The 57671-nt window shown below is 45.3% G+C and carries 43 protein-coding genes and 10 pseudogenes (2 of these 53 cut by a window edge); 40 read left to right on the top strand and 13 right to left on the bottom strand.

Features of this window, described 5'->3' with window-relative positions:
* A protein-coding gene (locus BLO31_RS13345; protein ID WP_070967401.1) for a hypothetical protein crosses the window boundary here: on the top strand, positions 1-717 show its final stretch. Its footprint begins 2994 nt before the window's first position; only the last 717 of its 3711 coding nucleotides appear in the window; its start codon lies off the left edge, out of view; its stop codon occupies positions 715-717.
* Positions 714-1103 (top strand): hypothetical protein, encoded by a 390-nt coding sequence (locus BLO31_RS13350; protein ID WP_139159008.1) that lies wholly within the window; start codon positions 714-716, stop codon positions 1101-1103. Before BLO31_RS13345 ends, BLO31_RS13350 begins: the two co-directional genes overlap by 4 nt.
* Positions 1104-1142: 39 nt before the next feature.
* Here the strand turns inward: BLO31_RS13350 and BLO31_RS13355 are convergent, their stop codons facing one another.
* A complete protein-coding gene (locus tag BLO31_RS13355) occupies positions 1143-2486 on the bottom strand; it encodes a sigma-54-dependent transcriptional regulator (RefSeq protein WP_070967407.1) in 1344 nt (447 codons plus the stop codon).
* Between the two features lie 22 nt (positions 2487-2508).
* Positions 2509-4281: a sensor histidine kinase gene (locus BLO31_RS13360; protein ID WP_070967411.1), complete on the bottom strand. Its 1773-nt coding sequence runs from the start codon at positions 4279-4281 to the stop codon at positions 2509-2511.
* 514 nt (positions 4282-4795) lie between these two features.
* Here BLO31_RS13360 and tig point away from each other — a divergent pair.
* The 13 genes and pseudogenes from tig to pyrF all read left to right on the top strand — a co-directional run bounded on the left by tig (position 4796) and on the right by pyrF (position 19097).
* Positions 4796-6097 carry a trigger factor gene (gene tig, locus BLO31_RS13365; RefSeq protein ID WP_070967415.1) on the top strand — a complete coding sequence of 434 codons (1302 nt, stop codon included), beginning with the start codon at positions 4796-4798 and terminating at the stop codon, positions 6095-6097.
* A gap of 102 nt (positions 6098-6199) precedes the next feature.
* Positions 6200-6829 carry an ATP-dependent Clp endopeptidase proteolytic subunit ClpP gene (gene clpP, locus BLO31_RS13370; RefSeq protein ID WP_070967418.1) on the top strand — a complete coding sequence of 210 codons (630 nt, stop codon included), beginning with the start codon at positions 6200-6202 and terminating at the stop codon, positions 6827-6829.
* 77 nt (positions 6830-6906) lie between these two features.
* A pseudogene (clpX, locus tag BLO31_RS13375) lies at positions 6907-8189 on the top strand (ATP-dependent protease ATP-binding subunit ClpX).
* Positions 8190-8304: 115 nt separating this feature from the next.
* On the top strand, positions 8305-10656 hold the full coding sequence (gene lon / locus BLO31_RS13380) for an endopeptidase La (RefSeq protein ID WP_070967421.1): 2352 nt from the start codon (positions 8305-8307) through the stop codon (positions 10654-10656).
* A 195-nt stretch (positions 10657-10851) separates the two neighbouring features.
* Positions 10852-11124, top strand: coding sequence for an HU family DNA-binding protein (locus BLO31_RS13385; RefSeq protein ID WP_070967425.1), 273 nt, complete (start codon positions 10852-10854; stop codon positions 11122-11124).
* A gap of 153 nt (positions 11125-11277) precedes the next feature.
* On the top strand, positions 11278-13137 hold the full coding sequence (gene ppiD, locus BLO31_RS13390; RefSeq protein WP_070967665.1) for a peptidylprolyl isomerase: 1860 nt from the start codon (positions 11278-11280) through the stop codon (positions 13135-13137).
* A 138-nt stretch (positions 13138-13275) separates the two neighbouring features.
* On the top strand, positions 13276-13566 hold the full coding sequence (locus BLO31_RS13395; RefSeq protein WP_070967427.1) for a ComEA family DNA-binding protein: 291 nt from the start codon (positions 13276-13278) through the stop codon (positions 13564-13566).
* A 152-nt stretch (positions 13567-13718) separates the two neighbouring features.
* The gene (gene cmk, locus BLO31_RS13400) at positions 13719-14399 is read left to right on the top strand and encodes a (d)CMP kinase (RefSeq protein ID WP_070967430.1); all 681 of its coding nucleotides are present in this window, start codon (positions 13719-13721) and stop codon (positions 14397-14399) included.
* Between the two features lie 104 nt (positions 14400-14503).
* Positions 14504-16174, top strand: a complete 1671-nt coding sequence (rpsA, locus tag BLO31_RS13405) for a 30S ribosomal protein S1 (protein WP_070967435.1) — start codon at positions 14504-14506, stop codon at positions 16172-16174.
* 209 nt (positions 16175-16383) lie between these two features.
* Positions 16384-16665, top strand: coding sequence for an integration host factor subunit beta (ihfB, locus tag BLO31_RS13410; protein WP_070967438.1), 282 nt, complete (start codon positions 16384-16386; stop codon positions 16663-16665).
* A gap of 203 nt (positions 16666-16868) precedes the next feature.
* Positions 16869-17144, top strand: coding sequence for a LapA family protein (locus BLO31_RS13415; protein ID WP_070967442.1), 276 nt, complete (start codon positions 16869-16871; stop codon positions 17142-17144).
* A gap of 25 nt (positions 17145-17169) precedes the next feature.
* Positions 17170-18339 (top strand): lipopolysaccharide assembly protein LapB, encoded by a 1170-nt coding sequence (gene lapB / locus BLO31_RS13420; protein WP_070967445.1) that lies wholly within the window; start codon positions 17170-17172, stop codon positions 18337-18339.
* A gap of 65 nt (positions 18340-18404) precedes the next feature.
* A complete protein-coding gene (gene pyrF, locus BLO31_RS13425; protein WP_070967448.1) occupies positions 18405-19097 on the top strand; it encodes an orotidine-5'-phosphate decarboxylase in 693 nt (230 codons plus the stop codon).
* A gap of 114 nt (positions 19098-19211) precedes the next feature.
* Here the strand turns inward: pyrF and miaE are convergent, their stop codons facing one another.
* Positions 19212-19982: a tRNA isopentenyl-2-thiomethyl-A-37 hydroxylase MiaE gene (gene miaE / locus BLO31_RS13430; RefSeq protein ID WP_070967451.1), complete on the bottom strand. Its 771-nt coding sequence runs from the start codon at positions 19980-19982 to the stop codon at positions 19212-19214.
* Positions 19983-20047: 65 nt separating this feature from the next.
* Positions 20048-20811 (bottom strand): annotated as a pseudogene (locus BLO31_RS13435) (DNA repair protein).
* A 431-nt stretch (positions 20812-21242) separates the two neighbouring features.
* On the opposite strand from BLO31_RS13435, the gene cysB reads away from it, so the two are divergent.
* The 5 genes and pseudogenes from cysB to BLO31_RS13460 all read left to right on the top strand — a co-directional run bounded on the left by cysB (position 21243) and on the right by BLO31_RS13460 (position 26456).
* Positions 21243-22217 carry an HTH-type transcriptional regulator CysB gene (gene cysB, locus BLO31_RS13440; protein WP_070967455.1) on the top strand — a complete coding sequence of 325 codons (975 nt, stop codon included), beginning with the start codon at positions 21243-21245 and terminating at the stop codon, positions 22215-22217.
* A 52-nt stretch (positions 22218-22269) separates the two neighbouring features.
* Positions 22270-23480: pseudogene (locus BLO31_RS13445) on the top strand (methyltransferase).
* A gap of 209 nt (positions 23481-23689) precedes the next feature.
* Entirely contained in the window at positions 23690-24655 is a 966-nt protein-coding gene (locus tag BLO31_RS13450; protein WP_070967460.1) for an ABC transporter substrate-binding protein, read from the top strand.
* A 65-nt stretch (positions 24656-24720) separates the two neighbouring features.
* Positions 24721-25665, top strand: a complete 945-nt coding sequence (locus BLO31_RS13455) for an ABC transporter permease (RefSeq protein ID WP_070967463.1) — start codon at positions 24721-24723, stop codon at positions 25663-25665.
* Entirely contained in the window at positions 25662-26456 is a 795-nt protein-coding gene (locus BLO31_RS13460; RefSeq protein WP_070967466.1) for an ABC transporter ATP-binding protein, read from the top strand. The genes BLO31_RS13455 and BLO31_RS13460 overlap by 4 nt, the downstream gene beginning before the upstream one ends.
* A gap of 29 nt (positions 26457-26485) precedes the next feature.
* On the opposite strand, the gene BLO31_RS13465 is transcribed toward BLO31_RS13460, so the two are convergent.
* Positions 26486-27367, bottom strand: coding sequence for a D-hexose-6-phosphate mutarotase (locus tag BLO31_RS13465; RefSeq protein WP_070967469.1), 882 nt, complete (start codon positions 27365-27367; stop codon positions 26486-26488).
* A 78-nt stretch (positions 27368-27445) separates the two neighbouring features.
* Positions 27446-28441: a type I glyceraldehyde-3-phosphate dehydrogenase gene (gene gap, locus BLO31_RS13470; RefSeq protein WP_070967471.1), complete on the bottom strand. Its 996-nt coding sequence runs from the start codon at positions 28439-28441 to the stop codon at positions 27446-27448.
* Positions 28442-28754: 313 nt separating this feature from the next.
* On the opposite strand from gap, the gene msrB reads away from it, so the two are divergent.
* The gene (gene msrB / locus BLO31_RS13475; protein WP_139159009.1) at positions 28755-29186 is read left to right on the top strand and encodes a peptide-methionine (R)-S-oxide reductase MsrB; all 432 of its coding nucleotides are present in this window, start codon (positions 28755-28757) and stop codon (positions 29184-29186) included.
* A gap of 40 nt (positions 29187-29226) precedes the next feature.
* Here msrB and BLO31_RS13480 read toward each other — a convergent pair whose 3' ends face one another.
* Positions 29227-30051, bottom strand: a complete 825-nt coding sequence (locus BLO31_RS13480; protein ID WP_070967477.1) for a DUF2989 domain-containing protein — start codon at positions 30049-30051, stop codon at positions 29227-29229.
* Between the two features lie 106 nt (positions 30052-30157).
* Between BLO31_RS13480 and BLO31_RS13485 the strand changes: the two genes are divergently transcribed.
* The gene (locus BLO31_RS13485) at positions 30158-30442 is read left to right on the top strand and encodes a YeaC family protein (protein ID WP_070967480.1); all 285 of its coding nucleotides are present in this window, start codon (positions 30158-30160) and stop codon (positions 30440-30442) included.
* A gap of 34 nt (positions 30443-30476) precedes the next feature.
* Here the strand turns inward: BLO31_RS13485 and ansA are convergent, their stop codons facing one another.
* A complete protein-coding gene (gene ansA, locus BLO31_RS13490; protein ID WP_070967483.1) occupies positions 30477-31490 on the bottom strand; it encodes an asparaginase in 1014 nt (337 codons plus the stop codon).
* A gap of 138 nt (positions 31491-31628) precedes the next feature.
* A pseudogene (gene sppA / locus BLO31_RS13495) lies at positions 31629-33478 on the bottom strand (signal peptide peptidase SppA).
* A gap of 192 nt (positions 33479-33670) precedes the next feature.
* Here sppA and BLO31_RS13500 point away from each other — a divergent pair.
* Positions 33671-35671: pseudogene (locus tag BLO31_RS13500) on the top strand (2,4-dienoyl-CoA reductase FMN-binding domain-containing protein).
* Between the two features lie 107 nt (positions 35672-35778).
* On the opposite strand, the pseudogene purU reads toward BLO31_RS13500, so the two are convergent.
* A pseudogene (gene purU, locus BLO31_RS13505) lies at positions 35779-36611 on the bottom strand (formyltetrahydrofolate deformylase).
* A gap of 243 nt (positions 36612-36854) precedes the next feature.
* Between purU and BLO31_RS13510 the strand changes: the two are divergent.
* The 8 genes and pseudogenes from BLO31_RS13510 to rnd all read left to right on the top strand — a co-directional run bounded on the left by BLO31_RS13510 (position 36855) and on the right by rnd (position 44551).
* Positions 36855-37055, top strand: coding sequence for a hypothetical protein (locus BLO31_RS13510; protein WP_070967487.1), 201 nt, complete (start codon positions 36855-36857; stop codon positions 37053-37055).
* A gap of 97 nt (positions 37056-37152) precedes the next feature.
* Positions 37153-39099, top strand: coding sequence for a DNA repair helicase YoaA (gene yoaA, locus BLO31_RS13515; protein ID WP_070967490.1), 1947 nt, complete (start codon positions 37153-37155; stop codon positions 39097-39099).
* An 8-nt stretch (positions 39100-39107) separates the two neighbouring features.
* Positions 39108-39809, top strand: coding sequence for a tRNA (adenosine(37)-N6)-threonylcarbamoyltransferase complex dimerization subunit type 1 TsaB (gene tsaB / locus BLO31_RS13520; protein WP_070967493.1), 702 nt, complete (start codon positions 39108-39110; stop codon positions 39807-39809).
* Positions 39810-39835: 26 nt separating this feature from the next.
* On the top strand, positions 39836-40141 hold the full coding sequence (locus BLO31_RS13525) for a chromosome partitioning protein ParA (RefSeq protein WP_070967497.1): 306 nt from the start codon (positions 39836-39838) through the stop codon (positions 40139-40141).
* An 18-nt stretch (positions 40142-40159) separates the two neighbouring features.
* On the top strand, positions 40160-40714 hold the full coding sequence (locus tag BLO31_RS13530) for a Slp family lipoprotein (protein ID WP_070967501.1): 555 nt from the start codon (positions 40160-40162) through the stop codon (positions 40712-40714).
* 2 nt (positions 40715-40716) lie between these two features.
* Positions 40717-41571: an alpha/beta fold hydrolase gene (locus BLO31_RS13535; protein ID WP_070967504.1), complete on the top strand. Its 855-nt coding sequence runs from the start codon at positions 40717-40719 to the stop codon at positions 41569-41571.
* A 109-nt stretch (positions 41572-41680) separates the two neighbouring features.
* Positions 41681-43365: pseudogene (fadD, locus tag BLO31_RS13540) on the top strand (long-chain-fatty-acid--CoA ligase FadD).
* Positions 43366-43432: 67 nt separating this feature from the next.
* Positions 43433-44551 (top strand): ribonuclease D, encoded by a 1119-nt coding sequence (rnd, locus tag BLO31_RS13545; protein WP_070967508.1) that lies wholly within the window; start codon positions 43433-43435, stop codon positions 44549-44551.
* Positions 44552-44639: 88 nt separating this feature from the next.
* Here the strand turns inward: rnd and BLO31_RS13550 are convergent.
* A pseudogene (locus tag BLO31_RS13550) lies at positions 44640-46198 on the bottom strand (SulP family inorganic anion transporter).
* A 286-nt stretch (positions 46199-46484) separates the two neighbouring features.
* A complete protein-coding gene (gene rne, locus BLO31_RS13555; RefSeq protein ID WP_070967512.1) occupies positions 46485-49406 on the bottom strand; it encodes a ribonuclease E in 2922 nt (973 codons plus the stop codon).
* Positions 49407-50079: 673 nt separating this feature from the next.
* Between rne and rluC the strand changes: the two are divergent.
* Positions 50080-51032: pseudogene (gene rluC, locus BLO31_RS13560) on the top strand (23S rRNA pseudouridine(955/2504/2580) synthase RluC).
* Here the strand turns inward: rluC and BLO31_RS13565 are convergent.
* Positions 51024-51608 (bottom strand): Maf family protein, encoded by a 585-nt coding sequence (locus BLO31_RS13565; RefSeq protein ID WP_070967670.1) that lies wholly within the window; start codon positions 51606-51608, stop codon positions 51024-51026. The pseudogene rluC and the gene BLO31_RS13565 overlap by 9 nt on opposite strands.
* A gap of 191 nt (positions 51609-51799) precedes the next feature.
* Between BLO31_RS13565 and yceD the strand changes: the two genes are divergently transcribed.
* The 8 genes and pseudogenes from yceD to fabF all read left to right on the top strand — a co-directional run.
* Positions 51800-52327 carry a 23S rRNA accumulation protein YceD gene (gene yceD, locus BLO31_RS13570; RefSeq protein WP_070967515.1) on the top strand — a complete coding sequence of 176 codons (528 nt, stop codon included), beginning with the start codon at positions 51800-51802 and terminating at the stop codon, positions 52325-52327.
* A 31-nt stretch (positions 52328-52358) separates the two neighbouring features.
* Positions 52359-52529 carry a 50S ribosomal protein L32 gene (gene rpmF, locus BLO31_RS13575; RefSeq protein WP_070967518.1) on the top strand — a complete coding sequence of 57 codons (171 nt, stop codon included), beginning with the start codon at positions 52359-52361 and terminating at the stop codon, positions 52527-52529.
* Positions 52530-52538: 9 nt separating this feature from the next.
* Positions 52539-53564 carry a phosphate acyltransferase PlsX gene (plsX, locus tag BLO31_RS13580; protein ID WP_070967523.1) on the top strand — a complete coding sequence of 342 codons (1026 nt, stop codon included), beginning with the start codon at positions 52539-52541 and terminating at the stop codon, positions 53562-53564.
* A 5-nt stretch (positions 53565-53569) separates the two neighbouring features.
* Positions 53570-54520: a beta-ketoacyl-ACP synthase III gene (locus BLO31_RS13585; protein WP_070967526.1), complete on the top strand. Its 951-nt coding sequence runs from the start codon at positions 53570-53572 to the stop codon at positions 54518-54520.
* 78 nt (positions 54521-54598) lie between these two features.
* Complete coding sequence (gene fabD / locus BLO31_RS13590; protein WP_070967530.1) at positions 54599-55522, top strand: ACP S-malonyltransferase; 924 nt, start codon at positions 54599-54601, stop codon at positions 55520-55522.
* 20 nt (positions 55523-55542) lie between these two features.
* Positions 55543-56276 (top strand): annotated as a pseudogene (gene fabG / locus BLO31_RS13595) (3-oxoacyl-ACP reductase FabG).
* A gap of 235 nt (positions 56277-56511) precedes the next feature.
* Positions 56512-56748, top strand: coding sequence for an acyl carrier protein (acpP, locus tag BLO31_RS13600; RefSeq protein WP_070967536.1), 237 nt, complete (start codon positions 56512-56514; stop codon positions 56746-56748).
* 92 nt (positions 56749-56840) lie between these two features.
* On the top strand, positions 56841-57671 hold the 5' portion of the coding sequence (fabF, locus tag BLO31_RS13605) for a beta-ketoacyl-ACP synthase II (protein ID WP_070967539.1). It continues 411 nt past the right edge of the window; the window shows 831 of its 1242 coding nt (coding positions 1-831); the start codon lies at positions 56841-56843; the stop codon falls past the right edge of the window.

Below are 57671 nucleotides of genomic sequence, written 5' to 3' on the forward strand. Positions count from 1 at the left end.
GATTACCGGATCGACTACAAAGCCTATTCACCTTGGCAGCCAGTTAGAGAAGACCGCCAGTACGATGGTATTCGAGTTGTGACACCCGATGACCAAATTTACTATTTAGTGAAAACTGGCCAAAACCCACCAATTGCAGATATTGATCTCACAGAGTTTTGCTCATCAAAGTGGTTTGTTGAACAGCCTGACTTTTATGTGGTCACCAATGAACTCGATGCTGAACCATATATTGCGCAATGGAATAATCGCTATCAGACTTCTTATAGCTCAGCGGATATCGATTGGAACACTTGTTTGCGTTACCAAGGGTTAAATGTCTCTCAACTTACAGAGGACCAATATGATAAACGTTTGGTGATGAAAGATGGTTCTTTCATGTTTTTTAACTCGGACGGTGTAAATGGTTATTCAGCGGTCGATGGCCTAGAGCATTTGGTCGGCAAAAAAGGCGTGATGAAACATGTATTTCCCTTTATCGAAACCGTGTTTTTTGAAGGGGATAACGGTGTCGATTCTTGGTATTGGTATACCAATAGAACGGTGCCGTATGAGTCCACCAGCTACGATGGCAGTGCGACTCAGTTTTACGTTCCGGACTCTAATGACCCTAGAAATTTGTCTGACAATGACTCCGCAGTACGCGACTATTTAAACAGTTCAGTGGGTTTTCGAGATATATACAAAGTGACGGATTCTCTCGGCGAGGGGGGATGATGGGTGTACCAGCTATCCCTCACGACGACGAGCCATTTAATACATTTTATGTGACGGAAAATAGCCAAGGTTATTATGACTTATCAATGTTTACTGGGTCATCTCTTGATTCTGGGTTAGCATCGACTAAGGTGGCTTTGGACGAAATCAGCAATGTAATTAAAGCGAGTATTAATCCGGGCTCAGTAAGTCGAACAAGAGCATTTTATTATTACAAAGGTGACGGCGAATTTGGGTTGAGAATTTCTGGAGCTGAAGGGTATGGACAATTTGTCGGGACAAACCCAAGCGATGATATTGATGACGCTTGCCTAGCCTTTGTAAAACCGGATTCGCGGCACACACCAAATAGTGGCCATTGTTCTGTCCACATACCAGCGCAATAACCCTTGCTACTGGTGTGTGACATGTTATTAAGGGGGCGTTTACTCCCCCTTATAATTTTCCTTTTCTAATCCGTATTTTTGCATTTTGTCGTATAACGTCTTTCGCGCTAACTGTAAGTATTCCATCGTGCCTTTGATGCTTCCTTGGTGGCTAATCAGGGCTTGTTCGATCACTCCCTTCTCAAATTCCGCTACTTGTTCCGAAAGACTGGTTGAAATGTCAGTCTGTCGATCTTGTTCGGTTATTAAATCTAGCTTGCCTAGTAACACAAACCTTTCGGCAGCGTTGCGAAGCTCGCGAACATTACCCGGCCAATTGTGGTTCATAAGTTGGTGCATCTCATTGGGCGATATTGCAGCGGCGGTTTTGCCATAACGGGCGGCAGCGACTAACAGAAAGTGATGAAACAGTGCTGGGATATCTTCTTTGCGCTCGCGAAGTGCTGGTAAATCTAAGGTCACGACGTTTAGTCGATAGTAGAGGTCCTGTCGAAACTCCCCTTTTTCAGCAGCGTGTTTTAAATCGACTTTGGTCGCGGCGATGACGCGAATATCGAGAGGAATAAGCTCATTAGAACCTATTCTTTCGAATACTCGCTCTTGCAACACGCGCAATAAACGAATTTGCGCTTGCATCGGCATTGACTCTATTTCATCGAGAAAAAGGGTACCGTTTTGTGCGTGCTCTAGTTTGCCGATACGTTGTTTATCTGCGCTGGTAAATGCCCCTTTTTCATGGCCGTATAGTTCGCTTTCAATCAAGTTTTCCGGCACAGCACCGCAGTTGATAGCGACGAAGTTGTGCTCCCTGCGAGAGCTTTGCTCGTGGATAGAACGGGCGAACAGCTCTTTACCCGTGCCTGTTTCGCCAAATAGCAATATGTCAGCATCGGTATCTGCAATACTTGTTATGGTGTCACGCAGTTGTTGAATGGCACAGTGATCACCAATGATTCTAGGTCCGAGAGTTTTACTGGCTTTTAGGCTGCGTTTTAGTTCATAATTTTCAAGAGTGAGGTTGCGTTTATCGATGGCTCGTCGAGTCGTGTCTAGCAGCCTATCGATAGAAAAAGGTTTTTCTATAAAGTCATAAGCGCCATTTCTCAGGGCGTTGACGGCCATAGAAATGTCGCCATGACCTGTTATCAAAATAACGGGGACCTCGGAATCTTGATGCAAAACCGAAGTTAGCATATTTTCGCCAGATAAACCGGGTAGGCATATATCCGTGATGATAGCCTTGGGCATTTGTTGTTGTTTTATCTCTAGTAGCGCTTCTTCAGCATTAGCAAAGAACTTAGCGCTTATTTCTTCTAATTCGAAACTTTGCGAAATAGCTTCGCGAATATCGCTTTCATCATCGATAAAAAAGACGTCGTACATATGGCAGTCCCAAATTCATTATCTATTCACATTTCACCGAGAGAGTGATAGTGAATCTCGCTCCACCTAATGGAGATCTCGCTAGTGTGAGATCCCCATCCATGGCTTGTAAAATCTGTTGCGATATCGATAGCCCGAGCCCGAGCCCATTTTTTTTGGTGGTGTAAAAGGGTTCAAACAGGTGTGGCTTTACATCACTGCTTATCCCAGGACCGTTGTCATCGATATCGATCATCAGTTTTCCAGTGTCTATTCGGCAAGAGAGGTGTATCTCTCTTTTTGAAGTGTCTTCCAAAGCCTGAATAGCGTTGGTCATAAGGTTAATGATCACCTGCTCTAGCTGAATAGCATTGATATCAGAGCGGGTATCGGCTGCGGTCAAATCCGTGACGAGTTGGACTTGCTTGGATTTGATTGGCGCAGCGATCAATTCTAAGGCCGATTGGATTACAGGTTTGATGTTAAGAAGGGCTCTTTCGCTACTGTCTGTTTTGCGAGCAAAAGATTTTAACTGCTCGCTGATCTTAGCCATCCTGTCGGTCAGTTTCGATATTCTGCCTAAGTTGTCATCCACACGGTCATATTTTTCTTTTGCCAAGAAGCGTTGACCATTGTCTGCGAAGCTGCGGATGGCAGCGAGAGGGTTGTTCAGTTCGTGGCTGATACTGGCTGACATTTGACCCAATACGGCGAGCTTTGCCGCTTGAACCAGTTCATTTTGAGTTTGTCTCAGAGCGGTTTCAGCTCTTGAACGTTCATGGATCTCCGCCTGAAGTTCAGCGGTGCGTTCCATCACTTGAAACTCTAGCTTTTGTTTAGCTTCCGTTTGCATCTGCTGCAACATGCGGTTTTTGAGCTTTCTTTGCTGGGAGAGCAATTGCAGCAAAAACACAATGGCAAACACGAGTGTAAGGATCATACCAAACCCAAGCGCAGACCAAAGCAAACGCACTTTAGGGCTCAATACTCTAATATCGAGATCGAATTCATTGAGCTTTCGAGATGAAACTACAAAGTCACCATGCCACCCACCCTGATAGGGGTTGACTAGCTCCGCTACGGGTTGGTCGAGATCCCCAATCAAACCCAATGAGCGTATCTCCGCATCTAAATACTGGCGACTATTTCTAATTTTGGTGCGAACAGACTCGGGAAGTGAAACCAAACTCTTAAACAACCACTGCGGATTACTCGACATAAACACCACGTTGTGAGTATCTGTCGCGACAAAGGTGTTTTGCTTACTTACCCAGTTCTCTTCAATGGCGGATAAGTCCATTTTAATGACCAGTACCCCGATAATTTCGGCAGCGAGTATCACTGGGTAGGAGTAATAGTAACCGCGTTGTCCTGAAGTTGAGCCCAGCGCGAAATATTGGCTACTGCGGTTCTCCATCGCGTTGCTAAAGTACGGTCGCCAAGCAAAGTTTTTACCCACAAATGATCGTTCTATATTCCAGTTACTTGAAGCAATAGTCTGACCGTCGATATTGAGCAAATAGGTATCAGCAGCTTGGATAACGAGGTTGACTTCTTCCAAATATCGATTGGTTACTTCAATTTGTGCGGGGTTGCTCGGATCTAACAGCGCATCGCTGATTTCGGGATCTTTCGATATTAATCTAGGCAAATGGGCGTATTTGTCTAGTTTTGTAGCGATGTGGCTGGAAAAGCGGTCCAGTTGCGCTTGATGTTGCAAAAGCAAGTCTTGGTAGAGCTGTCCCCAAACCAATTTTGTTCCAACGCCGAGACATAAAAGATACAAGACAAAAAGATAGAGATTGGCTTTGCGCATAATCCAGTGTGCCCTCCTTGCCTCGACTGCTATCCGTTATAGATATACAGCCTATCGGTTTTTGTTGCTCATCTGTTTAAAAAGATGACAATAATGCGGATCAAAACAGGACAAAGATCTCTTTTTTCCGCGAAACTTAAAAAAAAGCCTCGTTTCTCTTGAAAAACGGGGTAATGTCCCCATTTCTTTGTCCATAGGTGCTTAAAGCTGGTGTTTTTTGAGCCAGTTGAATGAGAAATTAGGAGTTTGGCGGCACTATCTCCGGTAACGTCTCGACAGAGGTGAAACAGGTCGTTAGAATGCTGCGTCTAAATTTTTAATCCTGAGACTAATGGGAGATACCTTTACTGTTAAATAGTGAAGATATCGCTGATTAGTGCGGCTCCAAGTGATGGGGTCGATTCTCGCTTAATGTAAGTACTCAAATGAGTACAAACAAGGATGAAGTCGTTGAGTTTATACCAGCGACTCATATGCTCAGCCCAAGCTGAGCCATTTTTGAGGTTATGAAATAATGCAAGTTACTGTTGAAACGCTAGAGGGCCTACAGCGCCGTCTGAACATTACTGTTCCAGCTGCAAACATCGAAGATGCAGTTACAGCTGAACTACGCAACATCGCTAAAAACCGTCGTTTCGATGGTTTCCGCAAAGGTAAAGTACCTTTGAAAATGGTTGCTAAGATGTACGGTAAGGCAGTACGTCAAGACGTTCTTGGTGAAGTGATGCAGCGTCACTTTATCGAAGCGATTGTAAAAGAAAAAATCAACCCAGCAGGCGCACCAACGTTTGAACCAGTTGAAACCAAAGAAGGTGAAGACCTAGTATTTAACGCAAGCTTCGAAGTATACCCAGAAGTTGAGCTTAAAGGCCTAGAAAATATCACTGTTGAAAAGCCTCAAGCTGAAGTTAAAGATGCAGACGTTGAAGAGATGATCGATACTCTACGTAAGCAACAAGCAACTTGGGTTGAAGTTGAAGAAGCGGCAGAAGAAGGCAAGCGTGCAACGATCGATTTCGTTGGTTCTATCGATGGCGAAGAGTTTGAAGGCGGAAAAGCTGACAACTTCCCTCTAGAAATGGGCGCTGGTCGCATGATCCCAGGTTTTGAAGACGGTGTTGCAGGTAAGACTGCTGGCATGGAATTTGAAATCGACGTTACTTTCCCAGAAGACTACCACGCTGAAAACCTAAAAGGTAAAGAAGCTAAGTTTGCAATTAAAGTAAACAAAGTTGAAGCGCGTGAACTTCCTGAGCTAAACGACGAGTTTGTTGCTAAATTTGGTGTAGCTGAAGGTGGCGTTGACGCACTTAAAGCTGAAGTTCGCAAGAACATGGAACGCGAGCTTAAGCAAGCTGTTAAGAACCGCATCAAAGAGCAGGCGCTTGACGGTCTAGTAAACGAAAACGACATCGATGTACCAGCAGCACTAATCGACCAAGAAATTGGTGTACTGCGTCAGCAGGCAGCTCAGCGTTTCGGTGGTAACCCAGAAGCAGCAGAGCAGCTACCGCGTGAACTGTTTGAAGAGCAAGCTAAGCGTCGCGTAGTGGTTGGTCTTCTTCTAGGTGAAGTAATCAAGTCTGAAGAGCTAAAAGCTGACGACGAAAAAGTGAATGCGCTTATCCAAGAGATGGCGACTGCATACGAAGACCCAAGCGAAGTAGTTTCTTACTACGAGCAGAACGAGCAAATGATGAACAACATGCGCAACGTAGCTCTAGAAGAACAAGCGATCGACGCGATCATTGCTAAAGCTCAAGTAACTGAAAAAGAAGTTGCTTTCAACGAGCTAATGAACCAACCTGGTCAATAAGCAATATATTGCGTAGAAGGTTGACGACCCGTTAACTATTCTGCTAACAATGGTCCGTATGATAAACATCATCCGGACCATTTATTTTAGGGACATAAGAATATGAGCTACCAAGACAAAAACGCAATGTCACCCATTGTGAATGCCCTCGTACCCATGGTGGTAGAACAAACATCCCGCGGCGAGCGTTCTTACGACATTTATTCTCGCCTTCTCAAAGAGCGTGTGATTTTCCTGACCGGTCAGGTAGAAGACCAGATGGCAAACCTCGTTGTTGCTCAGTTGCTATTCCTAGAGTCTGAAAACCCAGACAAAGACATTTTCCTCTACATTAACTCGCCTGGTGGCAGTGTGACTGCGGGTATGTCGATTTACGACACAATGCAGTACATCAAGCCAAATGTTAGTACAGTGTGTATGGGCCAAGCATGCTCAATGGGTGCTTTCCTACTCGCTGGTGGCGCACCGGGTAAGCGTTATGCGTTGCCAAATGCACGCGTAATGATTCACCAGCCACTTGGAGGTTTCCAAGGGCAAGCATCGGATATTCAAATCCATGCACAAGAGATTCTTTCGATCAAACAGAAGTTGAACGGCTTGCTTGCAGAGCACACTGGTCAGCCACTAGAAGTGATCGAACGCGACACGGATCGCGATAACTTTATGTCAGCAGATCAAGCTGTAGAATACGGTTTGGTGGATTCAGTATTAAGCCGAGCGCCAACAGAATAACAGCAAATTGTTTAGCGCAATTCGGATTAAATTGATATACACTCAAATCATAGAGAGTAAGGCTAAGAGGTTAGCGAATGACTGATAAAAGCAAAGAGGGTGGTAGTAATAAACTGCTGTACTGCTCTTTCTGTGGTAAAAGCCAGCACGAAGTTCGCAAGCTAATTGCCGGCCCTTCCGTATACATTTGCGATGAGTGTGTGGACTTATGTAACGACATCATCCGCGAAGAGATCAAAGATGTTCTACCGAAGAAGCAATCTGAGGCGTTACCAACGCCAAAAGATATTCGCGAACACCTTGATGACTACGTGATTGGGCAGGATTACGCAAAGAAAGTGCTAGCGGTTGCGGTATACAACCACTATAAGCGTTTACGAAATGGTGACACGACCAGTGAAGGTGTTGAACTCGGCAAGAGTAACATTCTTCTTATTGGTCCTACAGGTAGTGGTAAAACGCTGCTGGCTGAAACTTTGGCCCGTTTCCTAGACGTACCATTTACCATGGCTGATGCAACTACGCTAACCGAAGCTGGTTATGTAGGTGAAGACGTTGAAAACATTATTCAGAAGCTTCTGCAAAAATGTGATTACGACGTTGCGAAAGCTGAGCGTGGTATCGTTTATATCGATGAAATCGACAAGATTTCTCGCAAAGCTGAAAACCCATCAATCACGCGCGACGTTTCAGGTGAAGGTGTTCAGCAAGCTCTGTTAAAACTGATTGAAGGTACTGTTGCTTCGGTTCCGCCACAAGGTGGTCGTAAGCATCCTCAACAAGAATTCTTGCAAGTAGATACTTCTAAGATTCTCTTTATCTGTGGCGGTGCGTTTGCCGGTCTAGATAAAGTGGTTGAGCAGCGTGTTGAAACCGGTTCAGGCATTGGCTTTGGAGCGGATATCCGTTCTAAAGAGAGAGTAAGTCTCTGAGCGACTTGTTTACACAAGTTGAACCAGAAGATTTGGTTAAGTACGGTCTTATTCCTGAGTTCATTGGTCGTCTTCCAGTAACGACAACCTTGACTGAACTGGACGAAGACGCACTGATTCAAATCCTGAGCGAGCCTAAAAACGCGCTTACAAAACAGTATGCGGCACTGTTTGAACTTGAAGACACTGAGCTTGAGTTCCGCGATGATGCCCTGCGTGCTATTGCTAAGAAAGCGATGGAGCGTAAAACGGGTGCTCGTGGTCTTCGTTCAATTCTCGAAGGCGTATTACTAGAAACCATGTATGACTTACCTTCAACACCGGAAGTCAGCAAGGTAGTAATCGATGAATCTGTTATCAAAGGCGAGTCTGAGCCATTGATGATTTACAGCAATTCAGACAATCAAGCAGCAGGCGCAGAGTCCTAAAGCGAGCGATTTAAAAAAGGAGGTAGTTAATACCTCCTTTTTTTTATTCTTTTATTGAATCCAATAAATTAGCCCCCATATACTGCTCTAAGAACTAAGCGGAAGAGAGAAGAATATGAACTTGGAACGTTCCGAACGTATCGAGATCCCAGTACTGCCTCTACGAGATGTAGTGGTATACCCGCACATGGTCATTCCACTGTTTGTTGGCCGGGAAAAATCGATTGCCTGTCTAGAGGCAGCAATGGATAACAATAAACAGGTTCTGCTTGTGGCTCAAAAGCAAGCTGAAACTGATGAACCTGCAAAAGAAGATCTGTTTGATGTTGGTACTGTTGCCACTATTCTTCAACTACTGAAACTGCCGGACGGTACAGTGAAAGTGTTAGTTGAAGGTCAGCAACGCGCTAAAATTAATCACTTTATTGAAAATGATTTCTTCTTGGCGGAAGCCCAATTTTTAACCACTCCTGAGCTAGAAGAAAAAGAACAAGAAGTGATTGTTCGCAGTGCGATCAATCAGTTTGAAGGCTTTATCAAGCTCAATAAGAAGATCCCGCCAGAAGTATTAACATCACTCAATGGCATCGACGAGGCGGCTCGCCTAGCGGATACCATTGCGGCACACATGCCACTCAAGCTCGACGATAAGCAAAACGTACTTGAAATACTAGACGTGAGCGAACGACTTGAGTTCCTAATGGGCCAAATGGAATCGGAAATCGATCTGCTGCAAGTTGAAAAGCGCATCCGTGGACGCGTTAAAAAGCAGATGGAAAAATCTCAGCGCGAGTACTACCTGAACGAGCAGATGAAAGCGATTCAGAAAGAACTCGGCGAGATGGACGATGCGCCAGACGAGTTTGAGACGCTTAAGAAGAAGATTGAAGAGTCGAAAATGCCTCAGGAAGCTCGTGAGAAAACCGAGCAAGAGCTGCAGAAACTTAAGATGATGTCACCTATGTCTGCGGAAGCAACCGTAGTGCGTGGTTACATCGACTGGATGGTTGGTGTTCCTTGGAACAAACGTTCTAAAGTGAAGAAGAACCTAGCCAAAGCAGAAGAGGTTTTGAACGAAGACCACTACGGTCTAGAGCGCGTGAAAGAACGCATTCTTGAATACCTCGCGGTTCAAAATCGTATTAATAAACTGAAAGGCCCGATCCTCTGTCTTGTTGGTCCTCCTGGTGTTGGTAAAACTTCTCTGGGGCGTTCTATTGCTTCTGCAACCGGACGTAAGTACGTACGCATGGCGTTGGGTGGGGTACGAGATGAAGCGGAAATCCGTGGACATCGCCGCACTTACATCGGTTCCATGCCAGGTAAGCTGATTCAGAAAATGTCGAAAGTTGGTGTTAAGAACCCGCTCTTCCTATTGGATGAGATCGACAAGATGTCTTCTGATATGCGTGGTGACCCGTCGTCGGCACTGTTAGAGGTGTTAGACCCAGAGCAAAACAATGCGTTTAACGACCACTACCTAGAAGTCGATTACGACCTATCTGATGTAATGTTTGTCGCGACGTCAAACTCAATGAACATTCCAGGCCCATTACTAGACCGTATGGAAGTGATTCGCCTATCGGGTTACACCGAAGATGAAAAGCTGAATATTGCTAAACGCCACCTTGTTGAGAAGCAAGTGAAACGCAATGGTCTGAAACCGCATGAGATTGAAATTGAAGACTCAGCGATTATCGGAATTATCCGTTACTACACACGTGAAGCGGGTGTGCGTAGTCTAGAGCGAGAAATATCAAAACTTTGCCGCAAAGCAGTGAAGAACATTCTATTGGATAGCGAACTTAAGACGGTCACTATCTCAATGGAAAACCTAAAAGATTACTTAGGTGTTCAACGCCACGACTACGGCAAAGCAGACGATAGCAACCGCATTGGTCAAGTGACTGGTTTGGCATGGACCGAAGTTGGTGGTGATCTGCTTACCATTGAAACGGAAGCGATGCCGGGTAAAGGCAAGCTAACTCAAACCGGTTCTCTTGGCGATGTGATGCAGGAATCGATTCAAGCAGCGATGACGGTTGTGCGTTCTCGTGCAGATAAACTGGGCATCAATAGCGATTTCTATGAGAAACGCGATATCCATGTGCACGTACCAGAAGGCGCTACGCCTAAAGATGGGCCAAGTGCGGGTATCGCAATGTGTACAGCCTTGGTTTCTAGCTTGACAGGTAACCCAGTTAAAGCAGAAGTTGCCATGACAGGTGAAATTACCCTTCGCGGTGAAGTTTTACCTATTGGTGGACTGAAAGAGAAACTGTTAGCCGCTCACCGCGGTGGTATTAAGACAGTGTTGATTCCTAAAGACAATGAACGCGATTTGGAAGAGATTCCAGATAACGTAATCGCCGATCTAAAAGTGATTCCAGTTCAATGGATCGACGATGTTCTTAAGGTTGCGCTTGAAAAAGACCCGATAGGTGTTGAATTTGAAGCTGTAAAATAGTGATGTGCAGCAAAAATAAGTAAAAGATTACGCTGATTAGCCCAAAAAAGGCTTGTCAGCGTTTTTTTTGGGCGCTAACGTTAGCCTCTATAGCTCAAAGCCTTGTTAGATAACGGTCTGAGCTAGATTTGAAACTAAAATGGAACGAAAGCTGCCGTTAAAAATAATAAGCAGGCAGCAAAAAGGGGAATCACAGTGAATAAAACTCAATTAGTAGAAAAAATCGCAGACGGTGCAGATCTATCAAAGGCGTCAGCTGGTCGTGCTCTTGACGCATTTATTGAAGCAGTAAGCGGTACACTTGAGTCTGGTGACCAAGTGGCTCTAGTTGGCTTCGGTACTTTCAGCGTACGTACTCGTGCAGCTCGTACAGGTCGTAACCCTAAGACTGGCGAAGAGATCCAAATCGCTGAAGCTAAAGTACCTTCTTTCAAAGCAGGTAAAGCTCTTAAAGACGCTTGCAACTAATTTTTACAAGTCGTTTTTAGAACCTTTTGAAAATATGCGCATCATACTGATGCGCATTTCTTTTTCTGATATCATCGCGCTATAGAATTTTAGTTATGGTTAATCGCTTCAGTTGGCTGAATGACGATGACCTACGTGGAGAGTAGTTTTAGTATGATGGAGCGGCTACGCGAAGGCGTAAACAGCATCGCGGTCAAAATTATTTTAGGCCTAATTATCCTGTCTTTTGTATTTACAGGTGTGAGTGGTTATATCTTTGGCGGTGCAGGTAATACAGCAGCTAAAGTAGGCAATATTGAGATTGGTCGAGCCGAGTTTGAGCAGGCGTATCAAAACGAGCGCAACCGCAGACAATCTCAGCTAGGGGATTACTTTGCCAATCTTCTAGGTGACCCTGCATACGTAGAACAGTTTAGAAAGTCTGTGTTAGATCGTATGATTAACGACGCTCTATTAGAACAGCACGCACAAAGTTTGGGTCTTCGCGTGAGTGATGCTCAAGTGAGAACTCTGATTCTAGAGATGCCAGAATTCCAAGTAGACGGCAAGTTTGATCAAGACGTCTACCAAGCTACATTGCGCCGTGCGGGCTTCTCTGCAGAAACTTTTGCAGACTACCTACGCCGCGATTTGGTTCGTAACCAACTGCTTAGTGCAGTACAAGCAAGTGATTTCACTCTACCAGGCGAAGTGGACGCGCAAAGCAAGTTGATTACTCAAACTCGCGACATCCGTAAGATTGTTTTGCCGCTGCAAGAGTTTGAAGCAAAGGTTGAGTTAAGCGAAGAAGAGATCAACGCCTTCTACCAAGAAAATACCGTGCGCTTCACTCGCCCTGAGCAAGCTAAAGTTTCCTATATCGAGTTATCTGCGCAGCAGTTGAGAGATGGAATTACCATTTCAGACGAGCAAGCAGAACGCTTCTACCAAGACAATATCGCTAAGTACTCAACCGAAGAGCAGCGCAAAGTAAGTCATATCCTTGTACAAGGTGATGACCAAGCACAAGCGCAAGCTATCTTGGATGAACTGAGTGGCGGCGTAGACTTTGCAGAGCTAGCTCAAGAAAAATCGCAAGATATCGGTAGTGCTGAAGAGGGCGGTTCTCTGGGTTGGATTGAACGCGATGTAATGGATCCTGCCTTTGAAGATGCGGCGTTTGCTCTTGAGAAAGTGGGTGATACTACTGGTCTAGTAAAAAGCGAATTTGGTTACCACATTATTAAACTCGACGAGTTGAAAGCATCGGTTGCCAAACCTTATGACGAGGTTGCCCAATCAATTAAAGACGAGCTTAAAGATCAGCAAGCGGTTGATAAGTTCTACGAACTGCAAAACGAACTAGAAACGGTAGCATTTGAGTTCCCAGACTCTCTTGATGACGCTGCTCAAGCCATTGATGGCAAAATTCAACACACGGATTTCATTTCGGAAGTGGATGCTCCAGCGGTACTTAAGCAACCCGCTGTTTATCAAGCTATCTTAAGCCCAGAAGTAAAAGAAGATGGTCTTAACTCAGAAGTGATCGAAGTCGCTCCAGAACACGTTATTGTCGTTCGAGTGGAAGAGGTTCGCGATGAAACCGTATTGCCATTAGAAGAAGTTCGCAGCGATGTCGTAGCACAGCTTTCCAAAGTTAAAGCAGAGCAAACGGCACTGACACTGGCACAAACACTAGTAACAGAGCTTGGCGAAGGCAATAAAACTGAGTTAAATGCACAAAACCTCACTTTTGGTGAGTTAGAGAAAATTGACCGTGGTTCTCCGTTGGCTGATGTTGTGTTCGCTATGGCTAAGCCGCAAGCAGGCAACCTAGGTTACGCTCAAGCAAAAGAGTTTAACGGTGATGTTGTGGTCGTGGAGCTAGTGGGCGTTACGGAAACGGTTAACGATCAGTACAAAGCTCAGATAGGTCAGCAGCTAACCATGATTAATGCTCAGCTCGACCTAGAAGGTCTAATTGGTGTACTGCGCAACAATACTGAAATTGAGTATTACGTAGTAAGTCAGTAAATTGCATTTTATGTAATTGATAGTATTGTTAAAAAGGGTTGCTTCGGCAGCCCTTTTTGTTTTTCGATATTTTGTGTTTCTACGTCATAGCGTCAAGAGCAGACTTATATGGACTTTAAACTAAACGAGGAATCAATAATGAAATTACTTCTTGCTCTTGTACTGATACTTATGCCTGTTTTCGCTTTTGCCGAGCAAAGTGCTCAAACCGATCCTAAGCTAGAAGGCATAGAAATAACGGTTAACGTCAATACAGCATCCGCAGAAGAGCTTGCTGAGCTGTTAAAAGGCGTGGGTACAAAAAAAGCACAAGAGATTGTTAAGTACAGAGAAGAACACGGGCCTTACAAAGATGCTATCGACCTTCAGAAAGTGAAGGGCATCGGCAGCAAGCTGGTCAGCGATAATCAAGGGAGACTGAGGTACTAAAATCAACCGTGTTTCTGAGCCCGTGATAGGGAGGCCAAAGTCGAGAATCAAACGAAAGTTAAGCTAGCCTCAGAACGCCAATCTCTATATAATTCAACGCCGAAAAATGGTCTACCCTAGCGTAGAAAATAAGAATTAATCTGGAGCAGAACATGTCTTCTAAAACACCAGTTATTACTGTAGATGGCCCTAGTGGCGCAGGAAAAGGTACCCTATGCATGCTGATTGCAAATCGCTTGGGTTACCAACTGCTCGATTCCGGTGCGATATACAGAGTGTTGGCATTAGCAGCAATTCACCACGGTGTTGATACAGAGTCAGAAGACGCTTTGGTTCCTTTGGCAACGCATTTAGACGTTCAGTTTATTGCCGAGGGAGACTTAGTCAAAGTCATTTTAGAAGGCGAGAATGTTTCTACTGAACTGCGCAAAGAAGAGACCGGTACAGCCGCTTCCAAGGTCGCGGCTTTTCCACGCGTAAGAGAAGCGCTTTTACGCCGTCAACGCGCCTTTGCAGAAGGCAACGGGCTAGTGGCAGACGGCCGCGATATGGGTACGGTTGTGTTCCCAGAAGCGGAAGTAAAAATCTTCCTCGACGCCAGCGCAGAAGAGAGGGCGAAGCGACGCCTTAAACAGTTGCAACTAAAGGGCATTGATGCTAAATTTGACCACCTTTTGAGCGAGATCCAAGACCGAGATCACAGAGATCGTAACCGACCGGTTGCGCCACTGCGTCCGGCAGAGGATGCGCTTTTGCTTGATTCAACAAGTATGTCTATCGACCAAGTTGTTGAAAAAGCTATGGAATATATCGAATCTAAACTGAAGGGCTAAGGCCGTTCAGCTCAGGACGTCGGTCGCAAGGATGATGACTGGCGAAGTTAATAACCCCATGTGGTAGGACACCCGTGGACGTTTAAATTATTGAAGATTGAATAATGACTGAATCTTTTGCTCAACTCTTTGAAGAGTTTCTAAATGAGACTGAATTCCAACAAGGTACTATCGTTAAAGGTACTGTAGTAGCTATCGAGAACGGTTTCGTTCTTGTAGACGCAGGTCTTAAGTCTGAGTCTGCTATCCCTGCAGAGCAATTCAAGAACGCTGCTGGCGAACTTGAAGTTGAAGTTGGTTCTGAAGTAGACGTAGCGCTAGACGCTGTTGAAGACGGTTTCGGTGAGACTCAGCTTTCTCGTGAGAAAGCGAAGCGTCACGAAGCTTGGATCGTACTAGAGAAAGCTTACGAAGAAGCTGAAACTGTTGTTGGTGTTATCAACGGTAAAGTTAAAGGCGGTTTCACTGTTGAACTAAACGGTATCCGTGCTTTCCTACCTGGTTCACTAGTAGACGTACGTCCTATCCGTGACACAGCTCACCTAGAAAACAAAGAGCTAGAGTTCAAAGTAATCAAGCTAGACCAGAAGCGTAACAACGTTGTTGTATCTCGTCGTGCAGTTATCGAATCTGAGAGCAGCGTTGAGCGTGATGAGCTTCTTGAAACACTACAAGAAGGCAGCGAAGTTAAAGGTATCGTTAAGAACCTAACTGACTACGGTGCATTCGTAGATCTAGGTGGTGTTGACGGTCTTCTACACATCACTGACATGGCTTGGAAACGCGTTAAGCACCCATCTGAGATCGTAAACGTTGGTGACGAGATCCTAGTTAAAGTTCTTAAGTTTGACCGTGAGCGCACTCGTGTATCACTAGGTCTTAAGCAGCTAGGTGAAGATCCATGGGTAGCAATCGCTAAGCGTTACCCAGAAGGTCACAAACTGTCTGGCCGTGTTACTAACCTAACTGATTACGGCTGCTTCGTTGAAATCGAAGAAGGCGTTGAAGGTCTTGTACACGTTTCTGAAATGGACTGGACTAACAAGAACATCCACCCATCTAAAGTTGTTAATGTTGGCGACGAAGTTGAGGTTATGGTTCTTGAAATCGACGAAGAGCGTCGTCGTATTTCTCTAGGCCTGAAACAGTGTAAAGCTAACCCATGGCAGCAGTTCGCTGAGCTACAAGCTAAAGGCGACAAAGTTTCTGGTAAGATCAAGTCTATCACTGACTTCGGTATCTTCATCGGTCTTGAAGGCGGCATCGACGGTCTTGTTCACCTATCTGACATCTCTTGGAACGTTCCAGGTGAAGAAGCAGTACGTGAATACAAGAAAGGCGACGAAATCTCTGCAGTTGTACTTGCAGTAGACGCTGAGCGTGAGCGTATCTCTCTAGGCGTTAAGCAAATGGAAAATGACCCATTCAATGCTTACGTTGGCGAGAAGAAGAAAGGTGTACTAGTTAACGGTACTGTTACTGCAGTAGACGCTAAAGGTGCAACTATCGAACTTGAAGAAGGCGTAGAAGGTTACATCCGCGCTTCTGAAGTTTCACGTGACCGCGTAGAAGACGCTTCTCTAATCCTAAGCGTTGGTGACAGCGTTGAAGCTAAGTTCACTGGTGTAGACCGTAAGAACCGCGTAATCAACCTATCTATCAAAGCTAAAGACGAAGCTGAAGAGCAAGAAGCAATGGCTTCACTGAACAAGCAAGAAGACGGCTCGTTCGGTAATGCAATGGCTGACGCTTTCAAAGCAGCGAAAGGCGAGTAATCGACCGATTTAGCTGAAAAGGAGCCGTAAGGCTCCTTTTTTATTCTGTTCTTTTTTGAGTGGTAATCCCAATTTCGTCAATTTTTTGTAAAACAGTCACATACAAAATTGAGCAAATTGTTTAATTTGTGTCTAATATTGAAGCAAGTGTTTGTTGGAATTGGTATTACTTACTATAATAAGTGATAAATTACTCTATGAGGGAAACTATGACTAAGTCAGAACTGATAGAAAGACTCTGCGCTGAGCAAACTCACCTTTCTGCCAAAGAAATAGAAGATGCTGTAAAAGATATCCTTGAACATATGGCGACCACACTAGAAGGTGGCGACAGAATCGAAATCCGTGGTTTTGGCAGTTTTTCTCTGCACTACCGTGAACCAAGAACGGGCCGCAACCCAAAAACTGGTGAAAAAGTAGAGTTGGAAGGTAAGTTCGTTCCTCACTTTAAACCGGGCAAGGAATTGCGCGAGCGCGTAAACTTAGGCTAAGCCTGAATCTCTATTCTGAACACAACAGAATCTTAAAAGCGGCGCACATTTGGTGTGCCGTTTTTTTATGCTCAATTGAGGCTGATGCGAAAGGCGACACCATATTTTGTGGTTACTTGGGTATTATTGAACACTTAACCATGGAGTGTTTAGTGATTTTACTGCATAATCGTAGCGGCAGAGATTTGGGAAGGTGATGGACTATGAAGATTATTAAAATCGTTATTTTGTTAGCGTTGTTTCTTATTGCATTAGCGCTGGGATCTCAAAACCAAGCAGTGGTGACTTTCAACTATTTGATCGCTCAAGGCGATTTCCACCTTTCCACTCTACTTGGCGGCGTATTTGTGACTGGATTTGTGTTGGCATGGCTTATTTTCGGAAGTCTCCACTTACAAGCCAAGTTAAAAGTGCGCAAGCTGAACAAACAGCTCAAGCAATCTACTGCGTTGCAGTCTGCATCGGAAACTCGTTCGTAATCGATAAAGGCAGGCTTACCACTCGATGCTAGAAATACTCTTCCTGTTGTTACCGATTGCCGCCGCTTATGGCTGGTATATGGGTAATCGAAGTGCACAACAGGACAAGCAAAAGCATTCAAACCAGATTTCTCGTCAATATGTGACAGGTCTAAACCTGCTCCTGTCCGATCAATCTGACAAAGCGGTCGATCACTTTATCGAGCTTTTACAGGTCGACAACGAGACCATCGATACTCATTTAGCCCTGGGTAATCTGTTTCGCTCACGCGGAGAGGTAGACCGAGCGATACGCATTCACCAAAACTTAATATCGCGTTCTGGTCTAACCATAGATCAAAAAAATATTGCTCTGCAGCAGCTAGCGAAAGACTACATGGTGTCTGGCTTTTTAGATAGAGCAGAGCGAATTTTTGAACAACTCGTCGAAGAGCCGGAGCATCGAGAGGCGGCACTTACACAACTGGTTTCGATTTATCAGCAAACTCGTGAATGGGCAAAAGCCATTGAATATTCGAATCAATTGGTGAAGCTTGGCAAAAAGCGCATGAAAACCTCTATCGCTCACTTCTGGTGTGAACTAGCGATGGTGGAAAAGGCGGATGGAAACAACGGTAAATCCATTCAATATTTTAAGCGAGCTTTGTCTGAGGACACCAAATGCGTTCGCGCCAGTATCGCATTAGGACAGTTGTATCTAGAAGTCGAGAATTACCGACAAACCATTCACTATCTAGAAATGGTACTTGAACAAGACAGCGATTTTATCAGTGAAGTCTTACCAATACTGGCCGATTGCTATCATCACCTTGGCCAAGAAGACGGACTTTTAGAGTTTCTTCGCCAATGTATCGCCGCGAAAGCTGGGGTGTCTGCAGAGCTTATGTTGGCGCAAATGGTTTCTCAGCACGAGGGCACGGCTTCAGCTCAAGAACTACTGACTCGGCAATTAGTGAAAAACCCGACGATGAAGGGTTTTTATCGCTTAATGGACTACCATTTAGCCGAGGCGGAAGAAGGCCGAGCGAAAGACAGCTTAGGTACTCTTCAAAGACTGGTAGGTGAACAGTTAAAAGTGAAACCGCATTACCGCTGTCGAAAATGCGGTTTCTCAACCCACTCTCTTTATTGGCACTGTCCGTCGTGTAAAGGGTGGGGGACCATCAAGCCGATTAGAGGCCTTGATGGCGAATGATCAATTTCAGCTATATCTAAGCTTTTGAGGTATAGCTGTTTTTTTATGTTAAGTTAGGAGATGAAATGACTGACCAAAAAGTTATTGTTGCATTGGATTATGATAAGCAAGCCGACGCGTTGGCTTTTGTAGATAGAATTGATCCGCAATCATGTCGTTTAAAAGTGGGCAAAGAGATGTTCACACTGTTTGGTCCTGATTTTGTCCTAGAATTGCACAAGCGCGGCTTTTCCGTGTTCCTAGACCTCAAGTTCCACGATATTCCAAATACCTGCTCCAAAGCGGTTAGAGCAGCAGCAGAGTTAGGTGTGTGGATGGTGAACGTGCACGCGAGCGGTGGTGAGCGAATGATGGCCGCTTCAAGAGAAATCCTAGAGCCGTATGGCAAGGAACGTCCTCTGCTTATCGGCGTAACCGTGCTGACTAGTATGGAGCAAACCGATCTGGCGGGGATCGGTCTTAATATTCCTCCGCAAGAACAGGTAATACGCTTAGCCACTTTGACCAAAAATTCTGGTTTGGACGGCGTGGTATGTTCAGCACAAGAAGCAAACATGCTAAAAACGGAGTTGGGTGAAAGCTTTAAACTCGTGACACCGGGTATTCGTCCTGCTGGTGCTGCAGTAGGCGATCAAAAACGAATCATGACCCCAGTAGAGGCGATTAACGCGGGCTCAGATTATCTAGTGATCGGTAGACCTATCACGCAGGCGGCCGACCCTGCCGCAGTATTAGCCGAAATTAACGCTTCTCTTTAGACTTAGCGCTCAGCTCAAAAGCCAGCAGCTGCTGGCTTTTTCGTCTCCTCGTACCAAAAAACTTGCCTCTGCTTTTGCGTGGCCATGGCGAACAGTGATAAAGGACCTTCGTGGCTAGACAGGAACACCACTATGGAACTTAAAGTCCTTGTCAGGGCTAGCGATCAGTTCAGCTTCAATCTCCCCAAACCATTTTACGCGTTCAGAGATATCACGACCTGCGATCTCTTCAGCTAAGGTTAAATAATCTTGGTAATGCCTTGCTTCTGAGCGCAGTAACGAGATGTAAAACTTGGCGATGTCCGCTTCCATATGAGGAGCCAGCATAGCAAATCGCTCACAGGACCTCGCTTCGATATAGGCGCCGATAATGAGTTTATCAACCAGAGTCTGTGGCTCATGGGTAGCCATATTGCTCAAAAGCCCTTTAGCGTATCGACTTGCCGAAACCGGTTCGTACCCGATGTCACGTGAGCCCATTATTTCTAGTACTTGATAGAAGTGGTGAAGTTCTTCTTTGATTAAAAGTACCATCTTATCGATGAGCTCTTGGCTATAAGGCGAGTTTGCCTTTGCAGTGATCTTTTTGGAAATCTGACTCTTTCCTTTAAGTGTCTCTAAGCCGCCTGTTTTTCGATAGGCGAAGTCTTCATAGGGCTTAAACCACTCCAACAGACTGGATGCGCTTGAAGGGTCTACCGCGTACTTGCGGATTAAGTACATCGCCGACTGGCCAGCCTTTAATTCACAAAGTAGGTGGTCTATCAGTACCACTTTAAGGTTCTCTGGCTTTTTGGCTTCCTCTATCCACTCGGTGGGAGTGGGTACTTGCAGAAACTGATTGATAGGCGAGAGTAGGTCTTGATACTGTTCGAGTTCGTACATAAGGGCTCTAAAAATAAAAAAGGTCGCTCAAGCGACCTTTTGTCAATGAATCTGATGGGATTATATTACCACTTTTTCTTTTCGCCAAAGAGTTCGTCCATGTCTTGCTTACGCGCACTCTCTTCAACTTGCTGTTGTTCTTCTGCACTTTTGCTTTGACGTTTTTGCTCAAGCTCGTCGTACATGGTTTGCAACTTTTCACGCGCTTGGTTGGAGTAGTTGTCGTTTTTGCTAGATAGCGCATCGAGCCCTTTTTTAAGAAGCTGGATTGCTGTACCCGGTTGACCTCGGACAATAGAATCATTAGAACGCTTAATCACGTTTTCGATATTAATGCGTATTTGAATCGTTTCCAGTCGCGCATTCTCAGCCACATAAGATTGAGTATTAAATCGGCCTTTGTTGTGTTCGCTGCGAATGGTGTCTCTTAGACGTTTAACCAACTTAAGCATAATAATGGCTTGCTTGTCGCTACTAGGGTTCTTAAAGGATGTGCTTTCGCCCCCTTTATAGGTTTCGTCCAATTGCTTAATTTGTTGGCGCATCTGTTCAACGCGCTGTTCTAGTTGTCTGTTTTTAGGATCCAGTTGCTGCATATTTTCCAATGCATCGAGAATTCGATTATTTAAGCAAAGCAACAGATCTTTACTGTAAGGAATATGATGTGCGTGACCAATCAACTCTTCCGTGGCGTCGATAATTGCTAGGTAGCGAGAGCTTCTTGTTTTTTTGCTGTTTCAACTTTAACTTTGTATTGCAGCATTATGTTATAGCCAAGAACTAACACCAGTAATACGGCGACTAATGTGATAATTAAACCAATACTCATAAATTTGCGTCTTATCTTTCCATGTGGCTAATTAGTGAGGATACATGACAAATATCATACCCGACTGCCCTCAAGATACAGTATTCAGTATCAATATCAATGCTTACAACTAGTAAAAGGTAAGCCTAGGTGAAAAGCTTATGAATTCTAGTCATAACGTTAATTTGAGGTTGCTTGGGTTTAAAAAATGTAGCCTACTATAACTCGTTAATATTATTACCCGTCAGGGGTATATAAGTCATTAAAACTTACTTATTTTGATGTTTTATGCGCTATCCATTGCAAAAAAGCTAAGCTAGTCACTCAAATTTCATCAAATGCCCAATTACAACGCCTAATTTCACTATCAATTTTGTGCTAGAGGCGTTATAACTAAATATTATAAACTATGTTTCCGCACTACAGTCGTCGATAGGGATTGCGAGGTCAAAATGAAGTTACAACAACTGAAGTATATTGTTGAAGTTGTAAACCATAATCTGAATGTTTCAGCTACTGCCGAGAGCTTATATACCTCTCAGCCAGGTATCAGTAAACAAGTGAGATTACTAGAAGACGAGCTGGGTATTCAAATCTTCGAACGTAGTGGTAAGCATCTTACACAAGTGACTTCGGCGGGTGAGGATATCATTCGCATCTCTCAAGAAATCCTTTCCCGCGTAGAGAGCATTAAAGCGGTAGCGGGTGAGCATACTCACCCAGAAATGGGTACGCTTAATATATCTACGACACATACTCAAGCGCGTTACGCTTTGCCGGATGTGATAAAAGGTTTTACGGCGCGCTACCCAAAAGTATCGCTGCACATGCATCAAGGCACGCCGAGTCAAATGTCGGAAGCCATTGCAAAGGGGACAGCTAACTTTGCCATCGCCACTGAGGCTCTGCACCTGTATCAAGACGCTATTATGCTGCCTTGTTACCACTGGAATCGCTCGATCGTGGTACCTAAAGATCACGCCTTGGCTCAAAAAGATAAAGTGACAATTCAAGATCTCGCTAGTTATCCATTGGTGACTTACGTATTTGGTTTTACGGGTCGTTCAGAGCTAGATACCGCGTTTAACAAGGTTGGCCTTACGCCGCGAGTGGTGTTCACGGCTACCGATGCAGATGTAATCAAAACCTATGTTCGCATGGGCATTGGCGTGGGTGTGATTGCAAGTATGGCTATTGACCAATTGCAAGACACGGATCTCGTTGCCATCGATGCCAGTCATATTTTTGGAGCAAGTACAACGAGCATTGGCTTCCGTCGCGGCACTTTCTTGCGCTCTTACATGTACGACTTTATGGAAAGATTTGCTCCGCACCTGACTCGTCCTGTTGTTGAACAAGCTATCTCTCTGAAATCTAATGCTGAAATTGAAGAGATGTTCAAGGACATCGAGCTGCCAGTAAGATAACGCTTTTCCTCATAGAGACTTCCCCCTAGAATGTGCATTCTCAGGGGGAACCATGCAAAAAACCTTTCAACAACTCGATGCCTTTCTAAGCGAACATCAATCGTTTTGGCGTTATGAACCCTTTCACTTAGCCTTGAAGGTCGTTCTGCTCCTTGGGACTCACTCTTCCCTGAACTAGCTAACCACCTAGGCTGCTTGAGCAATGATGAAGTAAATCGACTGAAACAAGAGCCCTCTCAGGTTCAGACGATGGTTGCCGATTACCTTCCTCAACTCAAAGCCGAGCTTGAGCGCAATAAGATCAAAGTTAACGAGAAGCCAACACGGTCATACCCCAAAGCCTTGTCAACGGGTATTCCGGGCCGAAAGGTAGCGCAAATCGAAGCGTTAGCAGAGCGTGTATGCGAGAGCTCTAATAGTGATTCTTGGTTGGAATGGTGTAGTGGTAAAGGTTATTTAGGACGTTTCTTAAACGCGAGCTCAAGAAAACCTGTGACCAGTTTGGAGTATCAAAAAAGCTTGTGTGATTCTGGTCAACAAGAGGCAATACGACTGGGTTTGGCGATGCATTTTGTACATGGAGATGCACTTGACCCTAAATTGCCGTTGGTCTTTTCTCCAAAAATGCATGCCGTAGCGCTACACGCATGTGGTGATCTGCACGTCGAGCTCATCAAGCAAGCGGCAAAACACAAGCTAAGCGCTGTTTCTATTGCACCCTGTTGCTATCACCTTACAAAAGACGACGTTTACCAAGGTCTTTCTGAGGTAGGCAAGCGCTCTTCGCTTAACCTGACTCGCAATGAACTCAGAATACCACTTCAGAAAACGGTCACTGGTGGTCAAAGGGTGAGCAAACATCGTTATCAAGAGATGAGTTATCGATTGGGGTTTGATGCCTTGCTGAGAGGCGTTTTGGGCTTTGATGAATACACACCAGTACCGAGTATTAAAAAGTCCCAATTAGGCCAAGGCTTTATGGCATTTTGTCACTGGGCCAGTAACGCTAAAGGAATAGAGTTGGCAGAGGTTGATTTAACAGACACTGACTTCGAGCACTTCCAAGCCCTTGGTGAAAGTCGATACTGGCAGATGGAACGATTGAGTTTGGTGCAATCGGCTTTTCATCGTTTGATCGAAATCTGGTTGGTTTTGGATCGCGCCTGTTTTCTTGAAGAGCAAGATTATCAAGTTGAGCTATCAGAATTTTGTACTGCTCAAACGACACCGCGCAACCTACTTATTCACGCGATTAAAAAATAGACAGCCATCTAGTTCGATTTTTGTTACTTCCATGTTAAATCTTGCTTCCCTTTCGCACAGTATATTGGTAATAATGGGTATGTAACCGAACACCTAGCCTGTAGCACGTAAGGCTTGGTGGCGGAATATAAGCACAAAAAGTGCACACAATAAAAATATCAAACAAACACAACACCACTAATAAACATGCTGAAATCAAAGGAGTTGAGATGAAAGCAGGAAAAGTTATAGCCGTTGCCGTTCTTGCAGGCGCTGCATTATTATCATCCGCCAGTATCATGGCAAAGACCGCAAAAGTTGCGGTATCACAGATCGTTGAGCACCCTGCGCTTGATGCGACTCGTCAAGGCCTTCTGGATGGGTTAAAGGCGAAAGGTTATGAGGAAGGTAAAAACCTAGAGTTTGATTATAAAACCGCGCAAGGCAACCCAGCCATCGCGGTGCAAATTGCACGTCAATATGTGGGTGAGCAACCCGATGTACTGGTTGGGATAGCTACCCCCACAGCACAAGCACTCGTATCGGCGACTCGTTCTATTCCCGTCGTATTTACTGCCGTTACAGACCCTGTAGGGGCAAAATTGGTAAACCAGCTTGAGCAACCGGGTAAAAACGTTACCGGTCTTTCTGACTTATCTCCCGTTAGCCAGCACGTAGATTTGATTAAAGAAATCTTACCGGATGTGAAATCTATCGGTGTAGTGTTTAATCCAGGTGAAGCCAATGCGGTCACATTGGTTAAACTGCTGAAAGAAAGCGCTGCCGCTCAAGGAATAGAAGTGGTTGAAGCGACGGCTCTAAAGAGTGCGGATGTCCAATCGGCCACTCAAGCTATTGCTGCTAAATCAGATGTGATTTACGCGCCAACAGATAACACGGTAGCCAGTGCTATTGAAGGTATGATCGTCGCGGCTAATCAAGCGAAAACACCAGTGCTTGGTGGTGCGACGTCTTACGTAGAGAAAGGCGCGATTGCAAGCTTGGGCTTTGATTACTATCAAGTTGGCGTTCAGACTGCGGATTACGTAGCCGCAATTCTTGAAGGCAAAGAACCGGGTGAGTTGGATGTAAAAGTTGCCAAAGGCTCAGATCTCGTGGTTAACGCAACAGCGGCGAAGAAGCTGGGTGTAGCAATTCCAAGCAGTGTTCTAGACCGCGCCACTAGCGTGAAATAGGCCTAACAAAGCGTATAGGTAGGCCCTATGGCCTACCTGTTGTTTAAGCAGTAAAGGGAGTTTGTATGTCTGCTTTTGCGTTTTTTGGCGCCTTGGAGATAGGCCTGCTGTATGGCTTGGTCGCGCTTGGCGTTTACCTCACATTCCGCGTTCTGGATTTTCCCGACTTAAGTGTTGATGGTAGCTTTCCAATGGGGGCCGCAGTTGCTGCGACAGCAATTGTTGCCGGTATTAACCCTTGGATAGCCACTGGCATGGCGATACTGGCTGGAGCCGCGACAGGTTGGGTTACCGCTTTTCTAGCTGTGCGTTGCGGCATATTGCACCTCCTGGCGTCGATCCTCACTATGATAGCGGCATTCTCTATCAATATTCGAATTATGGGACGCCCTAATATGGCGCTTTTGGGTGAAGAAACCATTCTTACCCCATTTGAAGCGATTGGCGATCCGGTACTGGTCCGTCCCCTAGTGGTTGGTATTCTCGTTTTGATCTCTGCGTGGTTTGTGGTCCGGCTGTTAAACAGCGATTTTGGGTTGGGACTACGAGCTACAGGGGTCAATGCCAGAATGGTGTCAGCCCAAGGTGCAAGTACCTCTTTCTACACCTATTTTGGCCTCGCGTTGTCGAACGGCTTTGTCGGTTTTTCAGGTGCTTTGTTTGCCCAAACCAACAGTTTTGCTGATGTTACATCGGGAGTGGGAACCATAGTGGTCGGTTTGGCGGCGGTGATTTTAGGTCAAACACTGATCCCCGGTCGAAAGATCTGGGTAGCCGTGGTTGCGGTTATTGTCGGTTCTGTCCTCTATCGATTAGCAGTAGCCTTTGCTTTGAGTACTGGTATGTTTGGTTTACAGGCATCAGATCTTAACTTGGTGACCGCAGTTCTAGTGGCAATCGCATTGATCGCACCCAAAATTAAAGGAAACCTGAAGGCAAAAAAGTCTAGTGCTCCTAACGGGAGCTCTGCACCATGCAAAAAAGACAAAGAATCGGGAGACGTAGCATGATTCAATTAGAAAACATTCAGGTGACGTTTAATCCGGGCACCATTCTTGAGAATAAGGCGCTAAAAGGGGTCAGCTTGGAAGTCCCTGAACACGAGTTTCTTACCGTGATAGGTTCCAACGGTGCCGGTAAGTCTACTTTGCTTGGTGCGGTGACTGGTGAAACCCCTATGGTTGGCGGACAAGTGATCATCGACGATATCGATGTGACCAAGCAAACGGTCGACCAGCGTGCGAAACAGTGTGCGCGGGTGTTCCAAGATCCCTTGGCAGGCACATGTGGGGATTTGACCATAGAAGAAAATATGGCCTTAGCTTACATGAGAGGTAAGCGAAGAGGTTGGAGCTTGTCTCTCTCCTCGAAACGACGCAAGCTATTTCAAGAGCGAATCAGTATTCTGGGCTTAGGTTTGGAAGATAGGTTGGGGGACAATATTGGCTTGCTTTCAGGTGGTCAACGCCAAGCGGTGAGCTTGGTAATGGCAACCTTGTCAGACAGTAAGTTACTACTTCTCGATGAGCACACAGCAGCACTTGACCCTCGCATGGCGGCGTTCATTATCGATCTTACGAAGAAGATAGTAAAAGAGTTCGATTTAACCGTTATGATGGTTACACACTCGATGAAAGATGCATTGGCCTGTGGAGACCGAACGGTGATGCTTCACCAAGGTGAAATTGTTCTCGATGTTGCAGGAGAGCAGCGGGCGAATATGAAAGTTCCAGACTTATTGGAGATGTTCTCCAAGGTTAGGGGAGAAGAGCTCGCAGACGATAGTCTCTTGCTCAACTAATGTAAAAAGGAGGCCGAGGCCTCCTTCTTTTATGCTGAAATCACCGTGACTAGCTGATGAGATTCGCTTGGTTGAAGAGTAATACCCTCTTCAATGCTGTCTGCTAATACCGTCGATTCAATACACAACATGGTCTTGTAGCCATCGTTGTCCATGTCGCTCATTGATTGAGCATTCTCTTTCCAAGGGTTCCAAATCACTGCACAGTTGTGGCCGTGGTTTTCTACGTTAACACTGCGATCTAGCGCTTTGTCTTGTAGAGTAATTACCGCTTCAGGCTGCGTGTAGATACGGTCAACTGATTGGTCTATGGCAAGGCTTTCTCCGCCTTGACACTCCTTGTCTTCAAGCAAGCTGTCGATATAACTTGGCCCCATACCAATTACGTTAGCCTTGGCAATATCGCCAACGTTTAGGTAAGAGTGAAGTGCGCCAGAGAAGGTCCAAGGCTTAGCATCTGTGTTGGTGGTTTGAAGTGTTACTTTCAGTTGCTCAGTAACTTCAACAATCAAGCGAACTTCAAATTGGTTGGGCCAGATCGCCAAAGTTTCTTCATTGCTTTGCAAACCAAGCTCGATGATGACGCCGTGTTCGTTTTCGCGATGCTGAATCAGTGTCCATTCGCTGTTACGTGCGAAGCCATGTGAAGGCGAGGCAATTCGACCAAACCAAGGCCAGCAGACGGGGATACCACCGCGAAGAGCGGCTTCACCGTCAAAGATGGCACTGTTACTCATCCAAATTAAGTCTTCTTTACCCGTAGGCTTAAATGAAACGACATGGCCGCCGTGAAGGGCGATACCGGCTGTCGCTTTGTCGTGAATGACGCGTACAATTTTTACCTTGTCTTTTTCAACAATGGTGACGTTGTCAGACAGAACGGTTAACGCAGGAAGAGAAGTCAGATCCATTAGATAAACTCCATTTAATGATTTTCAGATACTAAAAAGGCGACTCGAGAGCCGCCTTTTACTAACAAGTTCTAATGCTTACTTAGAGATGTGAGCAATTAGGTCAAGAACTTTGTTTGAGTAACCGATTTCGTTGTCGTACCAAGATACAACTTTAACGAAGTTATCAGTTAGAGCGATACCAGCTTTAGCATCGAATACTGAAGTTTGTACTTCACCGATGAAGTCTTGAGAAACAACTTGGTCTTCAGTGTAACCTAGAACACCTTTTAGAGGGCCTTCAGAAGCTTCTTTCATTGCTGCACAGATAGCTTCGTAAGATGCACCTTCTTTAAGGTTTACAGTTAGGTCAACTACAGAAACGTTAGCAGTTGGTACGCGGAAAGCCATACCAGTTAGTTTGCCGTTTAGTTCTGGAAGAACAACGCCTACTGCTTTAGCTGCACCAGTTGAAGATGGGATGATGTTCTGAGAAGCACCACGACCACCGCGCCAGTCTTTAGCAGAAGGACCGTCAACAGTCTTCTGTGTAGCTGTAGTAGCGTGAACTGTAGTCATAAGACCAGACTCGATACCGAACTTGTCGTTAAGTACTTTAGCGATAGGAGCTAGACAGTTAGTAGTACAAGAAGCGTTAGAAACGATGTCTTGACCAGCGTAAGTGTCTTGGTTAACGCCCATTACGATCATTGGAGTAGCGTCTTTAGAAGGACCAGTTAGAACAACCTTCTTTGCACCAGCTGTGATGTGCTGACGAGCAGTTTCGTCAGTTAGGAAGATACCAGTAGCTTCAGCTACAACGTCAACACCGATTTCGTCCCATTTAAGGTCAGTTGGGTTACGCTCAGCAGTTACACGTACAGTTTTGCCGTTAACGATTAGGTTACCGCCTTCAACTTCTACAGTACCGTTGAAACGGCCGTGAGTTGAATCGTACTTCAGCATGTATGCCATGTATTCAACATCGATAAGATCGTTAATACCTACTACTTCGATGTCAGCGCGCTCTTGAGCTGCGCGGAATACGAAACGACCGATACGGCCAAAACCGTTAATACCTACTTTGATAGTCATTATAGTTGCTCCACAACTTAATTTCTGATTAAAGATAACTGGTAGTAAAATTACAAAATCCAGCAAAAATGTGCAACAGATAATCGGTCTTAACTTGTTTAAAGTCAAAAAAAAGCGTCGCTTTTTTTCACAATTAGTCGCAATTGGTTGAAAAACAACCTAGCCGATAAGTATTTTTGTTACCAGTTGACGTAAAATAGTTAAGAAGAGCTAAAGAACTGCGTAATTTTTAGTCATCCTTGTCATGGTTTGAAAGTATGTGCTACAACCCGTAGTGATAGCAAGTTTTTCGAGAAAAAAGTCTAAACTAATAATGAGAATAGAAGGAAAAAGTTCAGTGCAGGATAAACTTCAGAAAGTGATGAAGTCAGACCAGCAATGGCGTGAACAGTTGTCAGAAGAAGAGTATAGGGTTTGTAGGCAGCAGGGTACCGAAGCTCCATTTAGCGGGAAATTGCTACACAACAAAGGAACAGGGGAGTACCGGTGCACGTGTTGCAATACCCCACTTTTTCTCTCTGATAACAAATATGACTCGGGGTGCGGTTGGCCAAGTTTTGACGCACCAATCAACGCCGAAGCGATACGTTATATTGAGGATCTGAGTCACGGAATGGTCAGAACGGAGATAAGATGTGCGGTGTGCGATAGCCATTTAGGTCACGTTTTTCCCGATGGACCAAAAACAACGGGTGAACGCTTTTGTGTTAACTCAGTGTCGTTAATTTTCAACAAAGAAAGCTAAAGCGGTGAAAAATCACCGCTCTAATGTTTTATCCTTTCAATTAGATTGAACCGTAAGCTTTCAACGAGTTTCTATTGAACTCACCTGATTTCAGCGCAGAAACCACATCGTCCGCAACATCATCGAGTTCAGAATAGGTTTCTTTAGAGAACCCGTACAGAAGGTGGAGCTCTGCTTCTGAGGCGATAGGTACATCAAATTCGAAAGCCACTTTAGCCCAAATATAAGCTTTCTCTTTCATATTGATTTGGTAGTAAGTACTGGCAAGAGACTTAAACACTTCGGTATTTAGGTTCTTGCCATTAGAGAGTTCAAGAGAACGGTTGAGAAGCTTAATGGTTTTGCCCTCATCTCTGCTCGTGTAGAAGGTTGCTAAAGCGTATTGCATTTCTGCGGTGTCAAGCTGCGGCTTACCTTCCATTCGCAAAAATGCTTGTCTCGCTCTCTCGTCGCCAATTTGACTCCACAAAAAGTAAAGCGCTTCAGGAGATGTCGATTGGCGCAGTTGTCCCGTAATTCGGTCGAGTTCTTCACCGGTATGCATCAAGGCTGAAAAACGACGCTGCTTAAGGTCAGTTTGATCTATCGGTTGAATTTGAGCAGCAAGCTCAAGACATTTTCGGTACTCACTGACTAAGCCAAACTCTTTGATAATGTTTTTATCTGTTGGTTGTTTCTGTACTTCGTGGCGGTGCCAAATTAGGTCAGTTCTAGGAATGCGACACTGACCGTCGTTGATGTTGAGAAGCTCGCAACGCAGCCCCGGATTTTTATTACAGAGTTGTTCAGTGTTTCGGGTGTTTTCAAAGCAGCCGCTTAGGGCTAAAACGGAGGCCGAAACTAAGATGATTTTAATTGAGTTCATAGTTAATACTGCTTGTGATCGGTTGCACTTATTCTTTGGCGATGACTTGACTACACGCCATATGCCGTTATGTTTTGCACAAAGATATTAATTATAAGGATACACCATGGACGCAGAGCAATTAATTAACGCTATAACACCAGAAGTTTATGAACGTTTGCTCTATGCTGTCGAAACGGGTAAGTGGCCTGAGGGTACACCACTTTCGCAGGAGCAGCGAGACTCTTGTATGCAAGCTGTGATGCTCTATCAAAGTAAGCACAATTCTGATGCGCAGCATATGACTGTTGCACAAGGTGGTGAGATCAGCTTCAAATCTAAGGCGGAGTTGAAAAAACAATTTCAACAAGAACAAAGTGATATCGTTAGAGTTAACGTCAATCAAAAATAAAATGAACCCCAGCGAATATCGCTGGGGTTTTTACTTATAGAGTCATTTCACCGCGTAAAATGAGTTGCATCTGTTGTTTTATTTCTTCGTAGTTTAAACCTTTACTCAGTAAATAATGCAACTTAGCCAATGCGGCTTCAGGTGTCATATCAAAGCCACTAATTACGCCAGAGTCAGCCAGCGCACATCCTGTCGCGTAGCCTCCCATGTTTACTTTGCCAGCTAAACATTGAGTGAGGTTGACCACAATAACACCGCGTTCGGATGCTTCTTTTAAGTGGGCTAAAAGCTCGGGGTTTTGTGGTGCATTTCCAACGCCAAACGTTAATAGGATCATTGCGTTAACGGGTTGTCTCAACGTATTTCGAATCACTTCATGGGAAATGCCCGGATACATGGTGATGACCCCAATGGGTTGTGGAGTAATATTGTGTACAGTGAACTCACCCTCCGGCTTGTTATCCACCGTGATATTGCTATTCACTTGAATATTGATCCCCGCCTCTAAAAGTGGAGGGAGGTTTGGAGAGGTAAAGGCGTTAAAACCGTCAGCGTGAGATTTTGTACTGCGATTGCCACGCATCAGTTGATTGTTAAAAAACAGAGTGACTTCGTTAATCGGGTAGTTAGCTGCGATGTGAAGGGCATTGAGAAGGTTAGCTTGCCCATCTGAGCGCAGTTCAGCCAACGGAATTTGGGAACCAGTAACTATGACAGGCTTTGCTAGGTTCTCTAACATAAAAGAGAGCGCTGAAGCCGTATATGCCATGGTATCGGTCCCGTGTAGGATGACAAATCCATCGTATTTTTCGTAGTTATCGCGAATATCATCGGCGATCTGTTGCCAATCTGCCGGTGTCATATCCGAAGAGTCAATAAGTGGCTCGTATTCGTGGATGGTGTAGTCTGGCATTTCTGGGCGGTGAAATTCTGGCATGTTGGCCAGTTGCTTCTCCATAAATCCAGCGACGGGTACATATCCGTGATCGGATTTTTGCATACCAATAGTGCCACCGGTATAGGCGATATAAATGTGTTTCTTTGCCATGGTAGGGTAGTTAAAAAATATCGGGAACAGGAAGGCAATTATATACCCATAGGTAACTTGAACGCCACCTTACGTTATGGGCTCTGCGCGCCGTTGAATAAAGAAAAAGCCCACTGGGTGGTGGGCTTTTTTCTAGAGTCATTGCACTTGGCAGTTTAAACAAAAGGCGTATTGGCCTTTAGGGTCGTTCAAAGAGCCTAATAGATTGGCATCTTGTACAACTTGCTTAGCAATTGGTGCGATGGAATCTGGTAGATAAGTGGTTATATCAAAACCAAACTTAACTTGAACTTGGTTAGCGACTTCTTGAATCAACTGCTCAAATGGCGTTAACGGCTCTTCTACCCAGTATATAGAGTACTGCTCTAGTCCTGCGAGCTCTGCGGCTAACGCAACCGCATCGTCAAAATCTCCCATGCGATCCACGAGCCCAAATTGCATCGCGTCTTGGCCGGTCCAAACTCTGCCTTGAGCAATTTTATCTATTTGCTCTAAAGGGATTTGACGATTGTCACTGACTAAACCGATAAAACGCTGATATCCGTGCTCAATACCTAACTGAAATGCGTCTTTCGCGCCTTGGCTTAGTCCCGTCGTTAGGCCGACATCTGAAAACGGAGAAGTCCCTACACCATCCGTGTAGACACCCAACTTATTCAAGCCTTTTTCAAAGGTTGTAATGACGCTAAAAATACCAATCGAGCCAGTTAGGGTTGTTGGCTGTGCAACGATTCGATCTGCGCTCATTGAGATCCAATAGCCACCAGATGCGGCGAGGCTAGACATAGAGACAACAACTGGTTTTCCCGCTGCTTTTAAGGCTTCTATTTCATTGCGAATCACTTCTGACGCAAAAGCACTGCCCCCAGGGCTATCCACTCTAAGCACGACACCTTTTACTTTATCGTCGTTGCGAGCTTGTCTAAGAAGCGAAGCGGTTGTATCTCCGCCGATTGTGCCTCTAGGTTGGCTGCCATCCATAATGGTGCCACTTGCTACGACAACGGCAATCTCGTCGTCGGCGAAGTTGAGCTAGGTGGCATCGTCGCCATGTATTCGTAATAGCCGATGGCGTTGTAACTGTCGTCACCATCGCTGCCAAACACTTCTGCCAGCTCGCTTCTCATCTGTTGGCGATTGGCGAGTTGATCGACTAAGCCCAACTCCATAGCTAGAGCGGCTAAGTCACCGTTCACTTTTTCAAGCTTGGCTAAGAAAACATCCATCGATGGGTTAAGTGTCTCGGCTTCAATTTGGCGATTGTTTGCTACATCGTCAACATAGGCACCCCAAAGCTGACTCAACCATCTCGACGCTGACTCTTTTGCTTCTTTAGACATATCATCGCGAATAAATGGTTCGATGGCTGATTTGTAAGTACCAACTCTGAATACGTGTGTATTGACATCCAGCTTTTCTAACAAGGTTTTGTAATACATAGAGTATGCGCTGTAGCCCTTAACCATAACGATGCCGTCGGGAGCAAGGTAGATTTTGTCTGCGTAACTGGCAAGGTAGTACTGGCTCTGGTTGTAAAAGTCGCCTACGGCGTATACGGGTTTGCCGGACGATTTAAACTCATTGATGGCTTTGGCAATGTATCTCAGTTTAGTGAGATTCGTTTCTGGCATATCGCGCAACGCGAGTACAAGACCGGTGATCTGATCATCGTCCTTAGCGGTTCGAATAACTTCTACGATATCGAACAGTACATTCTCGCTCGGTACCCCCTGCCCGAAGAGAGAACCGGATATAGAATCCATCGGTGAGACGTAAGTGGATTGCTCAACAATTGGGCCAGCCAAATTTAACACCATTGCTGATTTTACCGTATTGGTAACTTGTGGAGCCTCAGCGTTTTTGTAGGCGAAGTAAATAACAACGACGACCCCAAGAAAAAGTAGGTTTATGACAGCTAATCTTACAAAGTTGAGCAGTTTCCAAATGCCTTTGAAAAACAGTCCAACGTATTTTGCTATTTTTTTCATTCTATCTCCATTGGGGCATTTCGATTGGTCTATATGCACCCAAGTATGCAGGGAAACTTACATCCTACTTAACTTAGTCTAGGTGAACAACTGCAAGATTGAATGATGTTGCTTTTATGTAAACAAGTGTTTGATTTTTGTTAATGCGGGAGTTATTCTGGTCAGACCAGAATAAGAAAAGCGATGTCAGCCATGTACTCACATTTATTGCAACCGCTGGATTTGGGTTACACCCAATTGAAGAACCGAGTTCTAATGGGCTCGATGCACACTGGCCTAGAAGAGGACAAGCAGGGTCTCAACAAGCTCGCTGCTTTTTATGAAGAGCGTGCCAAAGGAGGCGTTGGTCTGATTGTTACTGGGGGCTTTTCACCCAACTTAAGAGGCGTCTTCACCCTTTTAGTGCTGAGTTCAGTAAACCAAAACACGCTCATGCTCACAAAGTAGTCACAGAAGCGGTACACCGACACGGAAGTAAAATTGCATTGCAACTGTTGCATGCTGGTCGTTATGCGATGCACCCTTTGCGCAAAGTGCTTCAGGCATTAAGGCTCCCATTGCCCGCTTTGCTCCCAGTGAAATGTCTACAAAGCAGATAACAAAAACCATTGATGCCTTTGCAAATAGTGCTTCCTTAGCTAAGTTGGCCGGCTACGATGGTGTGGAAGTGATGGGTTCCGAAGGGTATTTGCTAAATCAGTTTATCTGTAAACGTACCAATATGCGTTATGACGAGTGGGCGGGTGTTATGAAAATCGCATCCGTTTTCCATTAGAGGTCGTCAAATCGATTAGAGAAGCGGTCGGAGAAGAGTTCGTTATCATCTTTCGACTTTCAATGCTTGACCTTGTTGAGGAAGGAAGCACGTTTGAAGAAGTGATTCATCTGGCCAAAGCGCTTGAAAAGGCAGGAGTCACTATTATCAATACTGGCATTGGTTGGCATGAAGCGAGAATACCAACGATAGCAACACAGGTACCGCGAGGTGCATTTACTTGGGTTACGGAAAAGGTGAAACCTCATGTGAGTGTTCCTATCGTGACTTGCAACAGAATCAATACTCCTGAGCAAGCTGAAGAGATCCTTGCATCGGGGCAAGCGGACATGGTGTCCATGGCGAGACCATTTCTCGCTGACCCTTATTTTGTAATGAAAGCTGAACGGCAAGAGTCTCAGTTGATCAATACTTGCATAGGATGTAATCAGGCCTGTTTGGACAATGTATTCAAAGGTAAGCACGCTAGTTGCTTGGTCAATCCAATTGCGTGCAGAGAGCATGAACTGAAGGTTACACCAACTCAGCAAGCAAAAAGTATTGCGGTTGTCGGTGCTGGGCCCGCTGGTCTTTCGTGTGCGACAACGCTGTCAGAGCGAGGTCATCATGTTGATTTGTACGAACGCAGTGATCGCATAGGCGGGCAGTTTAGGTTGGCAATGCAGATCCCGGGCAAAGAAGAGTTTAGAGAGACAATTCGCTATTTTGCCAACCGAATAGAGCAAACAGGGGTCAAGTTGCACTTGCAAACAGAAGCAAACCTAGATTTACTCAAAGAGTATGACGAAGTGGTAATGGCGTCGGGCGTTGAACCGCGGAAAATCACTATCGAAGGTATGGAAAGCTCTGATAAAGTCGTTGATTACCAAACGCTTATTAGAGAAAAAACGTACGTTGGCAATAAAGTAGCAATCGTTGGTGCTGGTGGTATTGGTGTGGATGTGGCTTCTATGCTTACCGAACCTCTTTGCCACAGTTTGGACGATTGGCTGCACGATTGGGGTATAGACAGAGAGATAGAACACCCCGGCGGCCTTTTTCCCTATCCAACAGAACAGAGTGATAAATCAGTTTGGGTATTACAGCGACGAAAAGGCCGAGTTGGAAAAGGGCCGGGGAAAACGACTGGCTGGATCCATAAACGGACGCTTGAAAAGCGAGGCGTGCACTTAGTCGGCGGTGTGACATACCAAAAAGTAGACGAACAAGGGCTACACCTGTGCGTTGATGACAAGGCTCAGGTTCTTGATGTAGATAAAGTCGTGATTTGTGCTGGACAGGAATCGGTTCGACCTTTTGAACAAGATTGGGATCTACTGGCAGAACGATTGCACGTGATTGGAGGTGCCGACTACGCTGGTGAGCTCGATGCCGTTAGGGCGATTAGGCAAGGTGTTGAGCTGGCACTCAGACTTTGATGTTGTGAAGGTTTGTTCTCAATATGGCAGCATAGTTAACGACGAGATAAAGACCAGTAAAAAGGCGCATCAAGATGAATGCGCCTTTTTCTTTGTCGATAGGTAATTTAAAGAATGACCGTCTTGTTTCCATAAACAAATACATGGTCGTTCAGTACCTTACCCAGCGCTTTGCTCAGTACGTTCTTTTCAACGTCTCGGCCTGCTTGCGCCATATCTTTTGCACTAAAGTTATGGTCTACAGGGATGACGTCTTGCTTGATAATTGGACCTTCATCGAGGTCGTTGGTAACGAAGTGCGCGGTGGCACCGATGATCTTAACACCGCGCTCGTAAGCTTGTTGGTAAGGCTTAGCACCAATAAAAGCAGGCAAGAAGCTGTGGTGAATATTAATAATCTTATGGTGGTACTTTTCTACAAACCCCGGCGTAAGAACGCGCATATACTTAGCTAGAACTAAGTAGTCAGCTTTGTAGCTATCGACCACTTCTAGTACTTTCTGCTCGTGTTCTTCGCGATTTAGTCCTTCGTGGGAAACGCAGTGGTAAGGAATATCAAACTTCTCAGTTAAGCTCTTTAACGTATCGTAATTACCCACTACGGCGGCGATTTCAACGTCCAAGCTGCATCGTAGTTTTTCATTAAGATATCACCTAGACAGTGCGCTTCTTTGGTTACGAGTACCACAATGCGTTTGCGCTCAGAACTCATCAGTTTTCGCTTGGCATTCTCTGGCAAAGCCTGATCTAGATCTGCCAAAAAGGTCTGATCGTTGAAATAGCCCTCTAGCTCGGTTCTCATAAAGAAATGACCGCTAGTGTTATCGACGTACTCGTTGTTGTGAATGATGTTTAACTGATGCTTGTAACATATGTTTGTGATCTTGGAGATAAGCCCCGGTGCGTCAGTGCAGTGGGTTAATAGTGTTTTCTTTTCCATTTAGGTACTACTTCCGTGATTTATTTTTTTTTAAATGCGAAATTTTTGCGGGATAGCGAACGGTGAACTATGCCGCAGTATGGAAGCTACAATTAAACTAATATCAAGATGGTTTCAATAAAAAATCAGATATTTTAAGTAAAGCAAGCGAACACTTACTCCAATAGCTTGTTGATATCTGGGTGAAACCGTGGAGATTGTCGTTTAAGTTTTAGCTATTTAAATAGCTTTAAGGTGGTGCATATGGATAAAGATCTACTTGCTAGAAAACTCTATTCCGAACGGGTTAACAGCTTGGTTGGTGACCGAGACGTTGACGAAGCCTTAATTTCTGAGTTGTGGGAAAATAAAGCCTCTCCCAGTGAAGCAGCGAAGTACATCATGGATAACCAGAATGAGTTTGCCGGGCCGGCGTGGTTATCCCGTTATTTAAACCGTCGTTAAATCCATATCACTATGTGCGAATCCAATGTTTTGGGTTCGCACCAACTCTCAAAAACTGCCATAATCCAGCCTACTTATTTCAATTGATTTCAGGCATATGATTTCTACCACTTTTTCATCGCAAGGGGCTTTAGGGAAGGTTATCCCTGGCTTTCAGCCACGCCAAGCACAGCTAGATATGGCTGAAGCAGTGCGCAGCGCCATTAAAGGTGAAGGGCAACTTGTGGTAGAAGCTGGTACGGGAACCGGAAAAACGTTTGCTTATTTAGTCCCAGCTTTGCTCAGTGGTAAGAAAACCATAATCAGTACTGGGTCTAAAAATCTTCAAGAACAGCTTTATCACCGAGATCTACCCTTGATGGTAGAGGCCCTGGGGTTTTACGGCGCAGTGGCCTTACTTAAGGGACGCTCAAACTATCTGTGTTTAGATCGCTTAAGTCGCCAAATGGTGGAAAGCCATACTAACGTCTCTGATCCTACATTGCTCTCTCAGTTGGTAAAGGTACGCAGTTGGGTTTCAGAAACCAAGTCTGGAGATCTGGGGGAATGCGATGCCATTGCGGAAGATAGCCCGATCATTCCTACTATTACTTCAACCAACGATAACTGTTTGGGCAAAGAGTGCCCTAGCTACCAAGACTGCTTTGTGCTTAAAGCGCGCAAAAAAGCGATGGATGCTGATGTAGTGGTTGTTAACCACCACCTATTTCTCGCCGACTTATCGATCAAAGAAACAGGGTTTGGCGAGCTTATTCCAGAAGCAGAAGTGTTTATTTTTGACGAAGCCCATCAACTGCCGGACATTGCTAGTCAGTATTTTGGGCAATCGCTTTCCAGTCGTCAGGTTCAAGAGTTAGCCAAAGACATTGAAATTGCATATCGCACTGAAGCAAAAGATATGAAGCAGTTGCAAAAGGTGAGTGAGAAGTTAACGCAATGTGTGATGGATTTAAGGCTAGTGTTGGGTGAACCGGGCTTTCGCGGTAACTGGCGGGAAGCATTAGGCTCTTTGACCATAGTAAGAGAGGTGGGACGACTGCAAGAATCATTGGATTTTGCACTAGATGTTTTGACCTTGGCGCTGGGGCGAAGCCAATTACTCGATACAGCGTTTGAACGTGCCAACACTATCAAGGCGAGATTGGATAGGGTTTGTGACGTTTCTATCACGGGGTACTCATATTGGTATGATACCAGCCCTAGGCACTTTAGCCTGCATATCACACCATTATCCGTCGCGGATAAGTTCCAAGAGCAGATCTCTCTTAAAAGTGGTGCGTGGATATTTACTTCGGCGACGTTAGCGGTGGGAGAAGACTTCGATCATTTTACTTCGCGTTTGGGTCTTACCCCGTCACAGCAAATGTCGCTACCCAGCCCTTTTGACTATCAAACTCAAGCGCGCTTGTGTGTGCCCAGATATTTGCCAGAGCCCAATCACCCCTTAATGGCGGACCGATTGGTCAAAATGTTAGGTCCAGTGATAGAGAAAAACCAAGGTAGGTGTTTCTTTTTGTGCACGTCTCACTCAATGATGAAACGCTTGGTCGAGCAGTTTAGAGAAACGCTGTCTATTCCGGTTTTGATGCAGGGAGAAACAAGCAAGCAAAAGACCTTGGCGGAGTTTCTCGAACTTGGAAATGCACTACTTGTTGCAACAGGTGCATTTTGGGAAGGGATCGATGTTAGAGGCGATACACTGAGTTGTGTTATTATTGATAAGCTTCCATTTACCGCTCCGGATGATCCTTTGTTGAAAGCCCGAATTGAAGATTGCAGGCTAAAAGGCGGAGACCCGTTTGCTTTAGTGCAACTGCCTGATGCAGTGATTACCTTAAAGCAAGGGGTAGGTAGATTAATACGAGATCAGCAAGACAAGGGTGCATTGATCATATGTGACAATCGCTTGGTGACTCGCGATTATGGAGGGGTTTTCCTTGCAAGCTTACCATCCATACCTCGCACTAGAGATCTTGGAGCGGTAGAAGATTTTCTTGAACATATAAAGGACGCAGAAACGCAGGTCCTTAAATCGAATAATTAGAGAGTGTAATGAGCGCGAAAATACTTGCTCTAGATACAGCAACAGAAAATTGCTCTGTCGCATTAATGGCGAACGGTCAGTTATACACACGTAGCCAAGTGGCGCCGAGAGACCATACCAAATTGATTTTGCCTATGGTCGACGAAGTACTCAAAGAAGCCGGTCTTAAACTCAACGAACTGGATGCCCTAGCATTTGGTAGAGGACCAGGCAGCTTTACTGGCGTACGCATTGGCATTGGAATTGCACAAGGTTTAGCATTTGGGGCGGATTTACCCATGATAGGTATATCAACCCTGAAGGCGATGGCGCAAGGTAGCTACCGTATCAATGGTGCAGAAAAGGTGGCCGTTGCTATAGATGCTCGCATGAGTGAAGTGTATTGGGGCCGTTTCCAACGTCAAAATGACGGCACTTGGCAAGAAATACACGCGGAGTGTGTGATTCCACCACAAGTGCTCGTTGAGCAAAGCGATAGCGATCAACACCCTTGGGTAAGCGCTGGAACGGGTTGGCAAACCTATGATCAAGAGCTCCAAGCCTTGCCATTTGACGTTGAGAAAGGGGAAGTACTTTACCCAACAGCGGAAGATATGGTTGTGCTCGCCCAGCAAGACTTTTTGGTTGGTAAAACTGTCGACGCTGAAGAGGCAAGCCCAGTGTATCTTCGCGATACGGTTGCATGGAAAAAACTTCCCGGCCGCGAGTAAAAAGCTTGAAATAATGGAGCAACAGAATGGTTTCAATTAACGGATTACCTCCTTCTCAGGTGCCTGGCAGTAATCGCAGCCAGAAGACCAATAAGAGTAAGAAGGCTGATAATTCCGGAAAAGGTACCTCAGTAAGCAAAACAACCAAAGTTGCCGATGCTGTTGCTCATTCTATTCGCTATGTCGATGAAGCCGATATTGACCGTGCTAAAGTTCAGTATGATCTGCCAGAAGGAAAAAGTCGGCAAGCCATGCAGGAATACTTAAACGTAATGAATCAAGCCAAGAGAGAGGAACTAAATCAACTTCTTGGCGTCGATATCTATATCTGATCGCAAAAGAGATTCAATATGAAACAGATTTTCCCGCGTTTTGTTTTTATTTTATTTATCACTGCTGCCATGTCTGCGTGCAGCTCACTCCCAGAAAATCTAACCTCGTCCAATAAAGAGATCATTACCAACTATCAAAGCTGGTTGGAAACTTCGCAAGAAGCGGAATCCGAGCTGCGTTTAGGTGGGGTCATTGCCCAAGTCGATAATCTAGCAGATAGCACACGTATTGAAATTGTTAACCTGCCTATCAATTCATCCGGAAAACCAGACATAAACCAAGAGCCCAATGGTCGATATGTCGTGTATTACCAGGGTTTTGCCGATCCGGTAACGCTTGATAAGGGCCGCTTAATTACCGTATTAGGAAAAGCCAAAGGCGTTGAAAAAGGGATGGTAGGTGAGTTTGAATATACATTTCCTACTATGACGTCCAATGACTACCACATGTGGCGAGTGGAAGAGAGGGTACTGGTTAACGAGTTGGACAGTTATTATTATCCGTGTCGTGGTTTTTATTGCCGAGGTAGCTTTGGTACTCGACATGGTAAGGTGATAAAAGAAGTACGCTAACAATGATAGAGAAGCGTTATGTCCTTAGCTTTGGTGAGCTAGCGACAATAGAAACCAACAATAAAAATACGGCCGATATTTCGGTCGTTTTTATACATGGATGGTTGGACAACGCGGCGAGCTTTAGCGCTCTGATGAGCCAGATGGCCGACAAAGCACCACACCTCCACCTTTGCGCAATCGATTTACCTGGACACGGTCATTCTGACCACAAAAGTGCGGACAACTTTTATCCATTTCACGACTATATCGACGATATTTACCAGTTTTTGACGATTTTATCACCAAACAGACTGGTGTTCGTTGGTCATTCACTAGGCGCATTAATCTCAAGTTGTTATAGTGCCGCCTTTCCTGAACAGGTCGCTGCACTGATTCAAATTGAAGGGTTCGGCCCTTTAGCTGAAAGCGAAGATAAAACGGTTGAACGATTACTAAACGGTATCAAAAGCCGACAGCGTATTCGCAAGAAGCCCAGTCGATACTTTTCGTCAATTGAAGGTGCAATTCAAAAGCGCGCGAGAACGAATCTCGTGTCGTGCGATGCAATAAGACCGATAGTTCAACGTGGAACTAAGCAAATTGACAATGGCCAGTGGTGTTGGCGACATGATAGAAAACTGCTCGCAGATTCTTTGTATCGAATGTCGTTTGCCCATGCAGAAGCTCTTGTCGAAAGGGTTACATGCCCTCAGCTAGTGATCCTAGGCAAGACGGGCTATGAAGCACTAAAAGGCACCCCCAAAAAAAGTAATAAATCGTTACAGTTCGTTGAGGTGGAAGGCGCTCATCATTGCCATTTAGAAGAGCAAATTAGAGTCAATGATCTAATCTTAGGCTTAGTTAACAAAATTTAAACAAGTGTTTGAGTCTTTCGTGCTCAAATCACAGGGCTGTGCTGTAATATCACCGTCATAGCAAAGCGTGCTGCAAACGAAAAGCCGCCTAAATTCGAGGAGTATTATTGTGGATAAACCTTGGTTGTCTCGTTATCCAAGTGACGTACCGGCAGAGATCGATGCGGAACATTACCCATCTTTAGTAGAAATGTTTGAGCAATCGGTCCAAAAATACGCTGACCAACCAGCATTTGTAAACATGGGTGCCGTCATGACGTTCCGAAAGTTAGAGGAACGCAGCCGTGCATTTGCCGCTTATCTACAAAATGATCTCAAATTGCAGAAAGGCGATAGAGTGGCGCTAATGATGCCAAACTTACTGCAATACCCTGTTGCTCTGTTTGGTGTTCTGCGTGCGGGTCTGATTGCGGTCAATGTAAACCCACTATATACCCCACGTGAGCTGGAGCATCAGTTAAACGATTCTGGCGCTAAAGCGATTGTCATCGTTTCAAATTTTGCCAATACCCTTGAACAGGTGGTCGACAATACTCCAGTTAAACACGTTGTTCTAACCAGTCTTGGACAGATGTTGCCAAGAGCAAAGGGAACGCTGGTCGACTTTGTGGTTAAGTACGTTAAAGGCATGGTACCTAAATACGATCTTCCCGGTGCGATTTCGATGAGACAAGCGCTGAGAAAGGGCCGCAGGCTACAGTATGTAAAACCATTTATGTCGGGTGATGATATCGCGTTCTTGCAATACACAGGTGGCACAACCGGCGTTGCAAAAGGCGCGATACTGACGCACCGAAATATGATAGCCAACGTGATGCAGGCAAAAGGAGCGTATGGGCCTGTATTGTCAGATGGTCGGGAGCTAGTAGTGACGGCGCTGCCCTTGTATCACGTTTTTGCCTTGACAGTGAACTGTATGCTCTTCTTGGAGATCGGTGGACAAAACTTACTGATCACCAATCCTCGTGATATACCTGGTTTCGTTAAAGAGTTGCAGAAGTTCCGTTTTACCGCAATCACTGGCGTCAACACCTTGTTTAATGCTCTGGTAAATAACGAAGATTTTCACGAACTCGATTTCAGCCAACTGAAACTTTCTGTTGGTGGTGGTATGGCGGTGCAAAGAGCGGTCGCAGAGCAGTGGAAAAAGACCACTGGTATACATCTTTTAGAAGGATACGGCCTAACGGAGTGTTCGCCGCTGGTAACGGTTAACCCATATGATTTACATCATTATACAGGCGCGATCGGGGTTCCTGTACCATCGACAGATGTGCGTATTGTCAATGATGAAGGTCAGCCCATTGCCAATACCGAAATAGGTGAACTTCAAGTGCGAGGCCCTCAGGTGATGCAAGGCTATTGGCAGCGCCAGAAGCGACCAAAGAAGTGATTGACCAAGAAGGTTGGTTGTCGACTGGTGATATCGTTAAATTTGATGACGAAGGCCTTATTCACATAGTGGATCGCAAGAAAGACATGATTTTAGTGTCCGGCTTTAACGTCTATCCAAATGAGATAGAAGATGTGATTGCGCTCCACGGTAAGGTACTAGAAGTCGCAGCCATTGGTCAGCCAAATGAAGCATCAGGGGAAGTGGTAAAAATATACGTGGTAAAACGCGACCCAAGCTTGACTAAAGAAGATATCATCGAGCATTGCCGAGAACATCTAACAGGCTACAAAGTCCCTAAATTGGTTGAGTTTCGCGAAGACTTACCAAAGACTAATGTCGGCAAGATTTTAAGGCGTGTGCTCCGCGAAGAAAACGATGCCAAACTAAAGGCAGAATAAGAAGTCTTGAATATGATAAGATGCCAGCGAAATGCTGGCATTTTTTTAGGCAAACAGTGAGACCTAAGTGAACTACCAAATAATAACGACCACACCCCAACTAGAAATCGTCTGCGAGCAGGCAAAGCAGCAAGATGTGCTTATGCTGGATACTGAGTTTGTCCGCACCCGTACTTACTATCCACAGCTTGGTTTGATTCAGCTCTATGATGGAGAAAACTTAGCACTGATTGATCCCATTGCTATCGAAGATATGACTGCTTTTGAGGACCTGCTTAGGGATACCTCAATACTAAAGGTTCTTCACGCTTGCGGTGAAGATTTAGAAGTCTTTCAAAATAGTTTTGGTTGTCTTCCACACCCTATGGTTGACACTCAGATCATGGCCGCTTTTTTGGGCAATGGCCTTTCAACGGGCTTTGCTAAGTTAGTGGAAGAAAACTTAGGGGTAGCATTGGACAAAAGTGAGTCTCGTACTGACTGGCTTAAGCGCCCGCTAAGCGATAAGCAGCTTGATTATGCCGCGGCTGATGTTTACTACTTGTTGCCTTTGTATCAAAAGCTACTAGAGCAAGTGACCCAAGCAGGCTGGTGGGAAGCTGTGCAGCAAGAAAGCGATTTGATTGCTAATAAACGAGTTCGTCAAGTTGAACCAACCAAAGCTTACTTGGATATTAAAGGGGCATGGCAGCTTAAGCCGAACCAACTTGTCATCCTTAAAGCTCTTGCCATGTGGCGTTACAAAGAAGCCATTAAACGAGATTTAGCGCTAAACTTTGTTTTTAAAGAACACGACTTGTTGGCGGTGGCAAAGTACAAAATTCAGAGCAAATCGGTGATGGAAAAAGAGGGCTTTGACCCACGAGCGATCCAACGCCACGGAAGCCGGATCATCACAATGGTGAAGACGGCGATGACAATACATCAAGACGAGTATCCAGCTCCTATAGAGCGTCTTATGGATAAGCCTAGCTATAAACAGCAATTTAAAACGTTAAAAGATGAAGTGAAAAAAGTTTCCCAAAAGAGTGGTCTCGCCACTGAGTTTTTAGCGTCAAAAAAACAATTGAATCAACTGATTAGTTGGGTTTGGAAAAAGGATAGGGATCCGGCAAATCTACCGGACTTGATGCAGGGCTGGCGTTTGCCTTTGCTCGGCGAAAAGCTTGATAAATTGGTTAAGTAATATCAAAAAAGGCTTCCATCGGAAGCTTTTTGATATTTATGAAAAGCTATCGTGAGAAGCGATGGCCTTAAAAGAGCTTGTTAACCAGTTAGCCAGCGAGTACGTCAGTGGCAACTTTGTAGCTAGGGTCTTCTTTGACATTGATTTCAACTAAGCTACCCGCTTTATGAAGTAGGGCACGGCAGTCTGGGCTTAAATGGCGCAGGTGCAAAGTCTTGCCTACAGCGGCATAACGCTCGGCTAAAGTTTCAATCGCTTCAATAGCGGAGTGATCCGCAACACGAGAGTTAGCAAAGTCCACAATAACGTCTTCAGGATCGTTTGGCGCATCAAACAGCTCAAGGAAGTTAGCAGCACTACCAAAGAAGATAGGACCGTTGATATGGTACTCTTTTGACCCTTCAGCATTAACAGTACTAGAAGCGTAGATGTGTTTTGCGTGCTCCCATGCAAACATTAGAGCAGAAGCCACAACACCAACGGCAACCGCGACAGCAAGGTCGGTCAGTACTGTCACTACAGTAACAAGAACAATAACGAAGAAATCTTGTTTAGGCACGCGGCGAGCAAGTTTAAAGGTTGCCCATTCAAAAGTACCGATCACAACCATAAACATAACACCTACGAGTGCTGCCAATGGGATCATTTCGATTAGCGAAGATGCAAACAAGATAAAGAACAATAGCATCAGCGCTGCAACGATGCCGGATAGTCGACCACGACCACCAGAGTTAACGTTGATCATCGATTGACCTATCATGGCACAGCCGCCCATAGCGCCAAACATTGAACAGGTTACGTTTGCCATACCTTGGCCAACACACTCTCGGTTGGACTGGCCACGAGAGTTTGTCATCTCATCCAGTACCGTTAGCGTCAACAGTGACTCAATAAGACCAATTGCCGCAAGAATGATCGCGTATGGCAGAATAATTTGTAGCGTTTCTAGGGTCAGTGGTACGGCAGGAATAGAGAAGGTTGGCAGATTACCAGCAAGTGTCGCGCTGACGTCTCCTGACATAGTGCGTAGGAAGTCTACAACCGTACGCGTTTCAAGCCCTAGTAGCTGAACTAACAGCGTAACCGTAACAATCGCTACTAGTGAAGAAGGCACCGCTGTCGTCAGTTTAGGTAAGAAGTGAATGATAGCCATGGTAAGCAACACTAAACCAAGCATAAGACCCAGTTGGTCAGCAGGCAACCAAGTTAGCGCTCCACTTAAATCAGGACCTTTAAACTGGCCAAGCTGAGCGAGGAAGATCACGATGCGAGGCCATTAACAAAGCCAATCATTACCGGATGGGGAACCATACGGATAAATTTACCCAACTTAAAAATACCCGCAGCGATTTGCAAGATACCCGCAAGCAGAATAGCGGCGAATAGGTATTGAACGCCGTGGGTGGCAACTAGGCTCACCATAACAACTGCCATAGCGCCAGTTGCACCAGAAATCATACCTGGGCGGCCACCAAAGATGGAAGTTACTAGGCCGACAATAAAGGCAGCGTAAAGGCCAACCATTGGGTCTACACCCGCTACAAAAGCGAATGCAACTGCTTCAGGAACCAATGCCAATGCGACGGTTAAACCTGAAAGGACATCGTTTTTTACAGAGTGTTTTGAAAATTGGGGAAATTCGAACATGCTTGCTCAGTATCACTGTGGGTTAAATTTGTTCTGAATCGCTTTTTCGTAGACGGAGCAAAATTAGTGATAAAAGAGCAGCAACGAAAAAAGTGTTTCAGAGTAAGTCGGCGCATCCTACCGAAAAGTGTGATTAAGTTCAATAATGAACCATAGGATGACCAATTATTGTGACCAATAATTGAACTATAGGCCAAGCCCATTGACTTTGATTTTGTTTTTATTTTCGGGACATAAAAAAACAGCACCTGTTTAGGTGCTGTTTTTCATATTTAACAAGTAGTTATCAGTAGCCTTGAGGCTTAGACATCGCAGCTCCAGCTTGATTAGTCGCTACTTGGCTACCCGCTCCGCGAGCTTGATAACGCTCACTGCGGAATGGTGCAGCATTGACATCAATTTGCTTGAGCTCCTGTGGGCCCGGTGCTTTAGCCATAGGGGCACTAGCGTGGCCTTTAACCAATGTCGCTACCTTGATCTCTGATTGGGTCAGAGCTTTATCAGTGGACTCAGTTTTCACTTCAGTTTCAACAGGTGCTTCTTGAACAACGGCTTCTACTCTTGGCTGTTCAACTGGCGCTTCAACTACTGGTTTCGCAACTGGTGTTTCTACCGCTGGGGTTTCCACTTTGACTGCTTCAACCGGTGCTTCAATAACTGTTGCTTCTACCGCTTCGACCACTGGTTCAGGGCGGCGAATGATGACTTTACCCATTGCCATTTCTGGGAATGCGAATCCACCCATTACAACCGCTGGTGCTTTACCCGCTTTCTTGTTAGGACGTTTACCTTTCACTGGTAGGTCATAACGCGGCATCACTTTACCCATAGCCATCTCAGGAGAGGCTACACCACCTTTGCGCAGGCGGAATGGGTTAGGGCGACGGTCGCGACCGCGGCGGCGTCTCTGACCACTTGCACGCAAGTGACGAGGAGAGCGGCGGTTACGACGTTGCTTGCCTTCACCTTGCTCTTGAACTTCAGTAACCGGAGCTTCCTGAGTTGCTGTTGCCTGTTCGGCAATAGCTTCGGCCTTCACTTCTACAGCGTTATTTTCGGCGTTTGCAGCGTTTTTCACTGGCGCGTTTTGACCGTTAACACGAACCTGCTTATTGAGTTTACGGCGTTGACGTCTCTCTTTCACCTTCGCTGTTTTCTCTTCTTTACGAGATTCAGTTTGTGGTGCTTGAGCGTCAGCAGCTAGCTTTTGACCTTCCTCGGCAAGTTTGGTGTTCTTCACATCATCGCGTTTGTTGCGCTTGTCCTGTCTAGGTTTGCGCTTCTGCTGCGGTTTGCGTTCTTGCTTGCCAGACTCTTGCTCGTCTTTGTTGCCTTTGCGCTTATCGCGATTGCCATCGCGATTATTGCGACGACGTTGGTCATTGCGATTTCGACGATTGCGATTATTGCGTTTGTCGTTGCGCTCTTTTTCCTGTTTTTCTTCTTTCTTCTCTTCTTCAGCAGAACCGAATAAGAAGCTGCCAATAGCTTTAAACAGCTTTGCAACGAAACCAGGTTCAGAAGACTCTGCAGTTTCACTTACCTGAGGCTTTTGAACTACCGGTTTTGCCTGAGGCTTAGGTGTAGGCGCAGTTTGAGCTGGAGAGGCAAACCCTTTGAGAACTGGTTCTTCCAGTTTCTTAGGTTTGGCTTCTACTTCAGGTGTTTCTTTACTTTCTGCTTCTTTCAGAGCTTCGATTTTCTTAGGAAGCAAGTAAGAAAGCAGATCAAACTCTTCGCCTTCTCTGACGCGAATTACGTCAAAGTGCGGCGTTTCCATATCAGAGTTTGGAACAACGGTAATTTTCACTTCTTGAATTCGTTCAATGTGATTGATTGAACGACGCTTTTCGTTGAGTAAGTACGAAGCGATAGGCACTGGAACCACAGCGAGAACTTGCGCGGTATTGTCCTTTAGCGCTTCTTCTTCGATTAAGCGAAGAACAGAAAGTGCCAGAGATTCATTGTCACGTACTACGCCTGTACCGTTACAGCGTGGACAGATGTGGTGACTCGCTTCAGCTAGAGAAGGGCTGAGGCGTTGACGGGACATCTCTAGAAGACCAAAGCGAGAAATTCTACCGATTTGTACGCGAGCACGGTCCATGCGAACAGCGTCACGAAGGCGGTTTTCAACTTCGCGTTGGTGGCGCACTGGGGTCATATCGATAAAGTCGATGACGACAAGGCCACCCAAATCGCGCAGGCGTAATTGACGTGCAATTTCATCTGCTGCTTCAAGGTTAGTATTGAGCGCTGTTTCTTCGATGTCACCGCCCTTAGTTGCTCGGGCAGAGTTAATATCGATAGAAGTCAGTGCTTCTGTCGGGTCAATAACAATAGAACCACCTGATGGCAGGCGAACTTCGCGCTGGAAAGCCGATTCGATCTGACTTTCAATCTGGTAGTGACTAAATAGAGGTACTTCGCCGTCGTACTTTTTAACGCGGTTAACGAAATCAGGGCGTACCAACTGGATGTGCGCGAGTGCGCGCTCATAGATGGTATTGCTGTCGATCAGGATTTCACCGATATCGCGACGCAAGTAGTCTCGAATAGCTCGAACGATCACGTTACTCTCTTGATGGATCAAGAAAGGCGCGGGGTTCGAGTCAGAAGCTTGCTTAATTGCATTCCAGTGGTTAAGCAGAACGTTTAAATCCCACTCCAGCTCTTCAGCGCTTTTACCAACACCCGCAGTACGAACAATCAAGCCCATACCTTGAGGTAGTTCCAGCGTGCTTAGCGCAGCTTTTAGTTGTGTGCGTTCGTCACCTTCGATACGGCGAGAGATACCGCCAGCACGAGGGTTGTTCGGCATTAGAACTAAGTAACTACCAGCAAGAGAGATAAAGGTAGTTAAGGCTGCGCCTTTGCTACCACGTTCTTCTTTTTCCACTTGCACGATCACTTCCTGACCTTCGGTCAGTACTTCTTTGATACTCGGGCGACCTTGGTAGGTGTACCCTTCAGGGAAGTATTCGCGAGCAATTTCTTTAAGAGGAAGGAAACCGTGACGTTCAGCGCCGTAATCGACAAATGCAGCTTCTAAGCTTGGTTCAATTCGGGTGATACGCCCTTTGTAGATATTCGCTTTTTTCGATTCATGACCTGGACTTTCGATATCCAAATCGTAAAGTCGCTGGCCGTCGACCAAAGCGACACGCAACTCTTCTTTTTGAGTTGCGTTAATTAACATTCTTTTCATTTATACAAATCTCGTTGTCATTCTTTGTTTTTGATTTGTTACCTAAGTCGTCTTCAGGGTGCCTGATCCCATGGCTTAATCGTTGCAGCCTCCCGGCTGGAGGGATGCTCTCGGGCACATCAGTCATCACAAGCGTATTCACTGCTTGTGTGCCGCAATCTGGCGGAAATACTCAACATGAAGTGGCGATGAGTGCGGTAACAAAAAATGCTAATTACGAAAATGTCTTACGCCGTGTGCTGCATCTTACTAAATTAGCGGGCTACTCATGTCTATATCCAAGATACTTCAAAATGCAGCATTCAACTTGTACATCGTTACTTTAATGAGAAGCCGATATAGTTTTGTTGAAACTGCCTGCTAAAGTGAACTGAATATACGCTCACAAAAATGAATGGCGTTGTTTAAAATGCGGCCATTTCACCTATTGCGGTGTGAACTATAGCAGTACCCAGTAAACTCAGCAATCTGCTTTCAGATAAATCACTGAAAAATCTGAAATTGGAGTTTATAACCAATTGATTTATATGAAAATTCTTCGTTTTTTGTCAAAAATGGGATTTGTCGGTTGTTTTTTGAGCGCAATCCCTGTGAATTACAATCAAAATGAAATTTTTTTGTTTTGTTGCCAACATTTTGTGAAATGAATCAGGTAACGAGTTAGAATGTTCCCATGAGTGAGATAAGAACTAAAGTCCAATTTGTCGATATCGATGAAGATATGGCGGGACAGCGCATTGATAATTTCCTGCGCAATCAGTTAAAAAACCTACCAAAAAGCATGATTTATCGCATCCTTCGAAAAGGAGAGGTGCGCGTTAATAAAAAGCGAATCAAAGCCGAGTACAAACTGCAGGCTGGCGATATCGTTAGAATTCCTCCGGTGACTATTGAGGAAAAAAGCGATAAAGATATAGCGCCGAGCACCAAGTTGGATAAGGTTGCTGAGTTGGAGCACCTTATTATTTACGAAGATGAACACTTGTTGGTACTCAATAAGCCTCTGGCACCGCAGTACACGGGGGCAGTGGACTTAAATTCGGTGCGATTGAAGCCCTGCGGGCACTGCGCCCTCAAGCGCGTTTTCTCGAATTGGTGCACCGTATCGACCGAGACACCTCTGGTATTTTGTTGGTGGCAAAAAAGCGCTCTGCGTTGAGACATCTTCAGGCTCAGTTTCGAAATAAAACTGTGCAGAAGTACTATTTCGCGTTAGTCATGGGAATATGGAAAAACAGCTGTAAAGTCGTCAACGCGCCTTTGCTCAAAAACGAAGTGAACAGCATTGTGCGAGTTAATCCAAAAGGCAAAGCCTCAGAAACTCGATTTAGGGTGATCGAAAAGTTTGCTCAAGCCACTTTGATTCAAGCTAGCCCAATTACTGGTCGAACTCATCAAATTCGCGTACATACTCAATATGCTGGTCACCCCATCGCTTGGGATGACCGATATGGGGATCGTAGATTTGATGCGTACACGGATAAGGCAGGACTCAACCGACTTTTCTTGCATGCTGCGAACATCAAGTTCCAGCACCCATCAAATGATGAGTGGATGGAAATTAATGCGCCATTAGGACAAAAGCTTGAGGAAGTGTTAACACGGCTGAGGAAAATGTCAGCTTAACGGGTCGACACGGTGTCGAGCCAACATCTCCAAGAGCATTATCAAAGGCAGGCCGACGAGTGTATTTGGGTCCCTGCCTTCTAATTTTTCAAACAGCGCGATTCCCAAACCTTCACTTTTAAAACTACCTGCGCAATAAAATGGCTGCTCTTTGTCGACATAAGCTTCAATTTGATTTGCGCAGAGCTCTCGGAAGTACACTGTAAAGCGCTCGTAGTTGCTTTCTATTTTGTCGTTGGCAGTATCGTAGACCGCAAGGCCTGTATAAAAGTGGATCGCTTTTCCTGACTGACGAGTAAGCTGTTCAATCGCTTTTTCTCGCGTGTGGGGTTTGCCTATGATTTCGCCGTCTATCACGCATACTTGGTCGCTACCGATAACAAGTGATTCTTCACGGACATTACAACTGCGCGCTTTTAACTCGGCTAGCCTGACAACAAGTTGTTGGGGAGATTCGCCGTCGAGGGGAGTCTCGTCACAATGAGGGGCTAACTGCGTAAAAGGCAGCCCCAATTTTTCCATCAATTGGGCTCTAAACGGTGAAGTAGATGCCAGTACTAAAGTGGTGGAGTTCATGGTAATTCGGTGTAGGTTAGTAAGTGCTACTAGCATAATCGATTGTTTGCCGATGAGTATACTCACTGAGCAGATTATTAGTGCTATCGTTAGCGCGGTTCGGACAACAGGCGGTTTCGACTGAAAAAAACTTTAACTTTTTGTCCTTTTCCTTTGACTCAAAACGATTTGAAAGATAGAATTCGCGCCCTATGCAAAAGGTAAAAATACCGCGAACGGTTGATCCGGCTAAAGCAGCTCAGAAGCGTCTTGATTATGATGGTATCATTCAAGTTAGTCTTTTTAAGCGTTTAGAAGAATCGGTCGAAGGCGTTAAACGCGACGCTCAAGTGTCATTGTCATTTGGGTTAGATGAACAGCGACTTGTCGTTATCTCTGGTAAAGCTAACGTAGAAGTCGATTTAGAGTGTCAACGCTGTAACGAGGTTTTTGCACATCAGTGCAATGTTCAATTTACTTATACTCCTTATTACAATGAGAAAAGTGAAGAGGACGCACCGGAAGAGTACGATTTGGTAGATCCGAACGAGTACGGTGAAATAGACCTAATACAGTTAGTTGAAGACGAGTTCATTCTAAACTTGCCTCAAGTAGCAATGCATGATGAAGCGGATTGTAGCGTTAATTCAGATAACATGGTGTTTGGTGAGCTTCCAGAAGAAGTTGTGGAAGAAAAAAAACCGAATCCATTCGATGTTTTGAAAAGCTTAAAGAAGTAATTCTTTAAGAATTTACATAGGAGTAGGGTCCATGGCCGTACAAAAAAACCGTAAAACACGTTCTAAGCGTGGTATGCGTCGCTCACACGATGCGCTAACTACAGCTGCACTTTCTGTTGATTCGACTTCAGGTGAAACTCACCTACGTCACAACATGACAGCTGAAGGTTACTACCGCGGCAAGAAGGTTATCAACAAGTAAGGTTGACCTTTGCAAACTATAACCGTTGCACTTGATGCAATGGGCGGGGACCTCGGTCCCAGCGTTACAGTGCCTGCCGCCGTGCAGGCATTGTCGTTTTTCCCAGAGCTAAAAGTGACTCTAATAGGTGATCAAAACGCGATCACTGCTCAACTCGTAAAGCTAGGCCGTAAAGCGGATAGTCGCCTGACTATTCAACATAGCGAACGAGTCATATCTAATTCTGAAAAACCTTCTCTTGCTTTAAGAAACAGTGCCGGAAGTTCAATGGCCATGGCGATAGACGCTGTGTCTGAAGGGCTTGCTGATGCTTGCGTTAGCGGTGGTAATACCGGGGCGTTAATGGCGTTGTCCCGTTTTAAACTCAAACTCTTGCCCGGTATTGAAAGGCCTGCTCTAGTTTCTGCCTTACCGACGGTTCAAGGTGGAAAAACATGGATGCTCGACTTGGGCGCGAATGTTTCGAGTGATGCAGACTCTCTATTCCAATTTGCCGTTATGGGCAGTGCTTTGGCAGAGCAATATTTACAGCGCAAGCCACGAGTCGCCATACTCAATATTGGGGCAGAGGAAATTAAGGGTAACGATCTGGTTAAGCGTTGCTCTGAAATGCTATCAGACACCGACTCTATTCACTATATTGGTTATATTGAGGGCAATCAGCTTCTCGAAGGTGATGCCGAAGTGGTGGTATGTGATGGTTTTGTCGGCAATGTTTGCCTTAAAGCGTGCGAAGGTACCGCTCAACTCTTTATTAATAAAGTAAAATCCGCCATGATGGCCTCTTCATTAAAAGGTTGGGTCGCCAGAAAACTGTTTTCTGGTCTGATTAATGAACTAAAAACACTGAACCCCGACCAGTATAACGGCGCAAGTTTGTTAGGATTGCGCGGCATTGTCATAAAAAGCCACGGAAGTGCTGATGTTAAAGCGGTCACCAATGCAATTGGTGAGGCTTTACACGAGGTCAAACGACAAGTACCCAGCCGTATTAGCGATCGTTTGGAAGCGGTTTTACTCGAGAGGCATTATTAGTCTACATGTATAGCAAAATTTTAGGTACTGGCAGCTACCTGCCATCTCAAGTGCGTTCTAACGCTGATTTAGAAAAAATGGTAGACACAAGCGACGAGTGGATTGTAACCCGTACTGGTATTAAAGAACGTCGCATTGCTGCTGAAAACGAAACTGTTGCGGATATGGGTTATCACGCGGCAGTGAATGCCATCGATATGGCGGGTATCGATAAAAATGATATCGATCTCATTATTGTTGCGACCACCAGTGGTAGCCACACTTTCCCCTCTTCAGCGTGTCAGGTGCAAGCTCAATTAGGTATTAAAGGTTGTCCAGCGTTTGATATTGCGGCGGCGTGCTCAGGTTTTGTTTACGCTCTATCCGTTGCTGATCAGCATATTAAAACAGGTATGTGTAAGAATGTGCTTGTTATTGGTTCCGACGCATTGTCTAAAACCTGTGATCCAACGGACCGCTCAACCATCATCTTGTTTGGTGATGCAGCAGGCGCTGTCGTTGTTGGACAGAGCGAAGAGCCGGGGATCTTATCCACTCATATCTATTCTGACGGGGCTTTTGGAGAACTGTTGAGTCTTGAAGTTCCCCAGCGCGGTAAAGATGCGGATAAATGGTTACACATGGCGGGTAATGAAGTGTTTAAAGTCGCCGTTACTCAGCTATCTCGCCTTGTGAAAGACACCCTTGACGCCAATGGTATGCACAAAAGTGAACTTGATTGGCTTGTGCCGCATCAGGCGAACTATCGAATTATTTCTGCGACAGCGAAAAAATTGTCTATGTCTCTAGACCAAGTGGTTGTTACTTTGGACAGACATGGCAATACCTCTGCCGCAACGGTACCGACAGCACTCGATGAAGCGGTACGCGACGGTCGAATTCAACGCGGTCAGACCCTGTTACTCGAAGCCTTTGGCGGCGGTTTTACATGGGGTTCAGCACTAGTTAGATTCTAAGCTGTCACTCGATTTTCAATTTTAAAAAGCACAATAGGGTGCTTTTTATTCTTTTTAACTTTGTTAAAGGAAAAGAACATGAGCAACTTTGCTATTGTATTTCCAGGTCAAGGTTCACAAGCAGTTGGTATGCTTGCTGAACTTGGCGAACAGTATGAAGTAGTAAAGCAAACATTTGCGGAAGCTTCTGAAGCACTTGGTTATGATTTGTGGGCACTAGTCCAAAACGGACCAGCAGAAGACCTCAACCAAACATTTCGCACTCAGCCAGCACTGTTAGCTTCTTCGGTCGCTATCTGGCGCGTATGGAATGAACAAGGCTTAGCGCAACCAGCGAATCTAGCCGGTCACAGTTTAGGTGAGTACTCAGCACTCGTTTGTGCTGGTGTTATCGACTTTAAACAGGCGATCAAACTGGTTGAGCTTCGCGGTCAATTGATGCAAGAAGCGGTACCGGCAGGCACAGGTGCGATGTACGCGATCATTGGCCTTGATGACGACGCTATCGCGAAAGCGTGTGAAGAAGGGGCGCAAGGCGATGTTGTCTCTCCTGTTAACTTTAACTCTCCGGGTCAGGTTGTTATTGCTGGTTCAAAAGAAGCAGTTGAACGCGCGGGCGCTCTTTGTAAAGAAGCGGGCGCTAAGCGAGCTCTACCATTGCCAGTTTCAGTACCATCGCATTGTGCACTGATGAAGCCAGCAGCGGAAAAACTTGCAGTAGCACTAGAAGCGATTGATTTTAATACGCCTCAGCTGCCAGTTATCAACAACGTAGATGTGTCGGCTGAAACGGATCCAGCAAAAATCAAAGACGCGTTGGTTCGCCAACTTCACAGCCCAGTTCGTTGGACTGAAACGGTTCAGAAGATGGAAAGCCAAGGCGTAGAAAAACTGCTTGAGCTGGGTCCTGGTAAAGTACTGACCGGACTGACTAAACGTATTGTTAAGACCCTTAGCGGCGCAGCTGTCAATGATGCAGCGTCACTTGAAGCGGCTAAGTAAGCAAAGGAAAGAATAAGATGATGAACCTAGAAGCAAAATCGCTCTGGTTACAGGCGCTAGCCGTGGTATTGGTCGCGCTATCGCTGAACTTCTTGTCGAGCGCGGTGCAACGGTAATCGGTACTGCTACTTCTGACAATGGAGCAGCAGCGATCAGTGAATATCTTGGTGCGAACGGTAAAGGTTTGGCACTGAACGTGACAGATACAGACTCAATTGAAGGCGTTCTTAAAGCGATCAATGACGAGTTTGGTGCAATCGACATTCTGGTGAATAACGCAGGTATCACACGCGATAACCTACTAATGCGTATGAAAGATGATGAGTGGACCGATATCATGGACACCAACCTGACTTCTATTTTCCGTCTGTCTAAAGCAGTACTGCGCGGCATGATGAAAAAGCGCGCTGGTCGCATCATCAACGTTGGTTCAGTTGTTGGTACTATGGGTAACGCTGGTCAAACTAACTATGCAGCAGCAAAAGCGGGTGTAATTGGTTTTACAAAGTCTATGGCTCGTGAAGTAGCTTCTCGCGGTGTAACGGTTAACACCGTGGCTCCTGGTTTTATCGAAACGGATATGACTAAGGCGCTAAACGATGAGCAACGTGCGGCAACTTTGGCTAACGTACCTGCAGGCCGTCTGGGTGACCCACGTGAGATTGCCTCAGCAGTTGCATTTCTTGCATCTCCAGAAGCGGCTTACATCACAGGCGAAACTTTGCATGTAAACGGCGGTATGTATATGGTGTAATGGTCTAACGGATGCAAACTTGTCGAACCGTGTTTATAAATGTGTTCTATAGTTTGTGAAGTTAGCCATAATCGTGCTTAAGATATAGGCATGATTTAAGTCAAAAATGTACTGAATTTCGGTTAAAATCGCTAAAATTGTGGTTTGACCAGCAAGGACCCCCTTGCAACTTTCAATAGTTCGAATAAACTACGGAACCATCGCATTAGGCGAAATCTGTAAAGGAAAAGAAAAAATGAGCAACATCGAAGAACGCGTAAAGAAAATCATTGTTGAACAGCTAGGTGTAGACGAAGCAGAAGTTAAAAACGAAGCTTCTTTCGTTGATGATCTAGGTGCTGATTCTCTAGACACTGTTGAACTAGTAATGGCTCTAGAAGAAGAATTTGACACTGAGATTCCAGACGACGAAGCTGAGAAGATTACAACTGTTCAAGCTGCGATTGATTACGTTACAGCTAACGCTCAGTAAATCACTCTTCTACAGGCGGTCAACAGACCGCCTGTATTTTTCAACCCTTCTATACCTCTCATAGAATCACATCAATCCCGGAGAATAAAATCGTGTCCAAGCGTCGTGTTGTTGTCACTGGCATGGGTATGTTGTCACCGGTAGGCAACACTGTAGAATCCTCTTGGAAAGCCCTGCTAGCTGGTCAAAGCGGTATCGTAGATATCGAACATTTTGACACTACTAACTTTTCTACCCGCTTTGCAGGTCTAGTAAAAGATTTCGACTGCACTGAATACATGACTAAAAAAGATGCACGTAAAATGGATTTGTTTATCCAGTACGGTATCGCAGCAGGTATTCAGGCACTTAATGACTCAGGTCTTGAAATTACCGAAGAAAATGCCGCGCGCGTTGGTGTCGCTATTGGCTCTGGTATCGGTGGCCTAGACTTGATCGAAACGGGTCACACTGCTTTGGTGGACAAAGGTCCTCGTAAAGTAAGCCCATTTTTTGTACCTTCAACGATCGTAAACATGGTCGCTGGTAACCTGTCTATCATGCGTGGTCTACGCGGTCCAAATATCGCTATTTCAACGGCATGTACTACTGGTCTTCACAACATCGGTCACGCAGCGCGTATGATCGCTTACGGAGATGCGGAAGCAATGGTTGCAGGTGGCTCAGAAAAAGCCTCTACACCACTAGGCATGGCTGGTTTCGGTGCAGCTAAAGCGCTTTCAACTCGCAACGAAGAGCCTGCGAAAGCTTCACGTCCATGGGACAAAGGTCGCGATGGTTTCGTTCTTGGCGACGGTGCTGGCATGATGGTACTGGAAGAGTACGAACACGCGAAAGCGCGTGGTGCTAAGATTTATGCTGAGGTTGTTGGCTTTGGTATGTCTGGCGACGCTTACCACATGACTTCTCCAAGTGAAGATGGT

It is taken from the genome of Vibrio sonorensis, from assembly GCF_001854765.1.
GTDB lineage: Bacteria > Pseudomonadota > Gammaproteobacteria > Enterobacterales > Vibrionaceae > Vibrio > Vibrio sonorensis.

Coding starts and splice junctions, on each gene's coding strand:
- BLO31_RS13350 (WP_139159008.1), top strand. CDS start 714: ATGATGGGTGTACCAGCTATCCCTCACGACGACGAGCCATTTAATACA.
- BLO31_RS13355 (WP_070967407.1), bottom strand. CDS start 2,486: ATGTACGACGTCTTTTTTATCGATGATGAAAGCGATATTCGCGAAGCT.
- BLO31_RS13360 (WP_070967411.1), bottom strand. CDS start 4,281: ATGCGCAAAGCCAATCTCTATCTTTTTGTCTTGTATCTTTTATGTCTC.
- tig (WP_070967415.1), top strand. CDS start 4,796: ATGCAAGTTACTGTTGAAACGCTAGAGGGCCTACAGCGCCGTCTGAAC.
- clpP (WP_070967418.1), top strand. CDS start 6,200: ATGAGCTACCAAGACAAAAACGCAATGTCACCCATTGTGAATGCCCTC.
- lon (WP_070967421.1), top strand. CDS start 8,305: ATGAACTTGGAACGTTCCGAACGTATCGAGATCCCAGTACTGCCTCTA.
- ppiD (WP_070967665.1), top strand. CDS start 11,278: ATGATGGAGCGGCTACGCGAAGGCGTAAACAGCATCGCGGTCAAAATT.
- BLO31_RS13395 (WP_070967427.1), top strand. CDS start 13,276: ATGAAATTACTTCTTGCTCTTGTACTGATACTTATGCCTGTTTTCGCT.
- cmk (WP_070967430.1), top strand. CDS start 13,719: ATGTCTTCTAAAACACCAGTTATTACTGTAGATGGCCCTAGTGGCGCA.
- rpsA (WP_070967435.1), top strand. CDS start 14,504: ATGACTGAATCTTTTGCTCAACTCTTTGAAGAGTTTCTAAATGAGACT.
- ihfB (WP_070967438.1), top strand. CDS start 16,384: ATGACTAAGTCAGAACTGATAGAAAGACTCTGCGCTGAGCAAACTCAC.
- BLO31_RS13415 (WP_070967442.1), top strand. CDS start 16,869: ATGAAGATTATTAAAATCGTTATTTTGTTAGCGTTGTTTCTTATTGCA.
- lapB (WP_070967445.1), top strand. CDS start 17,170: ATGCTAGAAATACTCTTCCTGTTGTTACCGATTGCCGCCGCTTATGGC.
- pyrF (WP_070967448.1), top strand. CDS start 18,405: ATGACTGACCAAAAAGTTATTGTTGCATTGGATTATGATAAGCAAGCC.
- miaE (WP_070967451.1), bottom strand. CDS start 19,982: ATGTACGAACTCGAACAGTATCAAGACCTACTCTCGCCTATCAATCAG.
- cysB (WP_070967455.1), top strand. CDS start 21,243: ATGAAGTTACAACAACTGAAGTATATTGTTGAAGTTGTAAACCATAAT.
- BLO31_RS13450 (WP_070967460.1), top strand. CDS start 23,690: ATGAAAGCAGGAAAAGTTATAGCCGTTGCCGTTCTTGCAGGCGCTGCA.
- BLO31_RS13455 (WP_070967463.1), top strand. CDS start 24,721: ATGTCTGCTTTTGCGTTTTTTGGCGCCTTGGAGATAGGCCTGCTGTAT.
- BLO31_RS13460 (WP_070967466.1), top strand. CDS start 25,662: ATGATTCAATTAGAAAACATTCAGGTGACGTTTAATCCGGGCACCATT.
- BLO31_RS13465 (WP_070967469.1), bottom strand. CDS start 27,367: ATGGATCTGACTTCTCTTCCTGCGTTAACCGTTCTGTCTGACAACGTC.
- gap (WP_070967471.1), bottom strand. CDS start 28,441: ATGACTATCAAAGTAGGTATTAACGGTTTTGGCCGTATCGGTCGTTTC.
- msrB (WP_139159009.1), top strand. CDS start 28,755: ATGAGAATAGAAGGAAAAAGTTCAGTGCAGGATAAACTTCAGAAAGTG.
- BLO31_RS13480 (WP_070967477.1), bottom strand. CDS start 30,051: ATGAACTCAATTAAAATCATCTTAGTTTCGGCCTCCGTTTTAGCCCTA.
- BLO31_RS13485 (WP_070967480.1), top strand. CDS start 30,158: ATGGACGCAGAGCAATTAATTAACGCTATAACACCAGAAGTTTATGAA.
- ansA (WP_070967483.1), bottom strand. CDS start 31,490: ATGGCAAAGAAACACATTTATATCGCCTATACCGGTGGCACTATTGGT.
- BLO31_RS13510 (WP_070967487.1), top strand. CDS start 36,855: ATGGATAAAGATCTACTTGCTAGAAAACTCTATTCCGAACGGGTTAAC.
- yoaA (WP_070967490.1), top strand. CDS start 37,153: ATGATTTCTACCACTTTTTCATCGCAAGGGGCTTTAGGGAAGGTTATC.
- tsaB (WP_070967493.1), top strand. CDS start 39,108: ATGAGCGCGAAAATACTTGCTCTAGATACAGCAACAGAAAATTGCTCT.
- BLO31_RS13525 (WP_070967497.1), top strand. CDS start 39,836: ATGGTTTCAATTAACGGATTACCTCCTTCTCAGGTGCCTGGCAGTAAT.
- BLO31_RS13530 (WP_070967501.1), top strand. CDS start 40,160: ATGAAACAGATTTTCCCGCGTTTTGTTTTTATTTTATTTATCACTGCT.
- BLO31_RS13535 (WP_070967504.1), top strand. CDS start 40,717: ATGATAGAGAAGCGTTATGTCCTTAGCTTTGGTGAGCTAGCGACAATA.
- rne (WP_070967512.1), bottom strand. CDS start 49,406: ATGAAAAGAATGTTAATTAACGCAACTCAAAAAGAAGAGTTGCGTGTC.
- BLO31_RS13565 (WP_070967670.1), bottom strand. CDS start 51,608: ATGAACTCCACCACTTTAGTACTGGCATCTACTTCACCGTTTAGAGCC.
- yceD (WP_070967515.1), top strand. CDS start 51,800: ATGCAAAAGGTAAAAATACCGCGAACGGTTGATCCGGCTAAAGCAGCT.
- rpmF (WP_070967518.1), top strand. CDS start 52,359: ATGGCCGTACAAAAAAACCGTAAAACACGTTCTAAGCGTGGTATGCGT.
- BLO31_RS13585 (WP_070967526.1), top strand. CDS start 53,570: ATGTATAGCAAAATTTTAGGTACTGGCAGCTACCTGCCATCTCAAGTG.
- fabD (WP_070967530.1), top strand. CDS start 54,599: ATGAGCAACTTTGCTATTGTATTTCCAGGTCAAGGTTCACAAGCAGTT.
- acpP (WP_070967536.1), top strand. CDS start 56,512: ATGAGCAACATCGAAGAACGCGTAAAGAAAATCATTGTTGAACAGCTA.